Source organism: Mitsuokella sp. oral taxon 131 str. W9106 (genome assembly GCF_000469545.1).
GTDB lineage: Bacteria > Bacillota > Negativicutes > Selenomonadales > Selenomonadaceae > AWVT01.
The window spans coordinates 292,455-348,514 of record NZ_KI273058.1; the positions used below are offsets into that span (position 1 = coordinate 292,455).

Genomic DNA, 56,060 nt, shown 5'->3' on the forward strand with positions numbered 1-56,060 from the left:
AAGATCACACGGCAGGGCGAGCGTATTGTGCTGACGCCGAAGTACAGGAAATAAGGGAGAGACGTAAGGCATGGACACGAGTACCACGATAGCCGTCATCATCTTTGTGGGGGCATACGCGCTCATCATCTCCGAGAAAGTGCATCGAACGATCGTCGGCATTTTCGGTGCGATGCTCATGATCCTGTTCGGCGTCATCGATCAGGAGACGGCGATCCATCATATCGATTTCAATACGCTCGGGCTCCTGATCGGCATGATGATCATTGTTAACATCACGAGCGAGACGGGTCTCTTCAATTTCCTTGCGATATGGTCGGCAAAGAAGGTCAAAGCACGCCCGATCGCACTGCTCGTTGCGCTCTCTGCGCTCACAATGGTCTGCTCGGCACTCCTTGATAACGTCACAACCGTGCTCCTTACCGTTCCCATCACGTTCAGCATCACAGCGCAGCTCAAGGTCGATGTCAAGCCGTATCTCATCTCGCAGATCCTTGCCTCGAACATCGGCGGCACGGCGACGCTTATCGGCGACCCGCCGAACATCATGATCGGCAGCGCCGTCGGGCTGAACTTCATGGACTTCGTGTTCAATCTGACGGGCATCACGATCCTCATCTTCATCGTCGTCGAGTTCCTGCTCATCGCGATTTACGGCAAGGAGCTCCGGACGCAGCCTGAACTGCAGGAAAAGATCATGCGCCTCGATGCGAAGGGACAGATTGCGGACAGGGCGCTCCTGAAAAAATGCCTTCTCGTCATCGCGTTTACAATCGGACTCTTCGTCCTGCACGGCTGCCTCGGCCTTGAGACGGCGACGGCGGCCCTCACAGGGGCAGGCCTTTTGCTGCTCATTACCTACACGCAGAACGAGCACATGATCGCGAAGGTGCTCTCAAAGGTCGAGTGGCTCGCGATCTTCTTCTTTGCCGGGCTCTTCGTCCTCGTCGGCGCGCTCGTCGAGACAGGCGTCATCAAGATGCTCGCAGCGGAAGCCATCAAGGTCACGAGCGGAAACGAGGACGCGACAGCAATGCTCATTCTCTGGATGAGCGCGTTTGCCTCTGCATTTATCGACAACATCCCATTCGTCGCGACACTCATCCCGCTCATCAAGGACATGGGCGAGATGGGACTCGCGAACCTCGACCCGATGTGGTGGAGCCTTGCGCTCGGCGCCTGCCTCGGCGGCAACGGCACGCTCATCGGCGCGAGCGCGAACGTCGTCGTCGCCTCGATGGCGGCGCAGCGCGGCAAGCAGATCTCCTTTCTCGGCTTCATGAAGGTCGCGTTTCCCATCATGATCCTGACGATCCTGATCTCAAGCGTTTACGTCTGGATCCGCTATCTCTGACCGCTTGACGTGCCGCAGCATTTGCCACAAAAAGCGGGCCACCGACTCTTTTCGTCCGTGACCCGCTTTTTTATGCGCGAAGCCTGTCATCTCACAGCCTCATATTTTTATATGGCAGGGGTAGCTGGACTCGAACCAACGCATGCGGGATTCAGAGACCCGTGCCTTACCAACTTGGCGATACCCCTGTGCCTTCCGACTTTTCCTATTATAGGGATAGGAGTCGATTCTGTCAAGGAGAAATTGATTCTGCTTATCCGGTGGGCTATTCCATGTCCTGCAAAGCAAGGGCCGTGTAACGATCCGTGATGAGCGTGTTCATATAGCCCGCTTTCAGCGCAGCATGCATGGCACGCAGTTTTTCTTTTCCGCCTGCAATCAGGATGCGCGTTTCTTTCCGTTTGAATTCGTCGAGCCTGATGCCGATCGTCCTTGCATCGAGTTCTTCGTCGACAATCGTTCCGTCGTCGCCGTAGAACCGGGAGCAAAGGTCTCCGGCTGCTTTTTTGCTTAGGATCTCACGGTCATCGGCATCGATGTAGTAGCCGAGGTGAAAGAGGATCGATTCATCGGAAGCGGGTCCCACCGTCGCTACTGCAATATTCGCTTTCCTGCCGACGTCGAGGATATGCTTGACGTACCGGTCGTGTTCGACGAGGCGCTTCACCTCCATGTTGTCGAACATGACGGGAATCGGCAGGAAAAAGCCTGACGTTGAGAAGGCCTTTGCGACAAGCGTCACGATTTCATGGGCGTACGTATTGCGTTTGGAATAGCTGATGCCGCCTTTGAGCTGCACGACTTGGACGCCTTTTACGGGTTTTGGCGTTAGATGCATGGCCATCTGATAGAGCGAGGCACCCCAACCGACGCCAATGATATCCCCATCCTGCACGATTTCTTCCAAATACGATGCCGCTTTCATCCCCATCGCTTTCTTGCGTTCTTTTTCGTTATTGAGTGGTGCGTTCGCGATGCGGACTTCCTTTAGATGATATTTTTTCCGCAAAGTGTCGCGGAGCGAAATGCGAAGCTCGACAGGGTCAACGATCTGAATTTTCACGAAACCCTGTTCTTTGGCATACTGCAGCAGTCTCGATACGGATGGGCGCGATATGCCGAGCGCATCGGCGATCTTTTGCTGGCTCATGTCGGATTCATAATATAACTTTGCTGCATCGATGCTCAGACGATTCTTATCGTGGCTCATTCGCTCAATCCTCTCCTATGCTTTGTACGCCTTATTATAACAAAACATAGGATTTTTACGTAGTAAAAAATGAAAAAAGACAGCTTCCTGCAACAGGCAGCCGCCATTTTTTTCATGAAGCATGAGAGAAGCACGGATGCATGCAGCACCTCCGTCCTGACGCATCTTTTTTTGCCCGCACTTCAGCGGAAAATCCATGTCAATCGGAAGGCCTTCATGTTATCGGTTATCGGCGATTTCTTAGAAAGGTTAGAACCTCTTCCTTTTGGGGATACGATTTTTGTGTGCCGCGCTTCGTAACGCTCAGTGCGGCGAATGCGCTCGCTGTTTTCATTGCGTCCGGTACATCGCCCGTTTCGGCGTAGCAGCAGGCAAAGCAGCCGATAAAGGCATCCCCTGCACCGGATGTGTCAATCGCATTGACCTGAAACGGTCTGACGAATGTCGTTCCGGTCCTGGTGACGAGCAGGGAGCCTTGTCCACCCAGCGTGACGATGACGTTTTTCAAGCCGCGCGCGACGAGTGAATCAGCTGCCTTTTCCGCCTCTTCTATCGTTGTAACGGGCATATCGGTCAGAATGGCGAGCTCCGTTTCGTTCGGCATGAAGAAGTCGCATTCACAGGCCTTTTCGATGGAGAGCTCCTTTGTCGCCGGCGCGGGATTGAGCAAGACGGGGATATGGTGCATTTGGCCAAACTCGATTGCATAATAGACCGTTTCAAGGGGAATCTCAAGCTGCAGGATGATGAGCTTGCACGATTCGAGATCGTTTTCCGCCGCATCGATGTCGGCAGGTTTTAGAGCGTTGTTCGCTCCCTTGATGATCAGGATGCTGTTCTGGCCATTCGGATCAACGAAGATTGGTGCGACACCGCTCGATACGCCCGGCACTTTCGTTACATACTTCGTGTCGATGCCGGCTTTTTGGAAATTGGCAATCGTGTTTTCGGCAAAGAGATCATCGCCGACTTTCGTCACCATGAGCACGTCTGCTCCGTATGTTGCGGCGGCAACTGCTTGATTGGCGCCTTTCCCGCCGCAACCCATGGAAAAATCCGGTGCTTCCAACGTCTCGCCTAAGACCGGCATGCGCGTAATATACGAGGTGAGATCGACCATGTTCGATCCAATAACGGCTATTTTCATGGGAAATCCTCCTTCCGTAAGAAATTATTTCAGCCCCGTCGTAACGGTGAAGGTTTTCGTCTCATTCGTTTTGAGATGAAGCAGCGTTCCCGCTTTTTTCGCAGCAAGGAATCCCTCCGGACGACACGTAGCGGGAAGGACGAAGGCGGCAACCTGCAGATCCTCATTTTTCATGATCCAGCGTGTCGCATTCGTGAAATCCTTTGTCGAGAAGTTCGTGCGGAAGCCGTAGCCTTTTGGCGAATCGATTTCTACCGTCACATCCTGCGCGTATTGGTCAATATGGTCAGCCATGAAGACGATCTCCGGATCGTACATATCCGGCTGATCGAGGATCTCAAGACTGCGGCCTTCCTGCTGCATTTTCTTGAGCACCTCGTTGTAGGCAAGCCATTTTTCGGTCGGATGGACATGCGAGGGAATGGATTCGCGCAGTTTGAATGCCGTACCGGGAAGATTGGAAGAAATGCGCCCATGATCGACGTACGCATAATTCATATGGCACATGTACTGCAGCGGCATTTCGGTGCAGGTCAGGTTGGTGACTTCCATGCGGATTTCAAAACGCGTGGCATTTTTTCCTAGTGCAACGCGTGGCCGAGCGATATAGTGATAGCCAAACCCTTGCATATATTCGTATTGGCTTATTAAAGCAATCGCGTCATTTGTCATTTCGAGCCAAGCCTCGTCCATTGGTGCACAGGAGAATTCCCCGTGCATGGGATGGGTATCATCCGGCGCCGGACAGCCATTGGCAAGCAACCCCGAATGAAAGGCAAAACAGCCATATGTGTCGATGATGCAGGTCGCAGGCTTTGGCTGATCAAAGATGTTCTTCAAACGAAGATCGATGCCATTGAATGCTGCATCCCAAATGATCTGTCCCATGTAGGGGAGAAGTTCGACATATCCTTTTGCATTCCTGATTTTGATGGATTCAATGCCGGAAGGGTATCGAAAGGCTGTTGCCTTGAAGTCATCGTTTTCTAATAGAAGATTTGGACTTTCGGTAAAATAAGAATGGTTCAGAAAGATTTTTGTGCCCATTTTTATGCGCCTCCTGATTGAACGGGTCACTGCTTTGGTGCAGGCGTGAGTCCCGCATGGCTCTCTTCTTGGTTTTTCTTGCAGAAATAATATCCGACATAGGCAAAACAGAAGAAATTGACAAGGAACGAGAATTGCATGGAACCGGTAAGATCCGAAACATAGCCTTGGACGGCGGGGACGATCGCACCGCCAATGATGGACATGACCAGGATCGCACCGGCCGTTTCGGTGTATTTCTTTTCGACGGTTTTCAGCGTTTCGCCGTAAATTGTGGCCCAGCACGGTCCCATCAGGACACTGAGGGCGACCGCCATATAGACGGCCGTGAAGCTTGGAACGAATGCGATGTAGAGCACCATCAAAGCACCGATGACGGAATACGCCAGGAGAACCTTGTTTGTTGAAAAGCGTGCAAGCAAGAAGTTGGCGATGAATTTGCCAGCGAAGAAGCAGGCGTAACTGATGACCATGAAGTTCGCCGCCATACGCTCGTTGATGGAAGCGTCCATCGTCAGGGCAAGGCGGATCGTGAACGACCATACGGCGACCTGCATGCCAACGTAGAGGAATTCTGCGAGAATACCCTTCTTGAATTTCAGATTGCCGACGAGATAGCGAAGCGTTTCCCCGATGCCCGGAACATGCTCTTTGGCTTGCTCCGTTTTTGCGGCCGGCTTGCATGCCGGATATTTCGTGAAAGCGAACAGGGCAAGCACGCATAGCAGGACAATGATGAGCACGCGATAGGGTTCGAGGGTGTTCATGAGCATATCCAAGCGATAGGCGTGTGCTTCCGCTGCTGTTTTTGCGGCAAGCTGCGCAGCCATGCTGTCGCCTTCTTCAAAAATCAAATATTTGCCAAGCAGGATTCCTGCTGCTGCGCCGATCGGATAGAAGGTCTGACTGATGTTCAGACGAAGCGTTGAATACTTTTCCGGCCCGAGCATCGTGCTGTACGTGTTCGATGCGGTTTCCAGGAAACCAAGTCCGATGGCAATGGCAAATACGGCCGCAAGGAACATCGTATACGTGGCCATATGAGAGGCGGGGAAGAATAGCGAGCAGCCTACGATATAGAAAATCAACCCACATAGAATGGCAGCCTTGTATGTGGTCTTTTTGATGACCATGGAGGCTGGAATCGAAATCAGAAAATACCCGCCGTAGAACGCGCTTTGCACGAGTGCGCTGGCAAAGTCGCTCAAATCAAACACGCTCTTGAACTGTGTGATCAAAACGTCGTTCAAGCTTGCTGCTGCTCCCCAAAGGGGGAACAGGCAGGAGAGCAGGATAAACTGAAAAATTGGTGTTTGATTCAGATAACCGTTGTCGTACTGGATCCATTTCATCGTACGCGTTCCTCCTATTCCATTGTTCGTCTGTTCGTCTGTTCGTCGAAATTTTCTTATCCTTTTATGATGGCAATGCCATGACTGGTTCCGATGCGGGTTGCGCCGGCAGCGATCATCGACTCTGCTTCGGCTCTGCTTGCGATGCCGCCCGCTGCCTTGACGCCCATGTCGCTGCCGACCGTCTCGCGCATGAGTTTCACGTCCGCTGCTTTGGCGCCCCATTTGGAGAAGCCCGTCGAAGTCTTGACGAATCTTGCTCCGGCCTTCTTGGAAAGTTCGCATGCTTTGACCTTTTCCGCATCGGTCAGCAGGCATGCTTCGATGATGACTTTCGTGACTCTCCCATCGGCAGCCGCTACGACAGAACGGATGTCGTTTTCGACATAATCATATTCTCCATCCTTGAGGAATCCGATTGGGATGACCATGTCCACTTCATCCGCGCCGTCTGCAATGGCTTGCTTCGTTTCAAAGACTTTGACGGAAGTCGGTGTCGCACCGGCGGGAAAGCCGATGACCGTGACGACGCGGATGTCCGTACCTGCGAGAACCGCATGTGCGTGTTTGACCCAAATCGGGCTGACACATACGGAAGCAAAGTGATATTCCTTGGCTTCGGCAAGGAGCCTGTCGATGGCGGTCTTCTGTGCATCAGGTTTCAAAAGCGTGTGATCAATGTACTTGGCAAGTTCCATTTTTCATCGTCCTTTCAATCGGTTCGTATTTTTTCGACGCAATTATAATAACATGAAATGGAACAAATGTAAATAAAAAAATGAACAAATTTACTATATGCCTTGCTCTTCATAAAGCCGCTGGGAGGGCGGCTGCGAAGAACAGAGAGAAAAATCAACTGAAATCAACGGAATGAAGGAATGATTTCCAAATGGATTTCAAATGTCCTCGGCCACGGAAAGCTCGTATCGAGCGCCGCATCGTGAAGGCGCAGCAGTTCCCCTGCGGATTTTCCTCTCCTGACGGGAAACGGAGCGGCGAAGGCGGGCACTTTTTTGTAATGGGCGAGATCCTTTCGCATCGCATGTTGGAGCATGGCGTTTGCAAAACGGTAATTTTTCGTGAGATCGAGGTCCGCCGTGTTTTCATAGCCGACCTTTTTTAGCGTGCGATTGATGGCGTCAATCGTGTTTTTGAGGTAGAAGTAGTCTTCGAAGATACGGTTGTCGAGGAAGCGTGCATTTTCTGCTGCGCGCGCACGGGCTTCTTTATCCGATGCGGGAGGGCTTGCGAGATAGATAGAGCCTTCTGCGAGCGCTGTGCCAAGCGCGTTGCTTGTCGTATTCCAGCCTGCGTAGGCAGCGAGCGTGTGGAGCGGGAAGCTGCGCGCGAGGAGCTGCGGCAGGACGGTTTCCTCTGCCGTGAAGTGGCGGCTGAGGTCGACGAGTGCAATGGGGGTTTCGGGAGCTGCCTTTGCGATGTAGTCGGCGAGCGCCGCACGGCTTCCGAGCGTGTCGCGTTCGCTGTCGTTCGTCGAGACGGCTAGAATAAGATCTGCATCTTTCGGCGCATCGGCAAGCGTGCCACCGATGAGGCGGATTTTTTCCGCAGCACATTCGCCCGTGCTGACCGCCATGTAGGGCATGGTGTTTTTCGCCGTGCTCGGATCGTTGCAGCGGAGGAAAACGCGCGGGTGAAAGCCGGTTTGCTCGTTTTTCCATGCGGCGAGAAGGGTCAGCGCAATCTCATCTGCGCCATGCGTCAGAAAAACCTGCTTTTCGGTCAGCCCATGCGCCTTGATGTAGTCGGCGAGCGCATTTTTTTCGATGTTCGGGATGCCGTACGATTCGCCGTCGTCCTGCCCGAGCACGAGTCGCGTGAGGACGCCCTCTTCAGCAAGATCGATAAGCTGCTCGCTCATCGCTTCGTTTTCTGAGAAATGCGCGAGGTAGCGCGCGAGGCTGCCGGGCGGGATCGCTTTTTTTCGGCACGCAAGCTCCGCTTCGTCGATGGGAAGCCCCGCCGCTTTCTTCCCCACAAGGCGCGAGTAGGCGATGAGGTCGCGGCGTTCCTCGTAGCCGTCGATGGTGTCCTGTGGCATGAGGCGAGGCAGGATCGAAAAGGCGTAGATGGGCGTCGCGGGATGCGCCGCGCGGAGCGCGCAGAGAAAGGCGGCAAGCTCCTCGATGTCTTCCTTTTTCGCCTCGCGTTCCCGGGCGGCGAGCAGGCCGCCGTACAAGAGCTGATCGATCGACACGATGATGGCGTCGGCACTGCCCGCCTGCTCCATGAGCCATGCGCGCATCCTGCCCGTATCGCCCGGCTGCGAGTAGTAGTCTTGGATGGCGGAGGGCGGCGTCATGACGTCCGTGCCGCCGATCCTTCCCGCGTCGATGACGAACTGGCGGCAGGGCGGGCGCCCGTCGAGCGGCACGAGCAGGAGCCGGCTTTCGAGCGGGCGGCCTGCTGCGGCGGATCCTTTCGGTGCAGACGGCACGGACGGAAGGAGAAAAGCCGCGCAGAGCGCAATGAGGAGCAGGGCGCGGAACCCGCTTGAAATGGCAGTATGCATAGAGGTTCCTCCTAGGCTGCGGACACGGCCGGGCGGGCACGTGCCCCGTATCATTTCCTTTTCGGTTGGGATGCCGATGCAATAAATGATGCAATAAATAAATGGGGGGAGTCGACGGTTTTCGTTATTATAGCATAGCCTAGTTCACGAATGGCAGAAAATATGATAAAATAAGTCTGTTTCATCATGAAGACGGGAGGCTTTCATGCGAATCATCGCGGGTACGGCACGAGGCACACGCCTTCGGGCCCCAAAGGGCTGGGACACGCGCCCTACGGCGGATCGCGTCAAGGAGTCGCTCTTTGATATCCTCGGCGCACGCGTGCAAAATGCATGCGTGCTTGACCTCTTTGCGGGGACGGGCGCGCTTGGGTTGGAGGCGCTTTCGCGCGGGGCAGCGCACGCCGTCCTCGTCGACAAGGCGACGCCTGCCGTCCTGCGGGAAAATGCAGCGCATACACGCCTCGCAGAGCGGACGGAAATTCGTGCAGGCGATGCCTTTTCTGAACTCGCGCGCTTTTCACGCGAAGAGAGGGTGTTTGATTTCATCTTCTGCGATCCGCCTTATCGTCTAGGCCTTTGGGCGCGTGCCATCGCGTCGATCGATGCGGGCGCGCTCCTCGCGAAGGACGGCGTTGTCGTCTGTGAGCATGAGGCGGATGAAAACGAGCTTCCGGCGCTTTCCTCGCTTGCCTGCATCGATCGGCGCAGTTACGGCAGGACGACGCAGCTCAGTTTTTGGAAGCGATGCGGGAAAGAAGGCGGCGTATCATGAGGAGAGCGGTTTGCTCCGGGAGCTTCGATCCCGTGACGAATGGGCATATCGATATTTTCGAGCGTGCGGCGCATCTTGCCGATGAGCTTCTTGTCTGCGTGTTTGAAAACGTTGCCAAGAAGCCTTTTTTCCCCGTCGATGATCGATGCGATTTGATTCGGAAGGCAACGCGCCACATTCCCAATGTCCGCGTCGATTCGTTTTCGGGACTTATTACGGAGTACATGAAAAAAGCTGGCGCGCAGATCATCGTCCGCGGCGTGCGGTCGGTGAAGGATTTGGAGTACGAACAGAACGAGGCGTATATGATTCGCCATTTGGAGCCGGAGATCGACACGGTATTCCTGCTGACGCGCCCGTCGTACTCCTTTGTCAGCTCGTCTGGCATCCGTGAGCTCGCCGCATTCGGCGGATCGGTCCACGGGCTCGTGCCGGATTGTGTGGAGCGGGCAATTCAAGAGAGAAGACAGAGCAGGAAAGGATGTTAAAGTATGGCAGCACGCGAAACGTTGGAGAAAATTGAGGCCATGGTGGCAGAAGCTCGTACCTTGCCATTTACGGATCGAATCCTCATTAACGATAATGATCTCGTCCATTACGTCGAGGAACTTCGCATGGAGCTTCCGAAGGAAGTAAAGCGCGCCGAGGAGATCGTAAGGCACGAGAAAGAGATCGTGGAAGACGCGCAGAAGGAAGCCGACCGCATCATCAACGATGCGAAGGAGTACGCGACGCGCATGACGGAGGAGAATGAGATCGTCGTGCAGGCGAAGGAAAAGGCACGCGCCATCCTTCAGCAGGCACAGCAGCAGGAAAAAGAGATCATGGAACGGACGCAGGCGAATGCGACGCAGCTCCAGAACGACGCCGATACGTACGCAAAGCAGGTGTTCGATCAGCTCATTGCGCACGTGAATGGGACATTCCAAGGCGTACGCCAGGCAGAGACCGGCCTGCAGCAGGCACTTGCGGTACTCCAGCAGGCAAAGGAACAGATGAACGGACAAAGCCACAGCGTTTCGCAGCCGATGCCCGTTTCGTCGCAGGCACAGTCTCCTGCGGCAAAGTGACGGGCGTCCTGCCGGATCAGGCAGTGGCCAAGCTACGCGAGCGGAAGGGAGGGCGTTATGACAGAGCGGGAGACAGCGGAGCTGCTGCGTGCCTACAAGGCGGGCGCGATTGAAGAGGAAGATGCCGTAAAGCGGCTTCAGCAACGTGCGTTTGAAGAGATGGGCTTTGCGGAGGTCGATCATTCCCGCGAGGCACGTCAAGGCTTTCCTGAAGTCATCTATGCGGCGGGCAAGACGAAAGAGCAGGTGCTTGCGATCATGGGCCGCCTCGCGCAGACGAGCAAAAAAAGCATCCTGGCGACGCGCGCGAGCGCGGAGCAGTACGCGTTCGTTCGTGCCGCCTTGCCGGAGGTTCGCTATGATGCGGTTTCGCGGATGCTCTACATCGAGCGCGAACGCGAGGGGAAGACACGTGCGCATCGCATTTTGATCCTCTCGGCGGGTACGAGCGATATTCCCGTCGCGGAGGAAGCACGTCTCACGGCATACCTCATGGGCAACGAGGTCATCACGCATTACGATTGCGGCGTGGCAGGCATCCATCGCCTTTTCGCGCACATGGAGGACATTCGGACGGCACGTGCCATCATCGTTGTGGCGGGCATGGAGGGGGCACTTGCAAGCGTTGTCGGCGGGCTCGCGGACTGCCCCGTCATCGCGGTACCGACGAGCGTCGGCTACGGGGCTTCGTTCCACGGGATTTCCGCACTGCTCGCGATGCTCTCGAGCTGCGCGGCGGGGATCGCTGTCGTCAACATCGACAACGGCTTCGGCGCAGGTGTGCTCGCGAGCCGGATCAACCAGCAGGGCAATGAGGGGAATAGCGTATGAAAGCCATCTATTTGGACTGTTTTTCCGGCGTCAGCGGCAATATGCTGCTGGGCGCATTCTTGCAGGCAGGCGTCCCGGAGAGCTACCTGCGCGACGAGCTCCATAAGCTTCCGATGGCAGGGGAGTATGTCCTGCACGTCGATACGGTGCAAAAGGCGGGCATCCACGCCTGCTATGCCGATGTCAGGCTCTCCGCAGGCGGGCATGGGCACGCGCATCGCACGATGCGGTCGATTCGCACACGGATAGAGGATTCGACGCTGTCGGAGGCGGTCAAGCAGAAATCGATTGCCGTATTCGAGCACCTCGCGAAGGCAGAAGGCAAGGTGCATGGAACGCGCGCGGACGAGGTTGCCTTCCATGAGATCGGCGCGGTCGATTCGCTTGTGGATATCGTCGGTGCGGCGATTTGCCTCGACTACCTCGACATCGAGCGCATCTTCGTCTCGAAGATCAATACGGGCTCCGGGTTTGTCCCATGCGGGCACGGCACGATGCCCGTGCCCGCGCCTGCAACGGCAGAGCTGCTGATCGGGTGGGAGACATACCAAAAGGGCGATCACGAGCTCACGACGCCGACGGGAGCAGCCATTCTCCGCACGCTTGCCGAGCAGGAGGAGAGCCTTCCGAAGGGTTTTCTGACGGAGCGCATCGCGTACGGCGCAGGAACATGGGATCTCGATGTGCCCAATGTCGTACGCCTCTTCCTCGGCACATACAAGGGGGAGCGGAAGCGTGCGTTCTGCGTCCTTGAGACGAATATCGACGATATGAATCCGCAGATCTATGGCTATCTTTACGAGCGCCTGCTCGAAGCGGGGGCACAGGACGTCTGGACGACTTCTATATATATGAAGAAAAGCCGTCCCGCCGTGAAGCTTTCCGTCCTTTGCGACGACGCGCACAGGGACACGTGCGTGGGGATCGTCTTTTCCGAGACGACGACGGCAGGCATTCGCGTCCTGCCGCTCGAAGCGCGTCTTGAAGCATCGCGCCGCATGGCGGTCGCCGAGACGCGCTACGGGGCAGTGAGCTGCAAAGTCTGTGCGTGGGACGGGCACATCTCGAACGTTTCCGTGGAGTATGAGGACTGCCGCCGTCTCGCGGAGGAGAACGGCGTACCGCTCAAGATCGTACAACGCGAGGCCATGAAGGAGATATGCACGCGTCTCGGCGAGTGATGGGAAGCGCCATTCCTTGACAAGGCAGACGTGCGCCGCTATAATGAAGCGAGGTTGATGTTGATGCAAGTAAATATTGCTGATTTGGCAGCCAATGCGGGAAAGAAAGCTCCATTTTCGTTCGAGCGCGATGCAGCATCCCTTGACATCGGCGCAGCGGATTACCGCATCGAAGGGACGGTTGCCGTTTTGGGAACCGTATCCTATACCGGAAGGCACTATCGTGCGGAAGGCATCATTCGCTGCACGAAGTCATTTGACTGCGATCGCTGCCTGAAGCCTTGCATGGAGGCGCAGGAACATCCCTTTTCGGAGGATTTTCAGCGTACAGATGACGGAGCGGTGGGAGATGCGGATGAGGACGCGAACGGTTTCACGGGCGACGCGATCGATCTTTCCAGCCTTGTCCGCGATACGATCCTCGCCGCGCAGCCACTCAGCAAGCTCTGCAAGCCGGACTGCAAGGGGCTTTGCGCCGTCTGCGGCGCCGACCTCAACGAGGGCGACTGCGGCTGTGACCGAAGTGTTTTGGATCCGCGTCTCGCCGCGCTTCGCGATCTATGGCAGCAGAGAGACGAGTGATGAGACGAGGAGGTGTAGCAAATGGCAGTACCAAAGCGCAAGACGTCCAAGGCGCGCCGCGACCGGCGCCGCGCGAATTGGAAGCTGACGGCGCCGGGATTCGTTTCGTGCCCGCAGTGCCACGAGCCGAAAATGCCGCATCATGTTTGTCCAGAGTGCGGTTACTATGACGGCAGGGAGGTCGTCACGGCAGAGGAATAAAGGAGACTTGAGCAGGATGTACGTCCTGCTTTTTTCGTAAGTGGTATTGATTGATTCGTATTTCGTGCTTGCTTTTTTACGGAAAAGCACATATAATGAGGCACTATACGAGATCATAAAAACAGGTACTAATTTTGGAGGCCTGCCGCGAGGGGGGGGGTCGCATGGCGCGCACAAGGAAGAAGGAACGTCACGGACAGCTCTTGGCGCAGCTTCGGGAGAAACCGTTCCTGACGGACGAAGAGCTCGCGCGGAACCTGTCGGTCAGCATCCAGACGATACGTCTCGACCGCCTTGAGCTCGGCATCCCGGAGCTTCGCGGACGCATCCGGCGCATGGCGGAAAAGGCGCAGGACAAGGTCAAGTCGATCGGGCGCGAAGAGGTCATCGGCGAGATCCTCGATCTCGACCTCGGGCACTTCGGCATATCGCTTCTGCGCATCACGGAGGACATGGTCTTCGCGAAGACGCAGATCGCAAAGGGAACGTACATGTTCTCGCAGGCGAGCTCGCTCGCGCTCGCCGTCATCGATGCGCCGATGGCGGTGACGGGCGTTGCGAATGTCAAGTACGAGGTGCCTGTTCGCATTGGGGAAAAGCTCGTCGCGCGGGCGGAGATCATCCGCGTGCGCGGCAATAAGCACTTCGTTTGGGTCAAGACGCGAAATGATACGCAGGAAGTCTTCCGTGCGAAGTTCATCATGGCTTCGTGGGGCGCGCGTTGAGACGCGGTGTTTCCGCTTGGGTGGATAATATGAGGAGGCTTGGTTCGTGAAAATTGCAGTCGATGCCATGGGCGGCGACTTTGCTCCGCGGGAAATCGTGTTCGGTGCGGTGCGTGCGGCGAAGAAGTACGATTGTGAGATCATTCTCGTCGGAGACGAGGCAAGGATACGAGAGGTTCTTTCCCATGAGACGGGATGGGAGAAGCTTGGCGTATCCATCCATCACGCGTCGCAGGTCATCGCGATGGGGGAGCATCCGGCAGATGCCGTCCGCACGAAGAAGGACGCATCGGTCGTCGTTGCGACGCGCCTCGTGAAAGACGGCGTCTGTGACGCGGTGCTCTCGGCGGGCAGCACGGGCGCAGCCGTCACGGCAGCGCAGCTCATCCTGCGCCGCATCAAGGGCATAGGCCGCCCTGCGATCGCGACGCCGATGCCGACGCCGAAGGGCGTCACGCTCCTCATGGATTCGGGCGCGAATGTCGACAGCAGGCCCGAACACCTCGTGCAGGGCGCCATCATGGGATCCCTCTACACGGAGTACGTCTTCGGCGTCAGGTCGCCGCGCGTCGGACTCCTCAACATCGGCGAAGAGGAGACGAAGGGCAATGAGCAGGCCAAGGAGACGTACGCGCTCTTAAAAACGATGCGCACGATCAACTTCTGCGGCAATGCCGAAGGGCGTGATGTGCCGAAGGGGAACTTTGACGTCGTAATTTGTGATGGATTTGTTGGCAATGTTGTGCTAAAATTTGCAGAGGGACTGGCGAAGACCATCTTGAAGCTCATTAAGGAAGCGATCAAGGATGGCGGCATTCTCGCCAGGCTCGGCGCACTTCTCTTGATGCCGACGCTCAAGAAGCTCGGAAAGCGGCTGGACGTGACGGAGTACGGCGGTGCACCGCTTCTCGGCGTCAATGGCTGCTGCATCATCAGTCATGGCTCATCGAATGCGAAGTCCATTTGCAGCGCGATCGGCGTGGCGAACGACTATGTGCGGAGCGATGTCCTCGGGCATATCCGCGACACGCTGGCGAAGGAGGAGATCGCAACCAATCATGAATAAGCAAACGAATGCAGGCATCCTCGGAACCGGGTGGTACGTGCCGGAAGGCAGGGTGACGAATTTCGATCTTGAAAACATGGTGGATACGAGCGACGCGTGGATTCGCACGCGCACGGGGATCTGCGAGCGGCGGAAGGCAGCAGCCGACCAGCCGGTATCCGATCTCGCGCTGCGCGCGGCACGCATGGCGCTCGAAGACGCGAATATGGCGGCGGAAGCAGTCGATCTCATCATCGTCGCGACGCTGACGGGCGATCAGATCATCCCCTCGACGGCATGCCGCCTGCAGGATGCGCTCGGTGCGAAGCATGCGGCGGCGTTTGACCTTTCGGCAGCGTGCTCTGGGTTCGTCTACGCGTCCGCGACCGCCTGCCAGTTCATTGAGACCGGCGTGTACCGTCACGTGCTCGTCATCGGCGCGGAAACGCTCTCGAAGGTCATCGACTGGACCGACCGCAATACATGCGTCCTCTTCGGCGACGGAGCGGGCGCGGCGCTCTACGGCCCCGTGGAGGATGGGCTCGGCGTGCTCGCCTTCGATCTCGGAAGTGACGGAGCGGGCGGCGATGCGCTCGCGATTCCCGCGGGCGGGAGCCTGCATCCTATGACGGAGCAGCGCCTGCATGCGGGCGATCAGTTCGTCCACATGGACGGAAAGGCAGTCTTTCGTTTCGCCGTCAGGATTCTGGGGGAGACGGTCGAGAAGTCGCTCGGGCGCTGCGGCATGACGAAGGAAGAGATCGATCATCTCGTGCCGCACCAGGCGAACATCCGCATCTTGGAAGCGGCGGAAAAGCGCCTTCGTCTGCCGCGGGAAAAGGTCGTCGTCAACATCGAGCGCTACGGCAATATGTCGGCAGCCTCGATACCCGTTGCCCTTTCGGAGGCGGCGCACGCACACCGCTTCCGAAAGGGCGATACCATCGCACTTGCCGGCTTTGGCGCGGGGCTGACCTGGGCATCGTGCATCATGAAATGGGCTAAGGAGGACATACTCTGATGTTTGAAAACAATCCTATCTGCAATCTACTGGGCATCAAATATCCGATTTTCCAAGGCGGCATGGCATGGATCGGCACGGCGGAACTCGCCTCTGCCGTATCGAATGCGGGAGGACTCGGCATCATCGGCGCGGGGCACATGCCGCCCGATGTCCTTCGTGCGGAGATCCAGAAGTGCAAGGGCTGGACGGATAAGCCGTTCGGCGTCAATGTCATGCTCATGAGCCCGTTCGTAAAGGAAGTCATGCAGGTCGTCGTCGAGGAGCGCGTCCGCGTCGTGACGACGGGCGCCGGCAACCCAGGCGAGTACATTCCTGCGCTCAAGGCGATCGGCTCGAAGGTCATCCCCGTCGTCGCTTCGGTCGCACTCGCGAAGCGTCTCGTGCGCGGCGGCGTTGATGCCGTCATCGCGGAGGGCACGGAGTCTGGCGGGCACATCGGCGAGATCACGACGATGGCACTCGTGCCGCAGGTCGTCGATGCGGTTGACGTCCCCGTCATCGGTGCGGGCGGCATCGCGGATTCGCGCGGCATGGCGGCGGCGTTTGCGCTCGGCGCAAAGGCCGTCCAGATGGGTTCGCGCTTCGTCGTGAGCGAAGAGTGCATCGCGCATCCGAACTATAAGAAGATGGTTTTGAAGGCGAAGGATCGCTCGACGGTCGTCACGGGACGTTCGCTCGGGCATCCGGCACGCGTGCTGCAGAACAAGCTCTCGCGCAAGTACGAGGAGATGGAAGCGGCGGGCGCATCGAAGGATGAGCTCGAGCAGCTCGGCGTCGGTTCGCTCCATCGCGCGACGCATGAGGGCGACGTCGATAACGGCTCGGTCATGATCGGCGAGATCTCCGGCATGCTCCACGACATCAAACCCGTCAAGGAGATCATCGAGGAGATCGTCGCAGGGCTTCCGCATGCGATTGCGGCGATTCAGGCCGACTGCAAATAAGATTTTACCGTATTGCTATCATAATATATCGAACCGATCGAAAAGACACCCGAAGCTAGGAGGTAGATCGCATGAGCAAACTCGCATTCGTGTTTCCGGGACAGGGAGCGCAGACAGTCGGCATGGGCAAGGATTTCTTTGATCGTTACGACGTGGCGAAACGCCTATTCAGGGAGGCGGATGAGGCACTTGGCTATTCCATCATGGATATGTGCTTTGACGGGCCCGCAGAGGATCTGAAGCTCACGGCAAATACGCAGCCTGCCATTTTGACGGTCAGCGTCATTGCGGGCGAAATCCTGAAGGAAAATGGGATCCGCCCCGACGTAGCGGGCGGGCATAGCCTCGGCGAGTATTCCGCGCTCGTCGAGGCAGGCGTCATGGATTTCCAGGATGCCGTTCTTCTCGTGCATAAGCGCGGACAGTTCATGCAGGAAGCCGTTCCCGTCGGCGAAGGCGGCATGGCGGCGATCATCGGCCTTTCCGATGATGTCATTCTCGACGCATGCGCAAAGGCAGCGGCACAGGGAGCAGTCGAAGCGGTCAATTTCAACTGCCCCGGGCAGACGGTCATCGCAGGCAGCACGAAGGGCGTCGAAGCGGCGGTCGGGCTCCTGAAAGAAGCGGGCGCGAAGAAAGCAGTCATCCTGCCCGTATCGGCGCCGTTCCATTCGACGCTCATGAAACCGGCGGCAGAAAAGCTTGCGGCAGAGCTCGATAAGACCGAGATGCGCGACGCGTCGTTCCCCGTCGTCGCGAACTACACGGGCAAGCTCCAGACGAAGGCATCGGAAATCAAGGCGAACCTCATCGCGCAGGCCGACCATCCCGTCAAGTGGATCGCCTGCGTCGAGGCGATGAAGGCGTTCGGCGCCGATACGTTTGTCGAGGCTGGTCCCGGCAAGACGCTCTGCGGATTCAACCGCCGTATCGACAAAGCACTCAAGAGCCAGAATGTTGAAAATCTCGAAAGCTTGCAAAAAACGCTTGACTATTTCGGGGAGGTTCGCTAATATGCTTTTAGATGGAAAGGCAGCGCTGGTAACGGGCGCGAGCCGAGGGATCGGCCGCGCAGTAGCGCTCCGCCTTGCGAAAGAAGGCGCAAAGGTCGTCGTCAATTATGCGGGCAATGCGAAAGCGGCAGAAGAGACGAAGGCAGCCGTTGAGGCGGCCGGCAGCGAGGCTGTATGCGTCCGTGCGGATGTTGCCAATGCGGACGAGGTCGCTGCGCTGTTCGATGCGGCGGTCAAGGCCTTTGGCACGGTAGACATTCTCGTCAACAACGCCGGCATTACGCGTGACGGACTTCTGATGCGCATGAAGGACGAGGATTTCGACGCGGTTCTTGCGACGAATCTCAGAGGAGTATACCTCTGCACGAAAGCTGCCTCGAAGATCATGATGAAGAAGCGTAGCGGCCGCATCGTCAATATGACCTCCGTCGTCGGGCTCATGGGCAATGTGGGACAGACGAACTACGCGGCGGCGAAAGCCGGCATCCTCGGCTTCTCGAAGTCGGCGGCAAAGGAGCTTGCCGCACGCGGCATCACGGTCAACATGGTCGCGCCTGGCTTCATTGAGACCGACATGACAGCCGTCCTTTCCGACAAGGTTCGCGAGCAGCTTGTTGGCGCGATTCCGCTCGGACGCATGGGCGAGCCGGAGGACGTCGCAAATGCGGTGCTCTTTCTCGTATCCGACGCAGCAGCTTATATTACGGGTCAGGTTGTCAATGTGGACGGCGGCATGGTCATGTGATATAACCGAAAAGATACCAACTGAAGGAGGTGAAACTTCATGGCAACTTTTGACAAGGTTCGTGATATCGTCGTCGAACAGCTCGGCGTCGAGGCAGACGAGGTGACAATCAATTCCACTTTCATCGATGACTTAGGCGCTGACTCGTTGGACATTGTTGAGCTTATCATGGCTTTCGAGGAGGAATTCAATATTGAAATTCCGGACGAGGCTGCGGAAAAGATCAAGACGGTTCAGGATGTAGTCAACTACATTGACCAGCACAAATAAGGATACGCCTTACCTTTTGAAAATCCCGTGAAGCTTACTTCGCGGGATTTTCTAAAGGAAACGCTTGTACAGGCGGTTCCCCTAGGTTGGCTGATTGGAGGAGTAACTGTGAAACTTCCCGAGCTGAAGATTGGGAGCAAGGTCGCACGCGTCCCCATTCAACAGGGCGGCATGGCGATCCGGCTCTCGACGGCAAGACTGGCAGCAGCAGTTGCGAATGAGGGCGGCATCGGCCTCATTGCGGCATCTGGCATGTCTCATGACGAACTGCGCTATGAAATCCGGCTCGCACGTTCCCTTACGTCTGGTATCATCGGCATCAATATCATGGTAGCAGCTAGTGACTTTGCTGAAGTCGTCAGGACTGCCATCGACGAAGGCATCGATCTCGTCGTTGCAGGCGCAGGCTTTTCGCGCGATATGTTCGCGCTTGGCAGGGAATCCGGAACGCCGATCGTCCCGATTGTTTCCTCGGTTAAATTAGCGAAAATTTCAGAGCGTCTTGGCGCGTCCGCGATCGTGCTCGAAGGCAAGGAGGCCGGCGGGCACCTCGGCACCGACACGTCGGTGCGCGACCTTGTCGCAGACGTGAGCGCAGCGGTGCGGATTCCCGTCATTGCGGCGGGCGGCGTCCTGCATGGCCAAGACATCGTTGATATGATAAAGATGGGCGCGAGCGGCGTCCAAATGGGCTCGCGTTTCGCCGTGTCGGAAGAGTCGAACGCGGCGCCCGCCTTAAAGGATTACTACTTGAAGTCGAAGCCGGAGGATGTCGTCATCATTCACAGCCCGGTCGGACTTCCGGGACGTGCCGTGCGCACGCCGTTCTCGGCACGCATCATGGAAGGTCCCGTCCCTCCGAAGCAGTGCGATTCATGCCTCAAGGCATGCAAGCACAACTTCTGCATCATCCGGTCGCTCATTCGCGCACAGCAGGGGGATGTCGAGACAGGACTCGTCTTTACAGGCGAGTACCTGCCGCGCATCGACAAGGTCTTGTCTGTCCACGAGATTTTTGCATACCTGCTCGCAGAGGTCGCCGAGGCGAACTGAGGGCGGGCTTACGACACAAATCATAGAGAGGAGTCTTTTGTTTTGAAAAATCGCGTTGTCATTACAGGGCTTGGCGCCATCACACCGATTGGCACGGGCAAGGGTGCGTTTTGGGATGCGCTGATGGAGGGCAGGAACGGCATCGGCAGGATCACGCATTTTGATCCCACGGACTACACGGCGCAGATTGCGGGCGAGGTCAAGGACTTCGATCCGACGGCGTACATCGACAAGAAGGAATCGAAGCGCATGGATCGTTATGCGCAGTTCGCTGTCGCGGCGGCAAAGCTTGCCATCGAGGACGCGAAGCTCGATCTCGATGCGGAAGACCACGACCGCATCGGCACGTACATCGGTACGGGCATCGGCGGCATCCGCACGATGCACGTCTCCTATCAGAAGCTCTTTGAGAAGGGACCGTCGCGCATCTCGCCGTTCTTCATTCCGATGATGATCGCGAACCTCGCTGCAGGGCAGGTCGCGATCACGTTCAAGCTGCACGGCCCGTCTTCCTGTATCGTCACGGCTTGCGCATCGGGCACGAACAGCATCGGCGATGCATTCCGCCTCATCCAGCAGGGCGAGGCGGATGTGATGCTGGCAGGCGGAACGGAAGCAGCGGTCAGCGAAGCAGCCGTCGCGGGCTTCGCTGCGATGAAGGCGCTCTGTTCGGATCACAACGACGATCCCGCACATGCATCGCGCCCGTTCGACAAGAACCGCAGCGGCTTCGTCATGGGCGAAGGCGCTGGCCTTCTCGTGCTCGAGAGTCTCGAACACGCGAAGGCACGCAGTGCGCACATCTATGCGGAGCTCGTGGGCTACGGCATGAACTCCGATGCCTACCATGTCACGAGCCCGGCTCCGGGCGGTGCCTATCAGGCGAAGTGCATGAAGCTTGCGCTGGACGATGCGGGACTCGCGCCGGCGGAAGTCGACTACGTCAATGCACACGGCACGTCGACGCATCTCAACGACGAAGGGGAGACGCTCGCGATCAAGAAGATTTGGGGCGAGGCGGCAAAGGATGTCTCGGTCTCCTCGATCAAGTCGATGACGGGACACCTCCTAGGCGCGGCAGGCGGCATCGAAGCGGTCGCGACGGCGCTTGCAGTCGAAAAGGACATGCTCCCGCCGACGATGAATTACGAGACGCCCGACGAGGGACTCGATCTCGACTACGTGCCGAACAAGGCGAAGGCGAAGAAGGTTCGCGCTGCGATTTCCAACAACTTCGGCTTCGGCGGACACAATGCGTGCATTGTCATGAAGAAGTACGCGGAGTAAGATATGGAACAGGCGATACTTTCTCCTGCGCGGGAAAAAGAGCTGCACCGCCTTTCAGAGAAGCTCGAGGTTCAATTTTCGAACCTCGAGCTTTTGAATCAGGCGCTTACGCATACGTCCTTCGCAAATGAGGAGAGGCGAACGATCCCCCACAATGAGCGCTTGGAATTCCTCGGCGATGCCGTGCTCGAACTCGCATCGAGCACGTATCTATACGAGCATTTCCCGGACATGCCGGAGGGCGAGCTCACGCGCACGCGCGCGAGTGTCGTGTGTTCGGAGACACTCGCGCGTCTCGCGGACGGGCTCGGGCTCGGGGACTACCTGCTGCTCGGACATGGCGAGGAGATGAGCGGCGGCCGCACGCGGCAGACGAATCTCGAAGACGTATTCGAGGCCGTCATCGGCGCGATCTACCTCGATCAAGGCTGGGAAGCGGCACGGGAATACGTCATGCGCGAGCTTGCGCCGGCATTCCATCTCGCCAAGCGCGGCGAAGCGTTTCGGGACTACAAGACGATGCTGCAGGAATACGTCTTCCGAAAGGGGAATCAGCGCATCGGCTACGAGCTCGTCGCGGAAGATGGCCCCGACCATGCAAAGTCGTTCACGTTTTGCGTGCGCGTGACGGGCAAAGTGCTCGGCACGGGAACGGGGCGCAGCAAGAAGGAAGCAGAGCAGCGCGCCGCGCAGCAGGCGCTTGAGACGCTCGAAGCCAGATAAGGAAGCGGCAGGAAGAGGAGAGTGGGGAGCATGCGAAAGCTTACGATGCTCGGTACAGGCAATGCGATGGTCACGAAGTGCTACAATACCTGCTTTTATATCGAGCTCGATGACGGAAATCTTTTTTTAACGGATGCAGGCGGCGGAAACACGATCCTGCGCCAGTTTGAACGCGCGGGGTTCGACTACGGAAAATGCCATCACATGTTTGTGACGCACGGCCATACGGATCACGTTCTCGGCGTTATATGGGTCATGCGCAAGATAGCCGACCTCATGAACAAGGGCAGGTATGAGGGCGAGTTCCACGTCTACTGCCATGACGTCGTGCGCAGCATGCTGCTCACAATGACGGAGCTCACGCTCAAGGAAAAGGATTTTGCGCGTATCGGAGACGGCATCTTTCTCCATGAGATGACGGACGGACAGATGGTTTCGTTTGCAGGCATTGCGCTCACGGCATTCGATATCCTCTCGACGAAGGCAAAACAGTTCGGATATGAGCTCCGGTTTGCAGACGGAATACGGCTCGTCTGCCTCGGCGACGAGCCGTATCAGGAGCATGCAGGGCGCTATGCAAAGGGGGCGGACTATTTGATGGCGGAGGCGTTCTGCAAGTACGGTGACCGTGATCGGTTCCATCCGTACGAGAAGCATCATTCGACCGTCAAGGAAGCGAGCGAGCTCGCAGAAGATCTCGGCGTCAAGAATCTCGTCCTCTACCATACGGAGGATAAGACACTTGCGACGCGCAAAGCGGACTACAGCGCGGAGGCAAGGGAATACTTCCACGGAACGGTCTACGTGCCCGACGACCTCGATGTCATCACACTTTAAGCAGGGAACATCGAATCGATGGTTTGGGTCACGGTCGTCAGACTCTGGCGGAACGTTTCAAGCTGATCGGAGGACAGTGCGGCAAGGCGTTCGTTGAGCCGCGTTTTGACCTTTTCGTCCTGCTCGGCAAGGACAGCCTCACCCTTTGGCGTTAGGCTGACAAGGCAGCAACGGCGGTCGGAAGGGTCTTTTTCTTTGGCGACGATGCCTGCCGCGAGGAGCTTGTCCATGATCGCCGTCATCTGCTGCTTGGATACGCGGAGGTTTTCGGCAATCTGCGTGATGGACGCTTTTGCTTCACTGCGCACGGCAACGAGCACGGCGAACTGGTTGAGCGGCAGCGGAATCTGTGTCTGCCGATAGAAATTATTATGTATCGTCATGAGCATTTCGATAAATTGGCTTGAAAGATCTGTTTCTTTTGCATCCGCAGGCATAGGCATCTCCTTTTTATTGACTTTTCCTTGAATATAATATACTATAGGTTTCGCCGATAGTAAATATTTATTTACTATTTGTCTTGCATATAGGTTGCAAGTTTTCGTTTTGGAAACGATGTATGGCATTCAAAAGTATGGCATTCAAATCAGTTGGGAGGTTATCTGCTTGTTTTTTAAGCGAAACAGGAAACTGAACGCCTTGGTTCTCGCAGGGCTCATCGCCTCCGCCCCCGTTTATATGGCAGGCTGCGGCAGCGACCAGCAGGCGCAGCAGGCGCGTGCGACGCAGGTCAAAGCGATGGCGGTCATTCAGCAGGACACGCCGATCACGAGCGAGTACGCGGGGCAGATCACGGGCAAGGACGAGGTCAAGGTCCAGTCGAAGGTCTCCGGCAATATCGTCGAGAAGTACGTCAAGGGCGGTCAGCACGTGTCGGCGGGGCAGCCGCTTTACCGCATCGACTCGCGCCAGTACGAGTCGGCCGTGCTCTCAGCGCAGGCGACGCTCGCACAGGCGGAGGCGACGCTCGGCAACGCGCAGACCGACCTCTACCGCGATCAGGAACTCCTCGCGGCAGATGCGATCTCGGAGCAGGCGGTGACGACGCAGCAGGCGAACGTCAATGCCTACGCGGCAGCGGCATCCGCCAATGCGGCGCTTTTGCAGAAGGCGCGGCAGGACCTTGATGACACGGTCATCTACGCGCCGCTCTCGGGACAGCTTGCCGTCGACGATGTCGCGGTCGGCACGTTTGCCTCGGCAGGCAATACGAACCTCGTGACGATCGGCTCCTCGAACCCCGTCTATGCAGAGTTCAGCATCTCTGAGACGGAGTACCTGAAGTTCATGAATATCCGTCAGGCACAGGCGGGCGTGCAGGGACAGCCGCTCACTGTCTCGCTGACGCTTTCGGATGGCTCGGTCTACCCGCTCGACGGGCAGATCGTGGAGACGGATCGGTCGCTTGCGCAGAAGACGGGCACGCTGAAGCTCAAGGCACTCTTTGAGAACCCGAATGGGCTGCTGCTCCCCGGCATGTTCGCGCGCGTCAGGCTATCGGGTGAGACGGTGCCGAACGCACTCCTCGTGCCGCAGCGCGCCGTGCAGCAGATGCTCGGCAAATCGTTCGTCATGGTCGTCGGCGAAGACGGCAAGAGCGAAGCGCGCACCGTCACGCTCGGACAGAAGGTCGGCAGCTACTACATCATCAAGGACGGCATTTCGGCGAGTGACAATGTCATTGTCGAGGGGCTTACCAATTTGCGGGAAGGTGTGGATCTCGCGGTCACGCAGGTGACGGCGGATGACATGGGCTTCTCCCTCCGTTCGGACGTGACGCCGTATGATGATAATGCGGTCAATGCGAAGCCGGAGTAAGGGGGCGGTATTTTGTCAAAATTCTTTATCCACCGTCCGATTTTCGCGATTGTCATCTCGCTCATCATTGTCATCGTCGGCATCATCGCCGCCGTACAGCTCCCGATTGCGCAGTACCCGCAGATCTCACCGCCGACGGTCTCCGTCGGCACGTCGTACACGGGCGCGAATGCTGCGGTCGTCAATGAGACGGTCGCACAGATCATCGAGCAGCAGGTCAACGGCACACAGGGCATGAGCTACATGAGCTCGAACTCGGACGACACGGGGCGTTACGGGCTTTCCGTGACGTTCGAGGTCGGCACGGACGGCGACATGGACTCGGTCAAGGTGCAGAACAATGTCGCGGCGGCGAATGCAAACCTGCCGAACGATGTCAAGACGGTCGGCGTCACGACGCGCAAGGCGTCGAGCGACATGGCGTACATGCTTGCCATATTCTCACCGGACGGGACGTACGACCGCGCGTTCATGAAGAACTACGCCGATATTTACCTGCTCGACCAGATCAAGCGCGTTCCGGGCGTAGGCGATGTCCAGATTTTCGGCTCGAATTACGCGATGCGCGTTTGGCTGAACCCAGACAAGCTCGCGGAGCTCGGCCTCACGATTGCCGACGTCAGTGCGGCGATCCAGGAGCAGAACGTACAGGCACCGGCCGGCACCGTCGGCGCCATGCCGGCTTCCAACGGGCAGGAGAAGCAGTACACGGGCAAGATCGCCGGCCGTCTCGTGACGCCGGAGGAATTCGGCAACATCATCCTGCGCGCCGACGGCAGCGGGCAGTTCGTCCGTCTGAAAGACGTTGCGCGCATTGAGACGGGGCAGCAGGCGTCGAATATCATCGCGAAGTTTGACGGCTACCCCTCCGTTGCGTTCGGCATCAATCTCACGAGCGACGCGAATGCGAAGAAAACCGTTGCGGGCGTCAAGAAGATTTTGGAAGAAGCGAGGCCGAATCTCCCGCCCGGACTCAAGATGGCACAGATTTTTGACAGCACGAACTACATCAATGCCTCCATCCGTGAGGTCACGGAGACGTTCATCGAGGCGCTGCTGCTCGTCGTCCTCGTCATCTTCATCTTCCTTCAGAACTGGCGCGCGACGCTTATCCCGCTGCTCGCCGTCCCGGTGTCGCTCATCGGCACGTTCGGCGCGTTCATCGTGCTCAATTTCTCCATCAATACGCTGACGCTCTTTGCGATGGTCCTTGCCATCGGCCTCGTCGTCGACGACGCGATTGTCGTCATCGAGAACGTCGAGCACCACATGGGGGAGGGGCTCTCGCCCATGGACGCGACGGAGCGCGCGATGCACGAGGTGCAGGGACCGGTCGTCGCAATCGCCTGCGTCCTTGCAGCGGTGTTCGTCCCGGTCGCCTTTCTTGGCGGCATGATGGGCGTGCTCTACAAGCAGTTCGCACTCACGATTGCCATTTCGATGGCGCTCTCCGCATTCGTCGCACTGACGCTGACGCCTGCGCTCTGCGCCATGCTCCTGAGGCCGCATGGCAAGGAAGAAAAGGAGGGGATCCTAGGGCGGTTCTTTTCCTGGTTCAACCGCGTGTTTGATATGACGCGGCGCGGCTATATGGGCGTCGTTGCACGCTTCGTCCGCCACGCGCGCCTTGCGGTCGTGTTCCTGCTCATCGTCTGCGGCCTCACGGGGCTCGTCTACACAAAGCTTCCCTCGACGTTCGTCCCCGAGGAGGATCAAGGCTACCTCTTCACGGCAGTCAACCTCCCGGAAGGCACGTCGGCAAATCAGACGCAGAAGACGATGGACAAGCTCGCATCTGCGGCAAAGGAGCAGGATGGCGTCGATCACGTCATGTCGATTACGGGATTTGACATTCTCTCCAGCGGCGCAAAGCCGAGCGGCGGACTCGTCGTCCTCGGCATGAAAGACTGGTCGCAGCGGGAGGATCAAAGCGTTTCCGTCGCATCCACCGTCAGAAAGATGTTCGGCATTGGCGCCAAGCTTGCGCCGGAAGCGTTCACGATGGCGGTCAACCCGCCTGCCCTTCCAGGACTCGGAGCGGTCGGCGGCTGGACGATGCAGCTTCAGGATATGACGGGCCACTCGGACACGGAGCTGAATGACATCGTGCAGAAGATCATCGCGGAGGCGAACCAGCGGCCGGAGCTGCAGGGCGTGCGCACGACGTTTTCCATTAACTCGCCGACGTATGAGTACGAGATTGACCGCGAGAAGGTCAAGAACCTCGGCGTGAAGCTCACGGATGTTTTCACGGCGATGCAGGTCAATTTCGGCGGTGCGCAGGTCAACGACTTCAACCAGTTTGGGCGCACCTACAAGGTCATGCTGCAGTCTGACCTCCGCTATCGCAATGAGGCGGAGGCGGCGAAATTCGTCTTCGTCCGAAGCGCCTCCGGCACGATGGTTCCCCTCGACACGCTGCTTCGACCGAAGCTCAGCACGGGCCCGACCCAGATTTCGCGCTTCAACGGCACGCGTGCCGTCCAGATTCAGGGAAATGCAAGGCAGGGCTATTCTTCGGGTCAGGCGATGGGCGCCATTGAGGAAATCGTCCGCGCGAACGCGCCCTCAGGCTTCAACATCGAGTGGTCGGGGCAGAGCCGCGAGGAGAAGAAGGCGTCGAGCTCGACGGGCCGCGTGCTCGCGCTCGCGCTCATCTTCGTATTCCTTGCGCTCGCCGCTCTCTACGAGAGCTGGAGCGTTCCGTTCGCCGTCCTGCTGACGGTGCCGACGGGGATCTTCGGCGCACTCGTTTCCGAGTATGGGCTTTCCATTCTCGAGGCAGTGACGGGGCATCCGAACCCCGGCCTTCAGAACAGCGTCTACATGCAGATCGGCGTCATCATGATCATCGGCCTTGCGGCAAAGAACGCCATCCTCATCGTCGAATTTGCAAAGGTGCGTGTGGATCGCGGCATGGAGCCGGTCAAGGCAGCAATCGAGGCGGCGGGGCTTCGCCTTCGCCCGATCCTCATGACGAGCTTTGCGTTCATCATCGGCTGCCTGCCGCTCGCCGTCGCATCCGGCGCGGGCGCGGCGGCGCGCAACGGCATGGGCGTCGCCGTCGTCGGCGGCATGCTCTTCGCGACCTCGCTCGGCATCTTCCTGATCCCGGTCTTCTTCGTCGCAATCGAATGGATTGCCTCGAAGCTCGGCCTCATGAAGCAGAGCCGCAAGAAGACGTCGGCGGATTACATGTGATTACGGCATGGAGCGATTCCCTTTTGGCCTGCATAAAAGAGACTGTCACGCTTGTGGCAGTCTCTTTTGCTTTTGCCCATAGCATCTATATGATTTTTGCCCATGACAAAAAGAAAGATTTGTAGTAAGATTATACAATACCCTAGGTACAATTAATCGTAGCAACGCTACGGAATCGGATTTTGTAGGTGATGAATTTTGTCAAACCCGATGTTTGATGTGGTGAGGGCGGATCTCGAGGCGCTCGAAGAGGGGCTGCTCGATGCAGTTGGCTCGCCATACGGCCTCGTGACCGAGATCGGCACGCATCTTGTCCATGCGGGCGGAAAACGGATCCGTCCCGGGCTCTGCATTCTCGCGGCGCGCAGTGGAAAGAATTTCTCGCTGGAACGCATCCTGCCGCTCGCAGAGACACTCGAACTCATCCATACGGCGTCGCTCGTCCATGACGACGTCATTGACGGTGCGGGAACACGGCGCGGCGCGGAGACGGCAAATGCCCGTTGGGGAAGCCAGATCGCGATACTTTCGGGCGATTATATTTTTGCGCGTGCTTTCGCGCTCATCGCGACGGAGGGCTACGGAGGCTACATCCTGAAGCGCCTGTCGGAGCTCGTCTGCAATCTGAGCATCGGTGAAATCATTCAGAATGAAATGATTTATAAGGCGTCGCGCGATTTGGATGCCTACTATGAGCGCATCCAAAAGAAAACGGCAGACTTTCTCGAAATCTGCTGTGAGCTCGGCGCTGTCGTCGGTGGCCTCGATCCAGCGGACGCGAAAGCGCTCGCCCGGTACGGGCACGCGATCGGCATGGCGTTTCAGATCACGGACGACATCCTGGACATCCTGCAAACGGAAGAGCAGATCGGAAAGCCCGCCGGCAATGATATACGGCAGGGCATCGTGACGCTGCCCGTCATCCGCGCACTCTCTGTCAGTTCCGATGCAAAAGAACTCGAAACCATCGTGACGAACCGCAAGATGACCGATGAAGACGTCCGCCGCGCGCTTGCGATTGTCCGCGAGACGGACGGCGTGGACTTTGCGATGAAGCGTGCGGACGACTATCTCGCGCATGCGAAGGAAATCCTGCCTGCGTCCCTTCCCAAAGAAGTTCGCGAGGCGTACGAAATGGTGGCGGATTTCATCGGCGACCGCGATTTTTGACAGTAGGAAAGACAGGGGGAGGAAATGCTATGTTTGGAATTGGAGCGCCGGAGCTCATTTTGATCTTGGTCGTCGGCCTCATCGTGTTTGGACCCGGCAAGCTGCCTGAAATGGGACGCACGCTCGGCAAGGGCCTGCGCGAGTTTCGCAAGGCATCGAATGCATTGACGCAGGCGATGAATGCACCGGAACCGCCGCCGGCGCCGCCACAGCAGGCACAGCCTGCACAGGCGACGGAAAAGACGCAGGCGGGGACGGCTGCGTCGGCTACCGCAACGGAAGCTTCGGCTGCTGCAGCGGCGGATGCAAATGGAGCGGCTAAGATGGCAGAAAGCCAAGCCTACGTGCCGCCGACGCAGGAGAGCGTCCGCACGCAGCTTGCCGAGCAGAAAACCGCAGAGAAGAAGCAGGACGCGCCCGAATAGGGCACGTGATACGATTAGGAGGACTTATCTATGTTTGGACTGGGTGTACCCGAACTTTTGATTATTCTTGTCATTGGGCTTGTCATCTTTGGACCCGGAAAGCTGCCAGACGTCGGCAAGGCGCTCGGCAAGAGCATCCGTGAATTCAAGCAGGCGAACAAGGAAGCGGATAAGCCGAACGACGCGATGGCCAACGTGACGCCCACGCCGAAAGAGCTTGCGGGGAAAAAGGACGAGAACAAGTAACCCATGGCAGAAGATACGATCAAACAAGAGGACCCTTCTGGGGAGAAGCGTCCCGCTATCGCGCCTGCGACGACGCCTGAAGGGACGATACAGCCGCTCTCGAATGATGACGGAAGCATGTCGCTCATCGCACATCTCACAGAGCTTCGCAGCCGGCTCATCAAGAGTCTCGTGGCAGTCGCGCTCGGAAGCTGCGTCGGCTACTGCTTCATCGACGAAATCATGCATTACCTGACGCTGCCAGCGGGAAAGCTCTACTACATGCAGCCGTCGGAGGCGTTTTTCACGTATCTGAAAGTCTCCATCGTCGCAGGTTTCCTGATTGCGCTGCCCGTCGTTTCCTATCAAGTTTGGCGATTCTTCCTGCCTGCGCTTACGAGCAGGGAGAGAGCCGTCGTCGCAATCGTCGTGCCGACGTCCGTCGTGCTCTTTTTCTCCGGGCTTGCCTTTTCGTTCTTTCTCGTTCTGCCCGCAGGCCTGCGCTTTTTCATGGGATTCGGCAACGAGGAGCTGCAGGCGCTGTTTTCGGTCAATAAGTATTTTGAGTTCGTCATCATGTTCATCCTGCCGTTTGGCTTCATCTTTGAACTGCCGCTCATCATGACGATCCTCGGCAAGATGGGGATTCTGACCTCGAAGTTCTTGGGACGGTATCAGCGCATTGTGTTCTTTCTCTCGTTCGTGCTCGGCGCGATCATTACGCCGACGCCGGATGTGTTTACGCAGTCGATGATCGCCCTGCCGATCTTCGTGCTCTACGAGGTCGGCTATCTTATCGTGCGCTGCGTACTAAGAAAGTGAGGCATGAAAAATGGCATACAAGGATTTGCGCGAGTTTATGGCAGATCTTGAGGGGAAGGGGCTCTTGCGCCGCATTCGGACGGAGGTCGATCCCGAACTGGAAATCACGGAAATCACCGACCGCGTCTCGAAGATGAAAGGCGGGAAGAACGTCGCGCTCCTCTTTGAGAACGTCAAGGGCTCCAAGATGCCTGTTCTCATGAATGCATTTGGCAGCTACGAGCGCATGGCCATGGCGCTCGGCGTCCAAAAACTCGACGATGTCGCGGACGAGCTGCGCGAGATGATGAAGCTCCCGTACGTATCGCTGCAAAACAAGATGAGCGTCGTCACGATGATCCCGATGATCAAGCGCGCCGTGAATTTCCCGAAGTATGTCAAGCATGCGCCGTGCCAGGAGGTCGTCGAGACGGAGCATCCGAACCTCGATGAAATCCCCATCCTAACGTGCTGGCCCGAGGACGGCGGCCCGTTCGTGACGCTTCCGCTCACGTTCACGAAGAATCCGAAAACGGGCAAGCGCAACGTCGGCATGTACCGCCTGCAGAAATACGACAGCCGCACGACGGGCATGCACTGGCACATCCACAAGAACGGTGCGGAGAATTTCCGTGACGCGCGCGCGGCAGGCGAGGGACGCATCGAGGCGGCCGTCGCGATCGGCACCGATCCCGTCCTTACCTATGCAGCGACGGCGCCGCTGCCGCGCGATATCGACGAGATGGTCTTTGCAGGATTCCTGCGTCATAAGTCGGTTGAGATGGTCAAGTGCAAGACGGTCGACATCGAGGTGCCGGCGACGGCGGAAATCATCCTTGAAGGCTACGTGCTGACAAGCGAGATGCGCCGCGAGGGACCGTTCGGCGATCACACGGGCTACTACTCGCTCGCCGACGACTACCCCGTGTTCCACATCACGGCAATCACGCACCGAAACGATCCGATTTACTTCTCGACGGTCGTCGGCAAGCCGCCGATGGAGGACTGCTACCTCGCGAAGGCGACAGAGCGCATTTTCCTGCCGCTCCTGCAGCAGATGCAGCCGGAGATCCGCGATATCAACATGCCGCTGGAGGGCGTTTTTCACGACTGCTGCATCGTTTCGATCCAAAAGCAGTACCCGATGCAGGCCAGGAAGGTCATGCACGCGCTTTGGGGCATGGGGCAGATGATGAACGTCAAGATGATCATCGTCGTCGATGACCACGTGGACGTGCAGGACGTCAGCGAAGTCGCTTGGCGCGTCTTCAACAATATCGACGCGAAGCACGATCTTGAGATCGTCGAGGGTCCCTTGGACGTGCTCGACCACTCCTCGCCGATGGCGAAGTGGGGGGCGAAGCTCGGCGTCGACGCGACGAAGACGTGGCCGGAGGAAGGCCATGCGCGCGCGTGGCCCGATGAGATCCGCATGACGGACGCGATCAAGGAGCGCGTCGACGCGAAGTGGAAGGAGCTGGGTATCGATTGATTTCGATCAAGGCGCATCTCAACAACGTCGCGCTCCACCATACGGTCTTTGACTTGCCGTTCGCCTTCATGGGGGCGGTCCTCGCTGCAGGCGGGCACCCGTCCCTTTACGATCTCTTTTGGATCGCGATGGCGATGACGACGGCGCGCGCGGCAGCGATGGCGATCGACAATCTCGCCGATCTCCGGTACGACAGGAAGCAGCCGCGCATGGCGTACCGCGCGATGGTGGCGGGGCGCATATCGAAGCGCGAGGCGAGGATCTTTATCGCGATCTGTCTCGTGCTCATGATCGTAGCGGTCCTTCAGCTCCAACCGGTCTGCCTCCGCCTGCTGCCGCTTGCCGCGATCCCGTTTGTCATCTACCCGTTTATGAAGCGCGTGACGGGATGGGTGCATCTCTTCTTGGGACTGGCGATCGCCATGGCGCCGGCGGGCGGCTGGGTCGCCGTGAGCGGGCGCATCGCCGCGCCGATGGTGCTGCTCTGCATTGCTGTCGCACTTTGGATCGGCGCATTTGACGCGATGTACGGCGCGCAGGACGAGGAATTCGATCGCAGCCAAGGGCTTCACTCGCTCGCGGTGAGCTACGGCGCGGATGGCGCGTTCCGCATTTCAGCGGCGCTCCACATCGTCTGTATCGCGTGCTTCTTCGGCGTCGGCGTCCTGATGCGTCTTTCCGCGCTTTACTTCATCGGCGTCGGAATTGCGGCGGGCACGCTCGTCTATCAGCACCGCATCGTGAGCCCCACGGATTTTTCGCGCGTGACACAGCGCTACTTCATGCGAAACGGCATTGTGTCCATTGCCATTTTCGTCTGCACATGGCTTAGCTTCTATATCTGATCACAGGGAAGGGGGACTTGTATGGCGGCACGTATTTTAGAGGGCAGGGAGTTTGCGGCGCGGTTCCGCGCGGACGCAAAGGAGCGCGCCGCAGCGCTCAGGGAAAAGACAGGCGTCACGCCGGGACTCGCCGTCATCATCGTCGGCGCGGATCCCGCATCGAAGGTCTACGTACGCAACAAGAATAAGGCGTGCGCGGAGCTCGGCATCTACTCTGAGGTCATCGAGATGCCGGGGAACACGACGAAGGAGGCGCTGCTCGCGCAGATCGACGCGCTGAATGCCAGCAAAAAGATTCACGGCATCTTGGTCCAGCTCCCGCTTCCTGCAGCGATCGCGAAGGACGGGCACGAGATCGTGAACCGCATTTCGCCTGCGAAGGACGTCGACGGGTTCCATCCGGTCAATGTGGGGCGCCTCGTGACGGGGGAAGAGGCGCTCGTTCCGTGCACGCCGCATGGATGCCTGCGCATGCTCGAACTCGCAGGCATCGAGATGGACGGCAAGCGCGCCGTCATCATTGGGCGCAGCAACATCGTCGGCAAGCCCATGCTCCACTTGCTGCTCGCAAGGCATGCGACGGTCACGATCTGCCACAGCCATACGAAGGATCTCGCCGCCGTGACGCGCGAGGCGGATATCCTCGTCGCGGCGATCGGAAGGCCGCATTTCGTCACAGCCGATATGGTGAAGAAGGGGGCGACCGTAATCGACGTCGGCATCAATCGCATCGCGCCGAAGAAGCTCGTCGGCGATGTCGACTTTGCGCACGTGAAGGAAGTCGCGGGAGCCATTACGCCCGTGCCGGGCGGCGTCGGGCTGCTCACGGTCGCGATGCTCATGGAGAACGTCGTGCAGGCAGCAGAGCGCCAGCTCATAAAATAAGGAGATAGGAGAGCAGAGGAGGGAATGCCCATGAAGACCGATGTGGAAATTGCACAGGAAGCGAAAATGCAGCCGATCGAAACGATCGCGGAAAAGATCGCCATCGAGCCCGATGAGCTTGAGCTTTACGGCAAGTACAAGGCGAAGATTTCGCTTGCGGCATGGCAACGCGTCAAGGAGGAAAAGAACGGCAAGCTCATTCTCGTGACGGCGATCAACCCGACGCCGGCAGGCGAGGGCAAGACGACGACGAGCGTCGGTCTTGTGGACGCCCTCACGCGACGCGGGCACAGGACGGCAGCAGCACTTCGCGAGCCGTCGCTCGGCCCGTGCTTTGGGCTAAAAGGCGGCGCGGCAGGCGGCGGCTACGCGCAGGTCGTGCCGATGGAAGACATCAACCTGCACTTCACGGGCGACTTCCACGCGATCACGACGGCGCACAACTTGCTGGCCGCTTGTCTCGACAACCACATTCATCAGGGCAACGCACTCGGCATCGACGTGCGCCGCATCGTCTGGAAACGCGTCCTCGACCTCAATGATCGCGCGCTCCGCCACGTGGTCGTCGGGCTCGGCGGCAAGGCGCACGGCGTGCCGCGTGAATCGGGCTTTGACATCACCGTCGCCTCGGAAATGATGGCGATCCTCTGCCTTGCGACGGATCTTGCGGACATGAAAAAGCGCATCGGCAGGATCCTCGTTGCCTATACGTACGACGGGCGTGCCGTCCGCGCTGAGGAGCTCGGCGTCACGGGCGCACTCACGCTGCTCTTCAAGGACGCGATCAAGCCGAATCTCGTGCAGACGCTCGAAGGGACGCCCGCTTTTATCCACGGCGGGCCATTTGCGAATATCGCGCATGGCTGCAACAGCGTCATGGCGACGAAATTCGCGCTGAAGTTCGCCGACTACGTCGTGACGGAGGCAGGTTTCGGCGCGGATCTCGGGGCGGAGAAGTTCCTTGACATCAAGTGCCGCTTTGCAGGGCTAAGGCCTGATGCCGTCGTCATCGTCGCGACGGTACGCGCGCTCAAGATGCATGGCGGGCTTCAAAAGACGGAGCTTATAAAGGTCGATAGGAAGGCACTCGAAGCAGGGCTTGCAAACCTCGCAAAGCACATCGAGAACATTCAGAAGTTCGGGCTTCCCGCCGTCGTCGCGATCAACGCGTTTCCGACGGACACGAAGGAAGAGCTCGATTTCGTCGAGGAAAAGTGCAGGGAACTCGGCGCGGAAGCCGCCATTTCCGAAGTCTGGGCAAAGGGCGGTGAAGGCGGTCTCGCGCTCGCCGAAAAAGTCGAGCAGGCAGCGGGGAAACCGAACGACTTTCATTTCCTCTACGATGCAGAGGCATGTATTTCCGAGAAGATCGAAACGATTGCGCGCGAGATCTACGGCGCGGACGGCGTGGACTTCACGGCAGAGGCGAAAAAGCAGCTCGTCGGGATCGAGAAACTCGGCTTCGGCAAGATGCCCGTCTGTATGGCGAAGACGCAGAACTCGCTCTCGGATGACCCGACGAAGATCGGCAGGCCGACGGGCTTTCGGATCACCGTGCGCGAGCTTCGCATCAGCGCGGGCGCGGGCTTCATCGTCGCGCTCACGGGCAACATCCTCACCATGCCGGGGCTGCCGAAGCATCCGGCAGCGGAACATATGGATATCGACAGGGATGGGCGCATCACGGGGCTGTTCTGATGGGCAGGGACATCGTATCACGGAAGGAACAGGAGGCCTTTATGAAGCGCATATCGGTTGAGCTTGTACCGCGCGATGAGGAGGCGCTGCGCGCTGAACTCGCCGCAGTAGGGAAATACCGTTCGCGGATCGGCGTGATCAATGTGCCGGATCTCCTGCGCCTCCCGCTCCGGAGCTGGGAAGGGGCGGCAATCGCGCAGGAGTCGTTCCCTTCCGCCATGCCGCACATCCGCGCGATGGACATCGATCTCGATGCAGGATTGCCGATGAAAGCGTACTTGCGTGCGCACCATATCGAGGAAGTGCTCGTCATCGAGGGAGATCCGCCGCAGGACATGACGCGCGAAGTCTATCCGACGATGAGTGTCGACGTCATTCGGAAATTCCGCGCGGAGATGCCGGAGGTCAAGGTGTACGCCGGCGTCGACCAGTACCGCGGCTCGATGGCGGAGGAGCTTTACCGCGTGCGCCGCAAGGCGCAGGCGGGAGCGGCGGGATTCTTTACGCAGCCGTTCTTCGATCTGCGCTACCTCGCGCTCTATGCCGACATGCTGGGCGGCTACGAAGTCTACTGGGGCGTCTCGCCTGTCATGAGCGCGCGGTCTGAGAGCTATTGGGAGCGCAAGAACAAAGTCGTATTCCCGCATGCCTTTCGCCCGACACTCGATTGGAGCATCGGCTTTTCGCGCGAGGCAATGGCGTTTGCCGAAACGCATGGGGCGAGCGTCTACCTCATGCCGATCAAGACGAATCTCGAAGCGTATTTGAGCGGCGTATTTGCCTGAGCAGGCATGGGAGGCGATTCGATGGATTTCGTTGCGATTGATTTTGAGACGGCGACGGGCGCACGCGATTCGGCGTGCAGCGTTGCTCTCGTCGAAGTGCGTGCCGGGAGGATCGCGGATTCCTACTATACGCTGATCCGTCCGCCGGAGAACTGCTACAATGCGTTCAACATCGGGATTCACGGCATCACCGAAGAGGAGACGGAAGACGCGCCGGACTTCTCAGGTGTATGGGCTGAACTCGAAAGACGCCTCGAAGGGAAGCTCGTCATCGCGCATAACGCGTACTTTGATATGGGCGTCCTGCGTGCGTGCCTCGTACGCTACGCCTTGGACTGGCCGTCGTTTGCCTACTGCGATACGGTTGCCATCGCGCGGCGCGTTTGGCCAGAGCTGCCAAACCACAAACTCCATACAGTCGCGGACCATCTCCACCTGAAGTTCCGCCACCACGACGCGCTCGAAGACGCGAAGGCGTGTGCGGCGATCCCGCTTCGTGCCTCGGAGGATGAGGAGGGAGAGACGTTCCGTGCCTTTGCACGGCGCGTCGGCGTGCGAATCGTTTCATTTGCGTGAAGCTCTTGGCTGCAGGGAAAGAAGATGACCCGAATGATTCTCGTGAGCGCATGCTTGCTTGGGCATAAAGTCAAATATAACGGCAAGGAGAATACCCATGGCCTCTTAGTGGAATACAATGCGCGCGGCAGGTTTCTTGCCGTCTGTCCCGAATGTCTTGCAAGGCTTCCCGTTCCGCGTCCACCCATGGAGATACAGGCAGCGACGGGGAAGCAGGTGCTTTCGGGCGGGGCGAAGGTCTGCGACGCCAACGGAAAGGACACGACGGCATACTTCATCGAGGGGGCAAGCCGCGTGCTGCAGATGGCGCAGGCATACCACGTGAAGGTCGCCATCCTGAAGGAGAGCAGCCCTTCCTGCGGCGTCCATACGGTATACGACGGCACGTTCGCGGGCAGGAAGACGCGCGGAATGGGCGTCACGGCGGCGCTCCTTATGAAGAACGGAGTCCGCTGCTACGCGGAACAGGATTTGACGGCCGCGCTGTTGGAGAGCCTTATCGCTGAAGACGTAGCGCAGGACAGCGTTTCATCGTGACCGCGGCCGAATGGGATCTGCGTACAGGAAAGCCCCCGTCCGATGGGCGGGGGCTTTCCTGTATCTTCATTGTTAAGATTCCGTTGCCAGTGCGTTGACCTTGCGGGCCAAACGGGACTTCTTGCGAGCCGCAGCGTTCTTGTGGTAGACGTGGTTCGCAGCAGCCTGATCGATCCTCTTGCATGCAGTTGAAAGGAGGGTCTTCGCCTCGTCGACATTTCCAGCCTCGACCGCATCGAGAACGCGGCGGGAAGCCGTGCGCACGCGGGATTTCTCTGCCGCGTTCTTGGCGTGGCGCTTGGCGTCGGATTTCACACTCAGGATAGATGCTTTGATATTTGGCACGTAGTTCACCCCCTTGATTCCATAGTCACTTTTGTATGATAGCACGGGAGGGGAGAAAAATCAACCTTAAATTCTTGGATTTCCCGTGTGAGGCATGGTATACTATGAGATGCGACGAGATGCAACAGGAAAATGATTGACGAGAGGTGTTCTATGCGTTTTCGCAACTTGCTCGCTGCTGCGGCCCTTGCCATGCTCGTTGCAGCGGCAACTGTTTTTGCATTTGGAGGGGGAAACGATCCTATGCCTGCCCTCGCGAAGGCAGGCAGGGAACCCGTGAGCGTGACGGTGCTCAATTACCACAAAGTGGACTCGATGCACATATCGCTTTCCGTGCTTCCTTCGGATTTTGCGTGGCAGATGCAGTACTTGGAGGATCACGGCTTTCATCCGATCACGCCCGACGAACTTTACGACAGCCTCGAAGGAAGAGGGGACTTGCCGGAAAAGCCCGTTTTGATCACGTTTGATGACGGCTACGCGGACAATTACAAAAATGCCTACCCGATATTAAAGAAACACAATTTCAAGGCGACGATCTTCGTCGTCACGGGGTTCATGGGCAAACGAAAAGGCTATCTGACATGGGATCAATGCCGTGAGATGGAAAAAAACGGCATTTCGATTCAGGCGCACACCGTCGATCACCGATCGATGACCGACCTCACGGACGATGAGATCCGCAGTGAGATCGTCGACTCGAAGAAACAGGCGGAAGATGAGCTCGGCCATCCCGTCGAGTACATGGCGTATCCGACGGGCGCGTGCAACCTCCACATCGCGCAGCTCGTCAAGGAGGCGGGCTACAAGGCGGCGTTCACGATCCGCTACGGCAACGCGGATCCAGAGAGCAATGTTTACGCGATCGAGCGCGTGCCCGTGTTCCATACGGCAAATACGAACCGCGATTTCATCGAGCGCATTACGTATACGCCGCTTTTTGAGCGTTTCGGTTGGAAAAAAAGTTAACATAGTTAACCGGATAATATGACGAGCAAACGCGCCTCTTTTTGAGGCGCGTTTTTTCTTTGGACAGATTTCCCCAAAGCCGTTCTCCTTCCTTGCAAAAATTCGGATTTTCTGCTATAAATATAGAGGAAGTGGTGAAAAGTGGCGAAAAGTGGCACATGCGGGCAGAAAGGGGTGAGGCAGGATGTTCATGGGAGAGTACGCCCATAGCATTGATGCGAAAGGACGCATCATCCTGCCGGCGGACTTTCGACAGGAGCTTGGCGTGAGCTTTGTCATCACGAAAGGCCTCGATAGCTGCCTCTTCCTTTACGGCCAGCAGGCATGGGAGGAACTCGCGGCGAAGCTCCGCGCGCTCCCACTCGCCAGGCCGGAAGCGCGTGCGATCGTACGGTTTTTCTTTTCGGGCGCGCGCACGCTTGAATGCGACAAGCAGGGAAGGTTCCTCGTGCCCGCCAATCTCCGCACGTACGCGGGAATCCAGCTTCGCGAAGACGTCGTTTTGACGGGCGCGGACAGCCGTATCGAGGTTTGGAGCCGCGCGCGTTGGAGCGCGTACAGTTCGGAGGTCGAGCCGGACGTCACGGCGATTGCGGCATCGCTGTCGGAGCTTGGGATATGACGGAGACGGCGAGGACGGAATTTCATCACGTCAGCGTCCTGCTGGAAGAAACGGTCGCAGGACTCGTGCGGGATCCCGATGGGATTTACGTTGATTGCACGCTCGGCGGCGGCGGACATTCCCATCGGATTGCCGAGATGCTCACGGAGTGCGGGCGCATTATCGGAATCGATCAGGATGCGGAGGCGATTGCCGCCGCAAAAGAGCGGCTGAAAGACGCGCGCTGCCGCGTCGATGTGGTGCACAGCAATTTCAGCCATCTTGCGTCGGTGCTGGAGCGGGAGGACGCGCCGCTCGTTGACGGTGTCGTCTTTGATCTAGGGGTTTCATCGCATCAGATCGATACGGCAGGGCGCGGTTTCTCCTACATGCACGACGCACCGCTCGACATGCGCATGGATACGGGAAAGAGCTTCTCGGCCTATGCGGTCGTCAACACGTACCGCGAGGAGGAACTGGATCGCATCTTCCACGATTACGGCGAAGAGCGCTGGGGAAGGCGCATCGCGAAGTTCATCGTGAAAGCGCGCGCGGAGAAACCGATCGAGCGTACGGGCGAGCTCGTTGACATCATCTGCAAAGCCGTGCCGAAAGCGGCCAGGCAGTCGGGCGGGCATCCGGCGAAGCGCATCTTTCAGGCAATCCGCATCGAGGTCAACAACGAGCTCGGCATCCTCGCCGAGGCGTTTCAGACGGCGGTGCATCATTTGAAGCCGGGCGGGCGCATCGCGATCATCACATTCCATTCGCTTGAGGACCGCATTGCAAAACAGACCTTGAAAGAACTCGCGCGCGGCTGCATCTGCCCGCCGGAGATTCCCGTCTGCACCTGCCACCATGCGCCGGAGATTCGGCTCATCGGCAAGGCGAAAGCGGCAAGCGCGGAGGAATGCGGACGGAATCCGCGCGCGCGCAGCGCGAAACTGCGGATTGCAGAAAAGCTGCCATAGAAGTTATAATGGATATGGAAGGGGAACGGTTTGATGCTGGCAAGACAGGAAGCATACGCAGATCATGACGAAGCACAGGCAGATGGCATCAACCATACGGGAACCCTGACCGCTGAAGAGGAGCGGGAGCTCCTGCGCGAGACGCCGAAGGAGCCGCTCTTTACGACGGTGCTCAATCGGCCCCTGCGGTCACACTGCCAGACGCTCTTCCTCGTCGTCGCGGCGCTCGCGATGCTCGTCACCGTCTGCAGCGGCATCAGCGCGAGCCGCGGCTATGCGCTCATCGAGGTGCAGCGTGAGGCGGATCGCATCGAACAGGAAAACGAACGGCTCGCGATCGAGATCGCGAAGCTCAAGAACCCGCAGCGGATCAAATCGATTGCGGAAACAGAACTCGGCATGAGCGTGCCGAAAAAGACGTATTTTTCGCATGAAGAAAAATGACCAGGCTCCCCCTTCCGCCAGGGGGAGTATGTCTTTTTCAGAAGCGGGCTTAGGAGGAGATCGCAGTGAAGACATTGAAGCAGCTTGCATCGCTCGTTTCGGGGGCGGAGATTTTGGGAAACGCGGACGAGGCGATTACGGCTCTTGCGCACGATTCGCGCAAAGTACAGGAGGGAACGCTCTTCATCTGCATTCCCGGCGTGCATGTCGACGGACACTCTTTCATTCCGCAGGCAGTTGCCTCCGGCGCACGCGCGATCCTGACGACGCGAAGCGATGTGGCAGTCCCAGACGGCATTTCGGTGCTGCGCGTGCCGAAGCTCGATGCGGCGCTCCAGATCCTCGCACCCGCTTTCTACGACTACCCTGCGCGCTCGATGCGCGTCATCGGCATCACGGGAACGAACGGAAAGACGACGACGAGCTACATCACGCGCGCGATCCTGCGCAAGGCGGGCTATAAGGTCGGCCTTATCGGCACGATTCAGATTCTCATCGAAGAGGAAAAGCACGAGATACACAACACGACGCCCGATGTCGTCGAGCTCCAGTCGACGATTGCCGAGATGCGCGACCGCGGCATGGACTACGTCGTCATGGAGGTCTCTTCCCATGCGCTTGCCGAGAACCGCGTCGCAGGCATCGAGTTTGATACGGCGGTATTCACGAACCTCACGCAGGATCACCTCGACTATCATAAAACGTTTGAAAACTATCGGCTTGCGAAGGCGAGACTATTTGATCTCGTCGCGAGGAAAGGCAGAAAAGACGGCAAGACGGCAATCGCCAATCTCGACGATCCGTCCTCGCGCGTCATGCTCGCGCACGCCGACTGTCCGCATCTGACGTATGCGGTCGAGGAGGATGGCGATCTCATCGCAAAGAATATACACGTACACGAGGATGGCTCGGAATTCACGCTGGTGCACAAAGACCTCGGCACGATGACGCTCTCGATGCACGTCACGGGACTTTTCAATGTCTACAACGTCATGGCGGCGACGTGCGCGGCGCTCGCGGAACACGTCGCGCCGAAGACGATCCATGCCGCGCTCGAAGCATTCCGCGGCGTGCCCGGACGTTTTGAACTCGTGCGGGCGGGGCAGAAATTTCCCGTCATTGTCGACTATGCGCATACGCCGGACGGCGTCGAAAACGTCTTGCACACGGCGCGCAAGATCACGAAGAAGCGGATCATTGCCGTATTCGGCTGCGGCGGCGACCGCGACCGAACGAAGCGGCCCATCATGGGACGCCTCGCGGCAAAGCTTGCCGACGTCGTGCTCGCGACGAGCGACAATCCGCGCACGGAAGACCCAGAGGCGATCCTTCGCGAGGTAGAGGCGGGCGTTCTTGCGTCGATCGGGAAGAAGCCGTATGAAAAGATCGTCGACCGCAAGCATGCGATTTTCCGCGCGATCGAGCTCGCTGAGCCGGGCGATGTCGTCGTCATTCTCGGCAAGGGGCATGAGAACTATCAGATCCTAAAGGATCGGACGATCCATTTCGACGATAAGGAAGCGGCGCGCGAGGCAATCGCGGCGCGCCTTGGCAAGGAGGGCGCATGATGGCGATGTTCTCGTTACAGGATGTGCTGGATGCGACGGGCGCAAAGATCCTGCAGGCGAATGCCGATTCGTTTGCAGGCGTTGTGACCGACACGCGAAAGGTCACGGAAGGCGCGCTCTTCCTCGGCCTCAAAGGGGATCGCTTCAATGGCGAGGATTTTGCGCATGAGGCAGCAAAAAAGGGAGCGGCCGGCATCATCGTATCGAGCACGTGCCCTGCTGACAAGCTTGCCGGGATCCGCGCAACGCTGCTGTGCGTGCCCGACACGCTCGTGGCGTATCAAGGGCTCGCGCACGCGTGGCGCATGCGCTTCACGCTGCCCGTCGTCGCGATCACTGGCTCGAACGGCAAGACGACGACGAAAGATCTTGCAGCAGCGACGCTTTCGCCGCTCGGCCCCATACTCAAGACGCAGGCGAATTTCAACAACGAGGTCGGTCTTCCGTTGACGCTTTTGGGCATACGCGAGAAGCACAAGGCGGCTGTCGTCGAGATCGGCATGCGCGGGCTGCATCAGATCGAGGCGATGGCGCCGATTGCCGCACCGTCGGTCGGGATCGTGACGAACGTTGGTGAGACGCACATGGAACTCCTCGGCTCGATCGAAAACATCGCGCGCGCGAAAGCGGAGCTCGTCGAAGCGATTCCTTCGGGGGGCACCGTCATACTCAATGCAGACAACGAATACGTTGCTGCCATGCGCGATAAGGCGCGCGAAGGCGTGCGCGTGCTGACGTTCGGCATCACGCACGATGCCGATATACGCGCACGCGACATCGTGACGCGCGCGATGAGCGCGACGCGCTTTACCGTGGACTACGCAGGCGGCGCCCATGCCTTTTTGATGCCGATGCTCGGCCATCACAACGTCTACAATGCGCTTGCCGCGATTGCGGCAAGCCACGCGCTCGGCGTCGATCCAGAGGCGGCGTCGGACGGGCTGCGTCATTTTGAAGCGACGAAGATGCGCTTTGAGACGGAAGATCTCGGCGACTGGCACATCGTGAACGATGCGTACAATGCAAGCCCCATGTCGATGCAGGCGGCGATACAGACGCTTGCAGGCATCGTGCCTGGCCGCAAGATCGCCGTCATGGGCGATATGCTCGAACTCGGGAGTATCTCTGAGAGCGCCCACCGCAAGGTCGGGCAGGAGCTGGCGCTCTACGGCTTCGATGCCGTCGTGACGCGCGGCGCAATGGGGGCGTTCATCGCGGATGGTGCAGAAGCGGGGGGCATCCGGCAGGTCTACCGCTGCGCGTCGCACGAAGAGGCGGCGGATCGCCTGCACGCAATCCTGCAGCCGGGCGACACGATCCTGTTCAAGGGCTCGCGCGGCATGGCCATGGAGAAAATCATTCACTTGCTATAATCTTGCTATAATTTGGAGACAATACATTGAATCAGTTGATTACGGCGGCAGCGGTTGCGGCAGGACTCGTCCTCATCGCAGGCCCGTTTTTGATCCCCGCGCTCCACAAGCTGAAATTCGGCCAGAGCATTCGCGAGGAGGGACCGAAGAGCCATCAGGCAAAGAGCGGCACGCCGACGATGGGCGGGCTCATGATCATTCCCGCGATCACCGTGGCAACGCTCGTGGCAGCACCGCATTCGGCAGAGGTGCTGCTCGCGCTGTTCATCATGCTCGGACACTTTGCGCTCGGCTTTCTTGACGACTACATCAAGGTAGTCAAAAAGCGCAATCTTGGGCTGAAGGCGCGGCAGAAGCTCCTCGGACAGACCGCCATCGCCATCGTCACGATGGCGATCGGCACGAAGTGCCTCGGCATCGATACGACGGTATGGGTGCCGGTCCTCGATACGGCGATCAATATTGGCTGGGGCTATTTCGCACTCGTGCTCTTCGTGCTCGTCGGCACGTCGAACGCGGTCAACCTGACGGATGGGCTCGATGGCCTCGCGTCGGGCGCGGTTGCGATCGCGATGAGCTCCTACGCCGTCATCTGCGTGCGAACGGGGCATGATGGCCTCGCACTCTTCTGTGCTGCTACGGTCTCTGCCTGCATCGCATTTTTGCGCTTCAACCTGCACCCTGCCAAGGTATTCATGGGCGACACAGGCTCGCTCGCACTCGGCGGCGCCGTCGCGGCGGCGGGCATCCTGACGCATACGGAAGTGCTGCTCGCCATCGTTGGATTCGTATTCGTCTGCGAGGCGCTATCGGTCATCATTCAGGTCATTTCGTTCAAGACGACGGGAAAGCGCGTCTTTCGCATGAGTCCGATTCATCATCATTTCGAGCTCGGCGGATGGAAGGAGACAAAGGTCGTTCTCGTCTTTTGGTGCGCAGGGCTCATCGCGAGCGTCATCGCGCTTTCGATGCTCTGATCTTGCGGAGGAATGGGTATGGATTTGCACGATAAAAAGGTACTCGTCGTAGGCGCCGGAATCAGCGGATTTGCAGCGGCAAGGATCGCAAGGCACCTCGGCGCCGCAGTCACGCTCAGCGACGCGAAGCGGGAAGGGGAGATCAAGGAAGACGTTGCGCCGCTTCGAGAGGCAGGCGTTGCGCTCGTGTTCGGACCGCAGGGCGAACGCCTTTTGGACGGCGTCGCACTCGTCATCGTCTCGCCGGCCGTCCCCGTCCGCATCCCGCTCATCCAGGCAGCGTACCAGAAGGGGATCCGCGTCATTTCCGAAGTCGAGCTCGCATACGATCTCGCACAGTCGCCATTCGTCGCGATAACGGGAACGAACGGAAAGACGACGACGACGACGCTCACGCATCTCCTCCTAAAGACGCGTTACAAAAACGCGGGACTCGGCGGCAACATCGGCATTCCGCTCTCGGAAGCCGCGCTTGCGGTCGGTGCGGGCGGTGTGATCGCAGCGGAGATTTCAAGCTACCAAATGGAGGCGACGGAGCACTTCCATCCGCACGTCGCGGCGGAGCTGAACGTGACGCCTGACCACATCGTGCGCCACGGCTCAATGGAAGTCTATCAAAAGATGAAGGAGCGCCTCTTTGCCGAGCAGACGGCGGACGACTTCCTCGTGCTCAACTACGACGATGAAAGGACGCGCGGCATGAAGGATCGCGCGAAGTCGCGCGTCTGCTATTTCAGCCGGAAAGAAGCGCTCGAAGCGGGTGCGTTCCTGCGCAATGACGTGCTCACGATCCGCTGGGATGGAGCCGAGTGCGCGCTATGCCACGTAAAGGAACTCGGCATCAAGGGCGCGCACAACGTCGAAAATGCGCTCGCGGCGGTTTCGTGCGCGTTCCTTGCAGGTGCGGATCCCGCGAGGATGGTCCCCGTGCTGAAATCGTTCCGCGGCGTTGAGCATCGCATCGAATACGTCACGGAGATTGCGGGCGTCGCCTACTATAACGATTCGAAGGCGACGAATACGGACTCGGCGATCAAGGCACTCGAGACCTTTGACGAAGGCATCGTGCTCATCGCGGGCGGCGATGACAAGATGACCGATCTCACGGATTTTATGGCACTCGTGCGCGCGCGCGTCCGCGAGCTCATTCTGATCGGTGCGGCGGCGAAGCGCTTTTGCGAGGCGGCGATTGCGGCGGGCATCGAAGAGGCGCATATCCACGAGGCGGGCTACTCGATGGAAAAGGCGGTTGCGCTCGCACATGAGCTCGCGAAGCCGTCGGAAGTCGTGCTGCTTTCCCCCGCGTGCGCAAGCTTTGACATGTACGATGGCATGGCGCAGCGCGGCAGGCACTTCAAGAAGCTCGTCCACCGGTACGAAAATAAGGAATAAGGGAGAATCCAGATTGAATATCATCGTTTCAGGCGGCGGCACAGGCGGCCACATTTATCCCGCTATTACCATCATCCGTGCGATTGAGTGCAAGGTGAAGGGCGCGAAGTTCCTTTACGTCGGCACGCGCCGCGGGCTCGAAGCGGACATTATCCCGAAGGAGGGACTGCCGTTTGCGACGGTTGACATTCGCGGGTTTGAACGGCATCTGACACCGATGAACCTCCTGCGCGCGGGAAAGGCGATGGCAGGCACGGTTCGCGCGATGAAGATCGTCAAGGATTTTCGGCCTGACATCGTGATCGGCACCGGCGGCTACGTATGCGGTCCGATCCTGCTCGCGGCGAGCCTCATGCACATCCCGACGCTCATTCAGGAGCAGAACGTCGTGCCGGGCATCACGAACCGTATCTTGTCGAAGGTCGTCACGAAGATCGCCGTCGGTGCGGCAGAGGCGATGCGCCGGTTCCCAAAGGAAAAGACTGTATTTACGGGCAATCCGATCCGCAGCGAGGTCATGACCGCACGGCGCGGGCTCGGCGCCAGGGAATTCGGGCTGGATCCCGAGAAGCTGACCGTGCTCGTCTCGGGCGGAAGCCGCGGCGCACGTGCGATCAACCGTGCGATGATCGGCGTGCTTGCCAATGCGGTGCCCTATCAAATGGTGCAGTTCCTTCACGTGACGGGAAAGGGCGAGTACGAAGACGTCCTTGCGCGCCTTGCGGCGGCGGGCGTCCATCTCGCAGATGTGCCGCATATCAAGGTCGAGCCGTATCTCTACAATATGCCGCAGGCGATGGCGATGGCGGATCTCGCGGTCTTCCGCGCAGGGGCGACGGGACTTGCCGAACTCACGGCGCGCGGCATCCCCGCGATTCTCGTGCCGTATCCGTTCGCGGCGGAAAACCATCAGGAGTACAATGCACGCGCGCTTGAGCGCGCCGGTGCAGCGCGCGTCATACTCGACCGCGATCTTTCGGCGGAGACGCTCTCCGCGCTGCTCGCGGAGCTCCTTTCGGAACACCATAAGCTCGAGGACATGGCTGAGGCGAGCCGCTCGCTCGGCAGGCCGCGGGCGGCAGAGGAAATCGCCGATCTCGCAATCGATCTCGCAAACCGCAGGGAGGCTTGATGTTGAAACACCTAAAAGAGTTAAACCATATCAAGAAGCTGCATTTCGTCGGAATCGGCGGTGCCGGCATGAGCCCGCTCGCCAAGATCATGCTGGAACTCGGCTATGAAGTCACGGGCTCAGACCGCGAAAACTCGTCGATCATCGAGAATCTCGTGCGCCTCGGCGCCAAAGTCTCGCTCGGCGGGCAGAAGGCAGGAAACGTGCGCGGCGCGGATGCGATCGTCGTCTCGACGGCGATCCCCTACGACAACCCTGAGGTGCTCGCGGCGCGCGACCTCGGCATCCCGAAACTGCACCGTTCCGACATCAATGCCGCACTCGTCAATGCATATAAGGGCATCGCCGTTGCAGGCGCGCACGGCAAGACGACGACGACCTCCATGCTCGGCGTCGTGCTCTCGGAGGCGGGCGTATCGCCGACCGTCGTCGTCGGCGGCGAGGTGCCGGATCTCGGCACGAATGCACGGCTCGGAACAGGCGAGTACCTCGTGTCGGAGGCAGATGAGAGCGACGGATCCTTTTTAAAGCTTCGCCCGCATATCGCCGTTGTCACGAATGTGGAAGACGATCATATGGACCACTACGGCACGATGGAAAATATCATCAAGGCGTTTATGAAGTTCATCGAAAACGTCGATAAGGGGACGGGGTGGGCGGTTCTCTGTTCCGACAACGCGAACCTGCGCCATATCGCAGAGCGGATTGATCGCAAGTACATCACCTACGCGATCGATCACGAGGCAGACTACCGTGCGACGCATGTCGTGACGAACGGCACGGGCATCTCGTTTGACGTCGTGCATCAAAAGGAGCGGCTCGGCCACGTCACGCTCAACATCCCCGGACGCCATAACGTGCTCGATGCGCTCGCGTGCATCGTCACGGGACTTTCGATCGGCGTCCCGTTTGAAAAGCTCGCGGCAGGGCTTTCCGTATTCCACGGCGCGAAGCGCCGCTTTGAGACGAAGGGGCGTGTACGCGGCGTCTGGGTCGTCGATGACTACGCACATCACCCGACGGAAATCGCAGCGACGCTCAAGGCGGCAAAGGAGACGAAGCCCCAGCGTCTCATCTGCGCATTCCAGCCGCACCGCTACTCGCGCACGCAGCTTCTCGCCGACGAATTCGGCAAGGCGTTCGCCTCGGCGGATCTCCTCGTCCTCACGGATGTTTACGCGGCAGGCGAGGCGCCGATTCCGGGCGTGAGCGGGCATACGATCGAAGCGGAAGTGCGCCGGCAGAGCGGGCAGGAGATCCACTACGTCGAGCATTGCGAAGACGTGGCAGCAGAGCTCGCCTCTCTCGTGCAGGACGGCGACCTCGTCATCACGATGGGAGCGGGCGATATCTACAAGGCGGGCGAGGCGCTCGTCCGTATGCTGAAAGGGCTGGGATCATGAGTTCAAATAAAATCGTCGTCGTCATGGGCGGAACGTCTTCTGAGGCAGGAATTTCCCGCAAGACGGGTACGGCAATCACGAAAGCACTGCAGGAGAAAGGCTACGATGCCGTACCGATGGAACTCGTGCCGCAGACATTCGCCGCGGATGTCCAAAAGAGCGGCTGCGCCATCGTTTTCAATGCGCTTCACGGCAAGTTCGGCGAAGACGGGCTTCTGCAGGGGACCCTTGAAATGCTTGGCATTCCTTACACGGGGTCGGGCGTGCTCGCCGCTGCCGTTACGATGGACAAGGCAGCATCGAAGCGCGTCTTCATCGCGGAAGGGATCTCGACGCCGCGCTCACGTACGTACTGCCGCTATGAAATGAAGGAGCGCGGGCTCGAAGGCGAGATTGAGAAGGACTTCGGCATCCCCGTCGTCGTCAAGGCGGCATCGCAGGGTTCGAGCATCGGCGTCTACATCGTCGAAACGAAAGAAGCGCTGGCGGATGCACTCAAAGCGGCATTCGCCTACGGCGATGCGGTGCTCGTCGAGCAGTTCATCCGCGGCCGCGAGCTCACGGTTGCCGTATGGGGGGATGCGGAAATACAGGAGGCGTTCCCGATCATCGAGATCACGACCGCTTCGGGGCGCTACGACTACGAGAGCAAGTATACGAAGGGCGCATCGACGCACATCATACCGGCGCCTGTAGGCGATGCGGCGACGAAGAAGATCCAGGCGCTGGCAAAAAGGACATTTGCGGCGTGCGGATGCCGTGGCGTTGCACGCGTCGATATGATGTTTGCCGAGGACGGGACGCCGTACGTCATCGAGGTCAATTCCGTTCCCGGCATGACAGAGCTTTCCCTCGTGCCGGACGCGGCGCGCGCGATGGGAATCGAATTCCCGGAGCTTTGTGAGCGCATCTTGGCACTTGCCGGATTCAAACGATAAGGAGAGCGGAAAAGAGGGGTCGGCATGGAAGAAAAGACGGAAGGGACGGCGCTGCATCGGAGCCCGCGCCGTCTCTTGAAAGGCCTTCTTTTCCTGCTGGCCTGCTCCATCTTGCTTGCCGTTGTCATCTATACGCCGATCTTTACCCTTCAGCGCGTGCAGCTGAATGGCGCGGTGACGCTGACGCCTGAGAGGATCGAGCAAATTGGGCGCATCCATATCGGAGAGCCACTCTTTCGGATCGAGACGCTCACGGTTGCGCAGAACTTAATGCAGGATCTGCGCATCGAGAGCGCTGTCGTAAGACGCCGCCTGCCGGACACGCTCGAAATCGATATTGAGGAGCGCCGTCCTATTGCGACTGTTGCCTGTGACTACGGCTACCTCGATTTTGACCGCACGGGAAAGGCGCTGACAGGCTGCCAGACGATGAAGAGCACGGCGACTATCCCGCTCATCTCGGGCGTTGCCGTTCACGATCTCTACATTGGGGATGACAATACGGACGAGACGATCGCGCAAGTGCTCGATCTCCTGCAGCGTCTCGACGGTGACTCGCTCAGTCAGATTTCGGAGATCAACGTCGCACATCCGAAGGCGGTCGTCGCCTACACGACGAGCGCCGTGCCGATTCGTCTCGGAACGCTTGATCGCCTCGATGTGAAGGCAAAGCTCATGCAGGATTTTCTCGCTGACCTGAAGACGAATCCGCACGCTGTCGAGTACGTCGATTTCAGTTACGAAGCGCCGTTCATACGGTTCCGTGGCCTTTCCGACGCGAGTCCCGTGCGAGAGGATACGGAGGGGAAGAAGAGATACGAATGAAACACATCCATAAGGGAAGCTGGTCGATTGCCTGTGTCTGCCTCGTGCTCGGCTTCATGCTTGCCGTCCAGTTCCGCACGACGCAGGACTTGAAGTCGAACGTGTCGTACCAGCGCATCGAAGAGATATCCGAGCGCCTGCTCCAGACGGAGAAGGAACGCGATAAACTAAAAGAAGAACTCAATCGCATGCAAAAGGGAGAAGAGACGGACACGAGCGACGCGGAACTCAAACTGCGCGCAGGGCTTGCGCCCGTCGAGGGTCCCGGCGTCATCGTGCGTCTCGACGACAGCGCGATGACGTCGAAGGCGGGCGAGAACCCCAACCTTTACGTCATTCACGACGACGACCTGCTGCGCGTCATCAACGAGCTCCGCGCAGCAGGCGCAGAGGCGATATCCGTCAACGGGCAGCGCCTCATCGGCACGTCGGAGATCCGCTGCGCAGGACCGACGCTTTCGGTAAACAACGTTCGCTCCGCCGCGCCTTATGAGATTCATGCGATCGGCGACAAGACGACGCTTGAGAACGCGCTTCGTATGCGCGGTGGCGTCGCAGAGACACTCAAAGTCTGGGGCATACAGCTCGACATCTCCGTTCGCGACTCCGTTTACGTGCCTGCCTACAAGGGGAGCTACAAGCACGAATTCGCGAAGCCGACCGAGGACAAAGACGAGAAGGAGGCAAAATCATGATCCTACCGGTTTTGGGACTCGTTTTGGGCATTTTGCTCGGCATGTTTTTCCCCGTCGTCATTCCCGTCGCGTACGCGAAGCTCTTTTCCGTCGCATTGCTCGCCTCGCTTGACTCCGTCTTCGGCGGCCTTCGCGCGGCAGCGGCGGACCGCTTCACGAATGCCGTCTTCATTACGGGATTCTTCTCGAATGCGCTGCTCGCTGCATTCCTCGTGTTCATCGGCGACCGCCTCGGCATCGATCTTTACTACGTTGCCCTGCTCACATTCGGATTTCGCATCTTCAAGAATCTTGCCGGACTGCGCCGTTATTTCCTTCGCAGCGACTCGCAAAAAGTTGAATAAAATCGCATTTCCTCATGTTTTTTTTCTGCGTGCTATGGAATTTTCGATGAAATAATGGTAAAATTGGATTGGTATGCGATTGGTTACAGGCATTTCTTGCGGCCGTATCGCCATGGGGAAAGTGGCAGGGCCGACCAATAAACAAAATCTTCATGGGGGTAACATCGTGTTTGAATTGGATGACAACGGGCTGGATCAACTGGCCAAAATCAAGGTGATCGGCGTTGGCGGGGGCGGAAGCAATGCCGTCAACCAGATGATCAATCTCGGGCTGCAGGGCGTCGAGTTCATCGCCGTCAATACGGATGCACAGGCGCTGTTGAAGTCGCTCGCGCCGCGGCGCATGCAGATCGGTGAAAAGCTCACGCGTGGCCTCGGTGCGGGCGCGCGCCCAGAGATTGGGCAGAAGGCGGCGGAGGAGAGCCGCGATGACATCCTCGAGGCGCTTCGCGGTGCGGATATGGTCTTTGTCACGGCAGGCATGGGCGGCGGAACGGGAACGGGGGCGGCGCCCATCGTGGCGGAGTGCGCACGTGAGATCGGCGCGCTGACCGTCGGCGTCGTGACGAAGCCGTTCTCATTCGAGGGATTGAAGCGCCGCCGCAATGCGGAATCGGGCATCGAGAATCTCAAGAAGCACGTCGATACGATCATCACGATCCCGAACGACCGCCTGCGTCAGGTCGTCGACAAGAAGACCCCGATCACGCAGGCATTCCACGTCGCGGACGACGTGCTGCGCCAGGGCGTCAAGGGGATCTCGGATCTCATCGCGCTGCCCGGCCTCATCAACCTCGACTTCGCCGATGTCAAAAGCATCATGAGCGACGCGGGCTCTGCTCTCATGGGGATCGGCGAGGCATCGGGCGACAATGCGGCAGTCGAGGCGGCGAAGGCTGCCGTCGCGTCGCCGCTGCTCGAGACGAGCATCAACGGCGCACGCGGCATCCTGCTCAACGTCACAGGTGCGGAGGAGAACCTCAGCATGCTTGAGGTCACAGAGGCATCCGAGGCAATCGAGCAGGAAGCCGATCCGCAGGCAAACATCATATGGGGCGCTTCCATCGACAATACGATGGGCGACAAGGTGCGCGTTACGGTCATTGCGACGGGATTTGGTGACGGCGACGAGCAGATCGGCGTTCCACATGCGGAATCGTCTGGCCTGTCCGGGTTCCAGATGCCGGGCTTTATGGCACACACTTCTCCCGTGCCTGCGCAGGACAGCACGTTCCAAAAGGACAATGCTTCGCAGGGCGGTGCGCCGCAGGATGCACAGCAGCCGGCGGCGCCTGCAGGCAGGGAGACGTTCATCGACATTCCGGAGTGGATGCGCAAGAAATAATTTTCTTGACAGGCTGTTTTGGAACCGATATAATTAGTCCTGTTCTCGCCGCGTTTCGGTGGGACTATGGGTAGGTGCCCGAGTGGTTAAAGGGAACAGACTGTAAATCTGTCATCTTCGGATTACGATGGTTCGAATCCATCCCTGCCCACCATACGGCGGCATAGCTCAGTTGGCTAGAGCATGCGGTTCATACCCGCAGTGTCCGGAGTTCAAATCTCTGTGCCGCCACCATAGGCATAGCGTGCATCGATCGGATCGATGCACTTTTTTGTGTGGCTCGGTATGATTTTTCGAAAAGTGCAAGCTTCAATCTTTATCCATTTTCCGAAATATGCTATAATAATCCCATGTCGGAAGAAAAGAGGAGGAACGTAGTTGAAGCAAAAGGATTACGATCTTTTGCAAGCAACCATCCAACAAGGAGTCGATGCACTGGGCGAATATTTTCGTGAGCAAGTTGGCAAAAAAATTCACCTGATCGAAAGCGATGGAATCGAGGATTATCCGGAACGAGGCATCCCCGCCGCGTCCGCGATGCGATTGCTTTTGCAGAAGATGCCAAGTTTTACGGACGAACAATATTTTTTCTCGGATCGAAGCCGGACGCTCGTCCTGAAGGTCAGCCTGCGCGATGAAGGAAGACAGCTTTACGTCTGTATCTCCGATGTGAATGCAAAGGAAATCCGATCGGTCATGGGGGCAGTTGAGCCTGCACGTACGGCGCTTGCCTACATCCTGCGCAACCGCATCGAGGTTGCGCGCGGCGTCGAGGAGAGGACAGACGCCGTCCTCACCAATGCCTTCGGCGGAAGCAGCCGGCAATTTGTCGAAGCGTGCGAGAAAAGCGGCCTTCATCTTGATGCGGACCGCAAGTACAGCGTCATGCTCGTCGATCTCGGACAGGATCCTACGGAGAGCACGACCGTCGACTTTCGCGCGAGCCTCATGTGGCTTGACCGCAAGGCGGAGGGCGCCGATTTCTACCCGCTGATATGGCGTGACCGTTACCTTGCGATCCTTTCGGGCATCGTGCCGCGCACGGGCAGCTACCGCGAGGAAGATCAGCCCGCATGGACGGATCTCATTCGTGGCTGGCGGCAGGAGTTTTCCGCGAGCCGCAAGCTGACCGTCTCGATCGGCATCGGTGAGGTGCATCCGCTCGCGGAGCTTTTCCGCAGTTATGAGGAGGCGCGCATCGCACTTGCCTACGGCATGACGAAGGGAGAGCGGGGCTTCATCCGATGGAGCCGCAACCTCGGCGTTATCCGCGCGATTTTCGCACAGGGCATGGACGAAGCGATCGCCTTTTACCGCGACACGCTCGGGCGCATCGCCGACCATGAGACGGATTCGGATCTGCGCACGACGCTTCGCGTGCTTCTCGAGACGAATTTCAACTTCAAGCTCACGGCAGAGCGTCTTTTCGTCCACACGAATACCGTGCGCTACCGCTATGAGCGCATCTCGCAGCTTATCGACGGCAAGAACATTTCGGCAGATATGCGTATCAATCTCTACGCCGCGCTGCGCGTCGGCGAGATCCTGCGTGAGATCGACGTGCTGGCACCGGGCTATGTCGGTTTGGCAACCCGTTCCAATATCGCACAGAATCATTCATAAGGAGCAGTATTATGTTGGGCAAGAAAAAAATAGCAGCAACTTTCTTCGCCGGAGCGCTTTGCTTCGGCATCATGACCGGCACATCGTCCGTGCAGGCGGCGCCTGCTGCGGTGCACGCTGGCTACGAGCTGAGCGGGCTCGCCGACTCGAATGACTTCAGTGCGCGCATGCATCAGGAAGATCTGACGCATGAGCAGATCGTCCGCAGCCTGCGCTACGAGTACCGCCGTGACGGCGACCGTGCCAAGTACGACCGCGATCTGCGCGAAGAGCAGAAGCGCCACGACAAGGCCGTGCAGAAGATCAAGGATGACTACAACCACTACGCACGCAAGCACCGTCAGTAAGGAAGCATAAAAGAACGCGGAATGTCCCCCCGGAAAACGGGCAAGCATGGATCCCTCCTGTTGCAGAATAAAAACGGCAATAGGAGGGATTCGTCATGCCCACAGGCCAGCCAAGGCATGATGCACGGTCATGCGGCTTGCGGCTTTCGAAGAAACACGAATCCAGACAGGCGTCCCCAAACGGTTTCGCGTGGGATGTCTTTTCCGATACGTTCGATTTTTCGTTTATTTTTCGGGACATGCCTTTGCTTGCAGGCGCCTTTGCCGGAAAACCGATTGGATCGCTGCTCTTTTTCACCGGGAACGGCGAATGGCAGGATCGAAGGCGGCAAAAGCCAACGAGCTGAAAAGGAGGGAACCATGGAGCGGTGTTTTCTCAATCATACGAATCATCCATCCGACCGCTGGGGAAAGGAGCAGATGCGCGCTGCAAGCTCGTACGGCGTTGTGGAGGACTTGCCGTTTCCTGCCGTCTTGCCTGGCTGGACGACTGAGCAGGTCGATGCGCTCGCCGCAGCGTACGCCGCGCGCATCCTGGACAGGGAGCCGGCGGCGGTGCTCTGTCAAGGGGAGTCTTGCTATGTGTTTTCGCTCGTCACGCGGCTCAAGGCGGCAGGGATCCCCGTGCTCGCCGCCTGCAGCGAACGCCGCGTCAGGGAGCGTGAGGACGAGGCAGGAAATATCATCCGCGAATCGCAGTTCTGCTTCGTGCAGTTTCGCGGGTACTAAAACGAAAGGGATGCCCACTGCGCCTAGGGGCGCGCCAAGGAAAGCGAACCGGAAAGAGCGTGTTTCCTGCGTGAAAGGGAAGAAAATGCCTGCATTTGCAGCGCGTTGGACGAAAGGCAGATGGAGGGGATCGAGTTCCGTGGATGCTTGAGATTCGGAGGATCGTTATGAAAAAGATCAACATCATGATCGTGTTCTATTCGGCGATTCAGCCCGACAGGGATACGAAGGAGCTGACGGTAAAACCGCCCGCAGCCTACGACTGCCGCCTCGATGATAGGTTCCGCGCGCAGTACGTGAACGGGCGCTTCACGCAGGAAGCGCCCGTTTATGCTGTGGCGAAGATGCTGAGGGAGCAAGGCGGGTCGATTGACTACTTGTACGGCTTTGCCACAACAGATGAGCGCAGGACAAATGTCCGAATTGCCATGCGGGCAAACGAGGAGCCGGTACCCTTTGCTGACCAACGGGCTTTTTTCCGGGAAGCCATGCGCGAGACGTGTGCGGATTTGGCTAAGACAGAGTTCCGCTTCCTGGACTTCGATTATCCGACCGAAACGCTGGACGAGGAGTGCAATCGGCGTGCGGTGGAAGCGGCGATGCGGATCAAGCAGGACATGAAGGCGGACGGTCAT

The 56,060-nt window shown here is 58.5% G+C and carries 60 protein-coding genes and 3 tRNA genes (2 of these 63 cut by a window edge); 54 read left to right on the plus strand and 9 right to left on the minus strand.

From position 1 onward, the window contains the following. Nucleotides 1-54 carry the end of a hypothetical protein gene (locus HMPREF1985_RS05780; protein WP_021771587.1) on the plus strand. Its footprint begins 252 nt before the window's first position, so 54 of the gene's 306 nt are visible here — the last part of the coding sequence; its start codon lies off the left edge, out of view; its stop codon occupies nt 52-54. A gap of 16 nt (nt 55-70) precedes the next feature. Then, nucleotides 71-1,354, plus strand: a complete 1,284-nt coding sequence (locus tag HMPREF1985_RS05785) for an ArsB/NhaD family transporter (protein ID WP_021771588.1) — start codon at nt 71-73, stop codon at nt 1,352-1,354. A 112-nt stretch (nt 1,355-1,466) separates the two neighbouring features. On the opposite strand, the gene HMPREF1985_RS05790 is transcribed toward HMPREF1985_RS05785, so the two are convergent. The 7 genes from HMPREF1985_RS05790 to HMPREF1985_RS05825 all read right to left on the minus strand — a co-directional run bounded on the left by HMPREF1985_RS05790 (nt 1,467) and on the right by HMPREF1985_RS05825 (nt 8,640). Continuing rightward, a tRNA-Gln gene (locus tag HMPREF1985_RS05790) sits at nt 1,467-1,542 on the minus strand. A 77-nt stretch (nt 1,543-1,619) separates the two neighbouring features. After that, nucleotides 1,620-2,564, minus strand: a complete 945-nt coding sequence (locus HMPREF1985_RS05795; RefSeq protein WP_021771589.1) for a sugar-binding transcriptional regulator — start codon at nt 2,562-2,564, stop codon at nt 1,620-1,622. A 226-nt stretch (nt 2,565-2,790) separates the two neighbouring features. Next, nucleotides 2,791-3,711, minus strand: coding sequence for a ribokinase (rbsK, locus tag HMPREF1985_RS05805; RefSeq protein WP_021771591.1), 921 nt, complete (start codon nt 3,709-3,711; stop codon nt 2,791-2,793). A gap of 24 nt (nt 3,712-3,735) precedes the next feature. Then, entirely contained in the window at nt 3,736-4,758 is a 1,023-nt protein-coding gene (locus HMPREF1985_RS05810) for an aldose 1-epimerase family protein (protein WP_021771592.1), read from the minus strand. A 26-nt stretch (nt 4,759-4,784) separates the two neighbouring features. After that, nucleotides 4,785-6,110, minus strand: a complete 1,326-nt coding sequence (gene fucP, locus HMPREF1985_RS05815; protein WP_021771593.1) for an L-fucose:H+ symporter permease — start codon at nt 6,108-6,110, stop codon at nt 4,785-4,787. 56 nt (nt 6,111-6,166) lie between these two features. Further along, nucleotides 6,167-6,808 (minus strand): deoxyribose-phosphate aldolase, encoded by a 642-nt coding sequence (deoC, locus tag HMPREF1985_RS05820; RefSeq protein WP_021771594.1) that lies wholly within the window; start codon nt 6,806-6,808, stop codon nt 6,167-6,169. Nucleotides 6,809-6,972: 164 nt separating this feature from the next. Further along, nucleotides 6,973-8,640 (minus strand): DUF4127 family protein, encoded by a 1,668-nt coding sequence (locus HMPREF1985_RS05825; RefSeq protein ID WP_021771596.1) that lies wholly within the window; start codon nt 8,638-8,640, stop codon nt 6,973-6,975. A 205-nt stretch (nt 8,641-8,845) separates the two neighbouring features. Between HMPREF1985_RS05825 and rsmD the strand changes: the two genes are divergently transcribed. The 18 genes from rsmD to HMPREF1985_RS05915 all read left to right on the plus strand — a co-directional run bounded on the left by rsmD (nt 8,846) and on the right by HMPREF1985_RS05915 (nt 22,946). Beyond that, a complete protein-coding gene (gene rsmD / locus HMPREF1985_RS05830) occupies nt 8,846-9,415 on the plus strand; it encodes a 16S rRNA (guanine(966)-N(2))-methyltransferase RsmD (RefSeq protein WP_021771598.1) in 570 nt (189 codons plus the stop codon). Next, on the plus strand, nt 9,412-9,903 hold the full coding sequence (gene coaD / locus HMPREF1985_RS05835) for a pantetheine-phosphate adenylyltransferase (RefSeq protein WP_021771599.1): 492 nt from the start codon (nt 9,412-9,414) through the stop codon (nt 9,901-9,903). Before rsmD ends, coaD begins: the two co-directional genes overlap by 4 nt. 3 nt (nt 9,904-9,906) lie before the next feature. Next, nucleotides 9,907-10,485 (plus strand): hypothetical protein, encoded by a 579-nt coding sequence (locus tag HMPREF1985_RS05840; protein ID WP_021771600.1) that lies wholly within the window; start codon nt 9,907-9,909, stop codon nt 10,483-10,485. A gap of 57 nt (nt 10,486-10,542) precedes the next feature. After that, nucleotides 10,543-11,316: a nickel pincer cofactor biosynthesis protein LarB gene (gene larB, locus HMPREF1985_RS05845; RefSeq protein ID WP_021771601.1), complete on the plus strand. Its 774-nt coding sequence runs from the start codon at nt 10,543-10,545 to the stop codon at nt 11,314-11,316. After that, nucleotides 11,313-12,497: a nickel pincer cofactor biosynthesis protein LarC gene (larC, locus tag HMPREF1985_RS05850; protein ID WP_021771602.1), complete on the plus strand. Its 1,185-nt coding sequence runs from the start codon at nt 11,313-11,315 to the stop codon at nt 12,495-12,497. Before larB ends, larC begins: the two co-directional genes overlap by 4 nt. A gap of 57 nt (nt 12,498-12,554) precedes the next feature. Beyond that, entirely contained in the window at nt 12,555-13,079 is a 525-nt protein-coding gene (locus tag HMPREF1985_RS05855) for a YceD family protein (RefSeq protein WP_021771603.1), read from the plus strand. Nucleotides 13,080-13,100: 21 nt separating this feature from the next. Continuing rightward, a complete protein-coding gene (gene rpmF / locus HMPREF1985_RS05860) occupies nt 13,101-13,280 on the plus strand; it encodes a 50S ribosomal protein L32 (RefSeq protein WP_021771604.1) in 180 nt (59 codons plus the stop codon). A gap of 164 nt (nt 13,281-13,444) precedes the next feature. Then, nucleotides 13,445-14,005 (plus strand): transcription factor FapR, encoded by a 561-nt coding sequence (gene fapR, locus HMPREF1985_RS05865; protein ID WP_021771605.1) that lies wholly within the window; start codon nt 13,445-13,447, stop codon nt 14,003-14,005. A 46-nt stretch (nt 14,006-14,051) separates the two neighbouring features. Continuing rightward, nucleotides 14,052-15,071, plus strand: a complete 1,020-nt coding sequence (plsX, locus tag HMPREF1985_RS05870) for a phosphate acyltransferase PlsX (RefSeq protein WP_040637203.1) — start codon at nt 14,052-14,054, stop codon at nt 15,069-15,071. Then, complete coding sequence (locus HMPREF1985_RS05875; protein ID WP_021771607.1) at nt 15,064-16,071, plus strand: beta-ketoacyl-ACP synthase III; 1,008 nt, start codon at nt 15,064-15,066, stop codon at nt 16,069-16,071. The genes plsX and HMPREF1985_RS05875 overlap by 8 nt, the downstream gene beginning before the upstream one ends. Further along, nucleotides 16,071-17,018 carry an enoyl-[acyl-carrier-protein] reductase FabK gene (gene fabK / locus HMPREF1985_RS05880; protein ID WP_021771608.1) on the plus strand — a complete coding sequence of 316 codons (948 nt, stop codon included), beginning with the start codon at nt 16,071-16,073 and terminating at the stop codon, nt 17,016-17,018. The genes HMPREF1985_RS05875 and fabK overlap by 1 nt, the downstream gene beginning before the upstream one ends. 71 nt (nt 17,019-17,089) lie before the next feature. Further along, entirely contained in the window at nt 17,090-18,031 is a 942-nt protein-coding gene (gene fabD, locus HMPREF1985_RS05885; protein ID WP_021771609.1) for an ACP S-malonyltransferase, read from the plus strand. Nucleotide 18,032: 1 nt separating this feature from the next. Continuing rightward, the gene (gene fabG / locus HMPREF1985_RS05890; RefSeq protein ID WP_021771610.1) at nt 18,033-18,776 is read left to right on the plus strand and encodes a 3-oxoacyl-[acyl-carrier-protein] reductase; all 744 of its coding nucleotides are present in this window, start codon (nt 18,033-18,035) and stop codon (nt 18,774-18,776) included. Nucleotides 18,777-18,815: 39 nt separating this feature from the next. After that, on the plus strand, nt 18,816-19,046 hold the full coding sequence (locus HMPREF1985_RS05895; RefSeq protein ID WP_021771611.1) for an acyl carrier protein: 231 nt from the start codon (nt 18,816-18,818) through the stop codon (nt 19,044-19,046). Nucleotides 19,047-19,154: 108 nt separating this feature from the next. Then, the gene (locus HMPREF1985_RS05900) at nt 19,155-20,099 is read left to right on the plus strand and encodes an NAD(P)H-dependent flavin oxidoreductase (RefSeq protein WP_040637205.1); all 945 of its coding nucleotides are present in this window, start codon (nt 19,155-19,157) and stop codon (nt 20,097-20,099) included. 42 nt (nt 20,100-20,141) lie between these two features. Further along, a complete protein-coding gene (fabF, locus tag HMPREF1985_RS05905; protein WP_021771613.1) occupies nt 20,142-21,386 on the plus strand; it encodes a beta-ketoacyl-ACP synthase II in 1,245 nt (414 codons plus the stop codon). 3 nt (nt 21,387-21,389) lie between these two features. After that, nucleotides 21,390-22,109: a ribonuclease III gene (rnc, locus tag HMPREF1985_RS05910; protein WP_021771614.1), complete on the plus strand. Its 720-nt coding sequence runs from the start codon at nt 21,390-21,392 to the stop codon at nt 22,107-22,109. A 30-nt stretch (nt 22,110-22,139) separates the two neighbouring features. Then, a complete protein-coding gene (locus HMPREF1985_RS05915) occupies nt 22,140-22,946 on the plus strand; it encodes an MBL fold metallo-hydrolase (protein ID WP_021771615.1) in 807 nt (268 codons plus the stop codon). Here HMPREF1985_RS05915 and HMPREF1985_RS05920 read toward each other — a convergent pair. Beyond that, the gene (locus HMPREF1985_RS05920; RefSeq protein WP_051349065.1) at nt 22,943-23,383 is read right to left on the minus strand and encodes a MarR family winged helix-turn-helix transcriptional regulator; all 441 of its coding nucleotides are present in this window, start codon (nt 23,381-23,383) and stop codon (nt 22,943-22,945) included. The genes HMPREF1985_RS05915 and HMPREF1985_RS05920 overlap by 4 nt on opposite strands. Nucleotides 23,384-23,624: 241 nt before the next feature. Between HMPREF1985_RS05920 and HMPREF1985_RS05925 the strand changes: the two genes are divergently transcribed. From HMPREF1985_RS05925 to HMPREF1985_RS05985, 13 genes are all read left to right on the plus strand, one after another. Next, nucleotides 23,625-24,764: an efflux RND transporter periplasmic adaptor subunit gene (locus HMPREF1985_RS05925; RefSeq protein WP_369758555.1), complete on the plus strand. Its 1,140-nt coding sequence runs from the start codon at nt 23,625-23,627 to the stop codon at nt 24,762-24,764. 12 nt (nt 24,765-24,776) lie between these two features. Continuing rightward, nucleotides 24,777-27,965 carry an efflux RND transporter permease subunit gene (locus HMPREF1985_RS05930; RefSeq protein ID WP_021771618.1) on the plus strand — a complete coding sequence of 1,063 codons (3,189 nt, stop codon included), beginning with the start codon at nt 24,777-24,779 and terminating at the stop codon, nt 27,963-27,965. Nucleotides 27,966-28,163: 198 nt separating this feature from the next. Continuing rightward, nucleotides 28,164-29,135 carry a polyprenyl synthetase family protein gene (locus HMPREF1985_RS05935; protein WP_231385167.1) on the plus strand — a complete coding sequence of 324 codons (972 nt, stop codon included), beginning with the start codon at nt 28,164-28,166 and terminating at the stop codon, nt 29,133-29,135. Between the two features lie 29 nt (nt 29,136-29,164). Then, nucleotides 29,165-29,560, plus strand: coding sequence for a Sec-independent protein translocase subunit TatA/TatB (locus tag HMPREF1985_RS05940; protein ID WP_021771621.1), 396 nt, complete (start codon nt 29,165-29,167; stop codon nt 29,558-29,560). Between the two features lie 30 nt (nt 29,561-29,590). Next, nucleotides 29,591-29,806 carry a Sec-independent protein translocase subunit TatA/TatB gene (locus HMPREF1985_RS05945; protein WP_021771622.1) on the plus strand — a complete coding sequence of 72 codons (216 nt, stop codon included), beginning with the start codon at nt 29,591-29,593 and terminating at the stop codon, nt 29,804-29,806. 3 nt (nt 29,807-29,809) lie between these two features. Further along, the gene (tatC, locus tag HMPREF1985_RS05950) at nt 29,810-30,607 is read left to right on the plus strand and encodes a twin-arginine translocase subunit TatC (RefSeq protein ID WP_021771623.1); all 798 of its coding nucleotides are present in this window, start codon (nt 29,810-29,812) and stop codon (nt 30,605-30,607) included. A gap of 10 nt (nt 30,608-30,617) precedes the next feature. Then, nucleotides 30,618-32,078: a menaquinone biosynthesis decarboxylase gene (locus HMPREF1985_RS05955; protein WP_021771624.1), complete on the plus strand. Its 1,461-nt coding sequence runs from the start codon at nt 30,618-30,620 to the stop codon at nt 32,076-32,078. Beyond that, the gene (locus HMPREF1985_RS05960) at nt 32,075-32,923 is read left to right on the plus strand and encodes a 4-hydroxybenzoate octaprenyltransferase (RefSeq protein WP_021771625.1); all 849 of its coding nucleotides are present in this window, start codon (nt 32,075-32,077) and stop codon (nt 32,921-32,923) included. Before HMPREF1985_RS05955 ends, HMPREF1985_RS05960 begins: the two co-directional genes overlap by 4 nt. Nucleotides 32,924-32,944: 21 nt before the next feature. After that, on the plus strand, nt 32,945-33,808 hold the full coding sequence (gene folD, locus HMPREF1985_RS05965; RefSeq protein WP_021771626.1) for a bifunctional methylenetetrahydrofolate dehydrogenase/methenyltetrahydrofolate cyclohydrolase FolD: 864 nt from the start codon (nt 32,945-32,947) through the stop codon (nt 33,806-33,808). Between the two features lie 30 nt (nt 33,809-33,838). Beyond that, a complete protein-coding gene (locus HMPREF1985_RS05970; RefSeq protein WP_040637210.1) occupies nt 33,839-35,506 on the plus strand; it encodes a formate--tetrahydrofolate ligase in 1,668 nt (555 codons plus the stop codon). A 41-nt stretch (nt 35,507-35,547) separates the two neighbouring features. Next, nucleotides 35,548-36,291 (plus strand): methylenetetrahydrofolate reductase, encoded by a 744-nt coding sequence (locus HMPREF1985_RS05975; protein ID WP_040637212.1) that lies wholly within the window; start codon nt 35,548-35,550, stop codon nt 36,289-36,291. Nucleotides 36,292-36,312: 21 nt separating this feature from the next. Beyond that, nucleotides 36,313-36,867, plus strand: coding sequence for a 3'-5' exonuclease (locus HMPREF1985_RS05980; RefSeq protein WP_040637214.1), 555 nt, complete (start codon nt 36,313-36,315; stop codon nt 36,865-36,867). A 24-nt stretch (nt 36,868-36,891) separates the two neighbouring features. After that, nucleotides 36,892-37,404, plus strand: coding sequence for a DUF523 domain-containing protein (locus tag HMPREF1985_RS05985; protein WP_231385168.1), 513 nt, complete (start codon nt 36,892-36,894; stop codon nt 37,402-37,404). Nucleotides 37,405-37,476: 72 nt separating this feature from the next. On the opposite strand, the gene rpsT is transcribed toward HMPREF1985_RS05985, so the two are convergent. Beyond that, on the minus strand, nt 37,477-37,749 hold the full coding sequence (gene rpsT, locus HMPREF1985_RS05990) for a 30S ribosomal protein S20 (RefSeq protein ID WP_040637278.1): 273 nt from the start codon (nt 37,747-37,749) through the stop codon (nt 37,477-37,479). Between the two features lie 153 nt (nt 37,750-37,902). On the opposite strand from rpsT, the gene HMPREF1985_RS05995 reads away from it, so the two are divergent. The 21 genes from HMPREF1985_RS05995 to HMPREF1985_RS06100 all read left to right on the plus strand — a co-directional run. After that, nucleotides 37,903-38,718 (plus strand): polysaccharide deacetylase family protein, encoded by an 816-nt coding sequence (locus HMPREF1985_RS05995; protein ID WP_040637216.1) that lies wholly within the window; start codon nt 37,903-37,905, stop codon nt 38,716-38,718. A 184-nt stretch (nt 38,719-38,902) separates the two neighbouring features. Further along, on the plus strand, nt 38,903-39,340 hold the full coding sequence (gene mraZ, locus HMPREF1985_RS06000) for a division/cell wall cluster transcriptional repressor MraZ (RefSeq protein ID WP_021771633.1): 438 nt from the start codon (nt 38,903-38,905) through the stop codon (nt 39,338-39,340). After that, on the plus strand, nt 39,337-40,290 hold the full coding sequence (gene rsmH, locus HMPREF1985_RS06005; RefSeq protein ID WP_021771634.1) for a 16S rRNA (cytosine(1402)-N(4))-methyltransferase RsmH: 954 nt from the start codon (nt 39,337-39,339) through the stop codon (nt 40,288-40,290). Before mraZ ends, rsmH begins: the two co-directional genes overlap by 4 nt. 33 nt (nt 40,291-40,323) lie before the next feature. After that, complete coding sequence (locus HMPREF1985_RS06010; RefSeq protein WP_021771635.1) at nt 40,324-40,734, plus strand: cell division protein FtsL; 411 nt, start codon at nt 40,324-40,326, stop codon at nt 40,732-40,734. A gap of 65 nt (nt 40,735-40,799) precedes the next feature. Continuing rightward, nucleotides 40,800-42,302, plus strand: a complete 1,503-nt coding sequence (locus HMPREF1985_RS06015; RefSeq protein ID WP_021771636.1) for a UDP-N-acetylmuramoyl-L-alanyl-D-glutamate--2,6-diaminopimelate ligase — start codon at nt 40,800-40,802, stop codon at nt 42,300-42,302. Then, nucleotides 42,302-43,675 carry a UDP-N-acetylmuramoyl-tripeptide--D-alanyl-D-alanine ligase gene (gene murF, locus HMPREF1985_RS06020; RefSeq protein WP_040637218.1) on the plus strand — a complete coding sequence of 458 codons (1,374 nt, stop codon included), beginning with the start codon at nt 42,302-42,304 and terminating at the stop codon, nt 43,673-43,675. The genes HMPREF1985_RS06015 and murF overlap by 1 nt, the downstream gene beginning before the upstream one ends. Nucleotides 43,676-43,701: 26 nt before the next feature. Then, nucleotides 43,702-44,652 carry a phospho-N-acetylmuramoyl-pentapeptide-transferase gene (gene mraY, locus HMPREF1985_RS06025; RefSeq protein ID WP_021771638.1) on the plus strand — a complete coding sequence of 317 codons (951 nt, stop codon included), beginning with the start codon at nt 43,702-43,704 and terminating at the stop codon, nt 44,650-44,652. 18 nt (nt 44,653-44,670) lie between these two features. Next, nucleotides 44,671-46,044, plus strand: coding sequence for a UDP-N-acetylmuramoyl-L-alanine--D-glutamate ligase (gene murD / locus HMPREF1985_RS06030; RefSeq protein ID WP_040637220.1), 1,374 nt, complete (start codon nt 44,671-44,673; stop codon nt 46,042-46,044). Nucleotides 46,045-46,057: 13 nt separating this feature from the next. Next, on the plus strand, nt 46,058-47,176 hold the full coding sequence (murG, locus tag HMPREF1985_RS06035; protein ID WP_021771640.1) for an undecaprenyldiphospho-muramoylpentapeptide beta-N-acetylglucosaminyltransferase: 1,119 nt from the start codon (nt 46,058-46,060) through the stop codon (nt 47,174-47,176). Beyond that, nucleotides 47,176-48,579: a UDP-N-acetylmuramate--L-alanine ligase gene (gene murC, locus HMPREF1985_RS06040; protein WP_021771641.1), complete on the plus strand. Its 1,404-nt coding sequence runs from the start codon at nt 47,176-47,178 to the stop codon at nt 48,577-48,579. Before murG ends, murC begins: the two co-directional genes overlap by 1 nt. Next, nucleotides 48,576-49,517: a D-alanine--D-alanine ligase family protein gene (locus HMPREF1985_RS06045; RefSeq protein ID WP_021771642.1), complete on the plus strand. Its 942-nt coding sequence runs from the start codon at nt 48,576-48,578 to the stop codon at nt 49,515-49,517. Before murC ends, HMPREF1985_RS06045 begins: the two co-directional genes overlap by 4 nt. Before the next feature lie 24 nt (nt 49,518-49,541). Then, nucleotides 49,542-50,342, plus strand: a complete 801-nt coding sequence (locus HMPREF1985_RS06050) for a cell division protein FtsQ/DivIB (RefSeq protein WP_021771643.1) — start codon at nt 49,542-49,544, stop codon at nt 50,340-50,342. Continuing rightward, nucleotides 50,339-51,037 carry a DUF881 domain-containing protein gene (locus HMPREF1985_RS06055; protein WP_021771644.1) on the plus strand — a complete coding sequence of 233 codons (699 nt, stop codon included), beginning with the start codon at nt 50,339-50,341 and terminating at the stop codon, nt 51,035-51,037. Before HMPREF1985_RS06050 ends, HMPREF1985_RS06055 begins: the two co-directional genes overlap by 4 nt. Beyond that, nucleotides 51,034-51,381, plus strand: a complete 348-nt coding sequence (locus HMPREF1985_RS06060) for a small basic family protein (protein WP_021771645.1) — start codon at nt 51,034-51,036, stop codon at nt 51,379-51,381. Before HMPREF1985_RS06055 ends, HMPREF1985_RS06060 begins: the two co-directional genes overlap by 4 nt. Nucleotides 51,382-51,547: 166 nt before the next feature. Then, nucleotides 51,548-52,726: a cell division protein FtsZ gene (gene ftsZ / locus HMPREF1985_RS06065; protein ID WP_040637222.1), complete on the plus strand. Its 1,179-nt coding sequence runs from the start codon at nt 51,548-51,550 to the stop codon at nt 52,724-52,726. A gap of 68 nt (nt 52,727-52,794) precedes the next feature. Then, nucleotides 52,795-52,880: transfer RNA gene (locus HMPREF1985_RS06070), tRNA-Tyr, on the plus strand. 3 nt (nt 52,881-52,883) lie between these two features. After that, nucleotides 52,884-52,960: transfer RNA gene (locus tag HMPREF1985_RS06075), tRNA-Met, on the plus strand. 144 nt (nt 52,961-53,104) lie between these two features. After that, nucleotides 53,105-54,349: a PucR family transcriptional regulator gene (locus HMPREF1985_RS06080; protein WP_021771648.1), complete on the plus strand. Its 1,245-nt coding sequence runs from the start codon at nt 53,105-53,107 to the stop codon at nt 54,347-54,349. A gap of 11 nt (nt 54,350-54,360) precedes the next feature. Further along, nucleotides 54,361-54,696 (plus strand): hypothetical protein, encoded by a 336-nt coding sequence (locus HMPREF1985_RS06085; protein WP_021771649.1) that lies wholly within the window; start codon nt 54,361-54,363, stop codon nt 54,694-54,696. A gap of 360 nt (nt 54,697-55,056) precedes the next feature. Next, nucleotides 55,057-55,425 (plus strand): hypothetical protein, encoded by a 369-nt coding sequence (locus HMPREF1985_RS06095; protein ID WP_021771651.1) that lies wholly within the window; start codon nt 55,057-55,059, stop codon nt 55,423-55,425. 167 nt (nt 55,426-55,592) lie between these two features. Further along, nucleotides 55,593-56,060 carry the 5' end (the start) of a TM1812 family CRISPR-associated protein gene (locus HMPREF1985_RS06100; RefSeq protein WP_196805331.1) on the plus strand. It continues 1,383 nt past the right edge of the window, so 468 of the gene's 1,851 nt are visible here — the first part of the coding sequence; its start codon is at nt 55,593-55,595; the stop codon falls past the right edge of the window.

Coding starts and splice junctions, on each gene's coding strand:
- tatC (WP_021771623.1), top strand. CDS start 29,810: ATGGCAGAAGATACGATCAAACAAGAGGACCCTTCTGGGGAGAAGCGT.
- fapR (WP_021771605.1), top strand. CDS start 13,445: ATGGCGCGCACAAGGAAGAAGGAACGTCACGGACAGCTCTTGGCGCAG.
- fabD (WP_021771609.1), top strand. CDS start 17,090: ATGAGCAAACTCGCATTCGTGTTTCCGGGACAGGGAGCGCAGACAGTC.
- HMPREF1985_RS05970 (WP_040637210.1), top strand. CDS start 33,839: ATGAAGACCGATGTGGAAATTGCACAGGAAGCGAAAATGCAGCCGATC.
- fabG (WP_021771610.1), top strand. CDS start 18,033: ATGCTTTTAGATGGAAAGGCAGCGCTGGTAACGGGCGCGAGCCGAGGG.
- HMPREF1985_RS05925 (WP_369758555.1), top strand. CDS start 23,625: ATGGCAGGCTGCGGCAGCGACCAGCAGGCGCAGCAGGCGCGTGCGACG.
- fabK (WP_021771608.1), top strand. CDS start 16,071: ATGTTTGAAAACAATCCTATCTGCAATCTACTGGGCATCAAATATCCG.
- larC (WP_021771602.1), top strand. CDS start 11,313: ATGAAAGCCATCTATTTGGACTGTTTTTCCGGCGTCAGCGGCAATATG.
- HMPREF1985_RS06095 (WP_021771651.1), top strand. CDS start 55,057: ATGGAGCGGTGTTTTCTCAATCATACGAATCATCCATCCGACCGCTGG.
- folD (WP_021771626.1), top strand. CDS start 32,945: ATGGCGGCACGTATTTTAGAGGGCAGGGAGTTTGCGGCGCGGTTCCGC.
- HMPREF1985_RS05810 (WP_021771592.1), bottom strand. CDS start 4,758: ATGGGCACAAAAATCTTTCTGAACCATTCTTATTTTACCGAAAGTCCA.
- HMPREF1985_RS06045 (WP_021771642.1), top strand. CDS start 48,576: ATGAGTTCAAATAAAATCGTCGTCGTCATGGGCGGAACGTCTTCTGAG.
- HMPREF1985_RS06055 (WP_021771644.1), top strand. CDS start 50,339: ATGAAACACATCCATAAGGGAAGCTGGTCGATTGCCTGTGTCTGCCTC.
- rsmH (WP_021771634.1), top strand. CDS start 39,337: ATGACGGAGACGGCGAGGACGGAATTTCATCACGTCAGCGTCCTGCTG.
- fucP (WP_021771593.1), bottom strand. CDS start 6,110: ATGAAATGGATCCAGTACGACAACGGTTATCTGAATCAAACACCAATT.
- HMPREF1985_RS05875 (WP_021771607.1), top strand. CDS start 15,064: ATGAATAAGCAAACGAATGCAGGCATCCTCGGAACCGGGTGGTACGTG.
- rpmF (WP_021771604.1), top strand. CDS start 13,101: ATGGCAGTACCAAAGCGCAAGACGTCCAAGGCGCGCCGCGACCGGCGC.
- HMPREF1985_RS05785 (WP_021771588.1), top strand. CDS start 71: ATGGACACGAGTACCACGATAGCCGTCATCATCTTTGTGGGGGCATAC.
- HMPREF1985_RS05840 (WP_021771600.1), top strand. CDS start 9,907: ATGGCAGCACGCGAAACGTTGGAGAAAATTGAGGCCATGGTGGCAGAA.
- murC (WP_021771641.1), top strand. CDS start 47,176: ATGTTGAAACACCTAAAAGAGTTAAACCATATCAAGAAGCTGCATTTC.
- HMPREF1985_RS05980 (WP_040637214.1), top strand. CDS start 36,313: ATGGATTTCGTTGCGATTGATTTTGAGACGGCGACGGGCGCACGCGAT.
- HMPREF1985_RS05995 (WP_040637216.1), top strand. CDS start 37,903: ATGCGTTTTCGCAACTTGCTCGCTGCTGCGGCCCTTGCCATGCTCGTT.
- HMPREF1985_RS05855 (WP_021771603.1), top strand. CDS start 12,555: ATGTTGATGCAAGTAAATATTGCTGATTTGGCAGCCAATGCGGGAAAG.
- HMPREF1985_RS05825 (WP_021771596.1), bottom strand. CDS start 8,640: ATGCATACTGCCATTTCAAGCGGGTTCCGCGCCCTGCTCCTCATTGCG.
- murF (WP_040637218.1), top strand. CDS start 42,302: ATGGCGATGTTCTCGTTACAGGATGTGCTGGATGCGACGGGCGCAAAG.
- HMPREF1985_RS05975 (WP_040637212.1), top strand. CDS start 35,548: ATGAAGCGCATATCGGTTGAGCTTGTACCGCGCGATGAGGAGGCGCTG.
- HMPREF1985_RS05955 (WP_021771624.1), top strand. CDS start 30,618: ATGGCATACAAGGATTTGCGCGAGTTTATGGCAGATCTTGAGGGGAAG.
- HMPREF1985_RS06060 (WP_021771645.1), top strand. CDS start 51,034: ATGATCCTACCGGTTTTGGGACTCGTTTTGGGCATTTTGCTCGGCATG.
- HMPREF1985_RS06050 (WP_021771643.1), top strand. CDS start 49,542: ATGGAAGAAAAGACGGAAGGGACGGCGCTGCATCGGAGCCCGCGCCGT.
- deoC (WP_021771594.1), bottom strand. CDS start 6,808: ATGGAACTTGCCAAGTACATTGATCACACGCTTTTGAAACCTGATGCA.
- HMPREF1985_RS06010 (WP_021771635.1), top strand. CDS start 40,324: ATGCTGGCAAGACAGGAAGCATACGCAGATCATGACGAAGCACAGGCA.
- rsmD (WP_021771598.1), top strand. CDS start 8,846: ATGCGAATCATCGCGGGTACGGCACGAGGCACACGCCTTCGGGCCCCA.
- coaD (WP_021771599.1), top strand. CDS start 9,412: ATGAGGAGAGCGGTTTGCTCCGGGAGCTTCGATCCCGTGACGAATGGG.
- HMPREF1985_RS05985 (WP_231385168.1), top strand. CDS start 36,892: ATGACCCGAATGATTCTCGTGAGCGCATGCTTGCTTGGGCATAAAGTC.
- rbsK (WP_021771591.1), bottom strand. CDS start 3,711: ATGAAAATAGCCGTTATTGGATCGAACATGGTCGATCTCACCTCGTAT.
- HMPREF1985_RS05915 (WP_021771615.1), top strand. CDS start 22,140: ATGCGAAAGCTTACGATGCTCGGTACAGGCAATGCGATGGTCACGAAG.
- murD (WP_040637220.1), top strand. CDS start 44,671: ATGGATTTGCACGATAAAAAGGTACTCGTCGTAGGCGCCGGAATCAGC.
- HMPREF1985_RS05895 (WP_021771611.1), top strand. CDS start 18,816: ATGGCAACTTTTGACAAGGTTCGTGATATCGTCGTCGAACAGCTCGGC.
- rnc (WP_021771614.1), top strand. CDS start 21,390: ATGGAACAGGCGATACTTTCTCCTGCGCGGGAAAAAGAGCTGCACCGC.
- HMPREF1985_RS05795 (WP_021771589.1), bottom strand. CDS start 2,564: ATGAGCCACGATAAGAATCGTCTGAGCATCGATGCAGCAAAGTTATAT.
- HMPREF1985_RS05920 (WP_051349065.1), bottom strand. CDS start 23,383: ATGCCTGCGGATGCAAAAGAAACAGATCTTTCAAGCCAATTTATCGAA.
- larB (WP_021771601.1), top strand. CDS start 10,543: ATGACAGAGCGGGAGACAGCGGAGCTGCTGCGTGCCTACAAGGCGGGC.
- HMPREF1985_RS05940 (WP_021771621.1), top strand. CDS start 29,165: ATGTTTGGAATTGGAGCGCCGGAGCTCATTTTGATCTTGGTCGTCGGC.
- HMPREF1985_RS06085 (WP_021771649.1), top strand. CDS start 54,361: ATGTTGGGCAAGAAAAAAATAGCAGCAACTTTCTTCGCCGGAGCGCTT.
- mraZ (WP_021771633.1), top strand. CDS start 38,903: ATGTTCATGGGAGAGTACGCCCATAGCATTGATGCGAAAGGACGCATC.
- HMPREF1985_RS05945 (WP_021771622.1), top strand. CDS start 29,591: ATGTTTGGACTGGGTGTACCCGAACTTTTGATTATTCTTGTCATTGGG.